Source organism: Massilia agri, from assembly GCF_024753255.1.
Classification (GTDB): Bacteria; Pseudomonadota; Gammaproteobacteria; order Burkholderiales; family Burkholderiaceae_D; genus Telluria; species Telluria agri.
In genome coordinates, this window is the sequence record NZ_JANUHA010000022.1 from 1 (window position 1) to 57,395 (window position 57,395).

A 57,395-nucleotide genomic window follows, 5' to 3' on the forward strand; every position below is an offset into this window, starting at 1 on the left:
TTCTTTTCGAACCTGAAGAACGAAGCGATGCACGAGCGCCTGTTTGCATCGAGGGACGAAGGCAAGGCTGTGGTTCGTGACTATATCGAGACGTACTACAATAAGCAGCGGCTCCATCAAACCTTGGGCTATCAAACGCCTGCCGCCGTCGAGGCCGCATTCCCTGTGCCTAAATAACTTGTCCAGGATATCCGGACCACCTCAGGTCTGACAAACGGACACAGACTCGACTGTAACAGCAGTCAACGGCTGAGCTCGTGTCCGAATGTCAGACCTGACACCGAGGTTGTCCGGGTGTCAGGTTGAGGAGGCGCTGCAGGCGAAGTAAGGGCCATCTAGTTCCCGCGTACCTCGAAGCGGCTGGTGGACACGGCCTTGCCGGCGGCGTCCACCAGCTCGAGTTCGTGCTCGCCGGCCAGCGGGCGCCACGCCAGGGGTTCGGCAGCAGGCCCGAGAACGGCGCCGTCGAGGCGCCAGTGGTGGCCCGGCGCGCCCTCGGCCCGGAACTGTATGCGTTCCACGCTGTCGGGAATGTCCGGGTCCACCGCCAGGATGCTGCCGTCCGGCGGATACACGATCCGGGGCGCGCGCCGCGCCGCCGGCACCGCTTCGACGAGTGCGGTCTCGGTGCCCTTCAGGAACCATTCCTCGCGCGCCGGCTCGTGGGCCGGCGCGTAGCGCACCTTCCGCTTCACGAGACCTGCCGGGGCCGCGCCCTGCTTCCCGGGGCGCTCGCGGTGAAGGTAGTCCATCACGTCGCGCCAGACCGGCGCGGCGCCGGAGACGCCCGACACGTCCCACATCGGCTGGCCGTTGAAGTTGCCGACCCAGACCCCGACCGTGTAGCGGTCGCTGTAGCCGACGCACCAGTTGTCGCGCATGTCCTTGCTGGTGCCGGTCTTGGCCGCGCTCCAGTAGGCGGTGGCGAGGTCGTTGCGCAGGCCGAAGGTCGGGCTGCGGGCGCCGCGGTCGGACAGGATGTCGCTGACGATCCAGCTCGCGGCCGGATCCAGCACGCGCGTAGAAGGCCTGGCTGCCACCGGCCGCAGGGTCACCGGGCCGAAGCGGCCGCCGTTGGCCAGCGTGCGGTAGGCATTGGCGAGCGCCAGCAGGGTCACGTCGGCCGAACCGAGGGCCAGCGATGGGCCGTAGAAATCAGCGTCCTCGGTCAGCGTAGCCAGGCCGAGCGCCTGCAGGCGGCCGTGGAAGCGCTCCTCGCCCACCGTCAGCAGGGTGCGCACGGCGGGAATATTGAGCGAGCTGGCCAGGCTGGTGCGCACGCTGGCATAGCCCCGGTAGGCGCGGTCGTAGTTCTGCGGCACGTAGCTGCCGCTGCCGACCGCGACGTCGAGCGGGCTGTCGTCCAGCAGCGACGCGGCGCTGAGCAGGCGCCGCTCGAGCGCGAGCCCGTAGAGGAAGGGTTTCAGGGTGGAGCCGGCCTGGCGCGGCGCCAGCACGCCATCGACTTCGCTCGTGCCCAGGTTGGCGACCCAGGCCAGCAGCTCGCCGCTCGCATTGTCGATCACGACGACGGCGCCATCGCCGACATTGCGCGCCGCCAGCTCGCGCACGTGGCGGCGCAGCGCGTCCAAGGCCGCGCCCTGCACCGAAGCATCCAGCGTGGTGCGCACGTTCGCGCCGCCGCCGCCCAGCAGCGCGCGCCAGGCCTGCGGCGCCCCGGGCTTGCCGGCGTTTCCGGAGCGCGCCAGGGCGGCTGCCGCGCGCCATTCGATGGCCGGACAGCCGGTTGCGGATTTCAGCTCCGCCGCCAGCTGGCAGGCGCGCAGCGCCACCTGTTTCGGGCGGGCTGACGGGGCGCGCAGCAGGGCCGCCAGGATCGTGGACTCGGCCACGTCCAGCCCGGAGGGCGCCTTGCTGAACAGCGCGTGCGAGGCCGCGCCCACGCCCTGCAACTCCCCGCGGAAGGTGACGAGATTCAGGTAGGCTTCCAGGATCTGCGCCTTGCTCCACCCCGCTTCGAGCTCACGCGCGGCCAGCGCCTGGTCGAACTTCTGCGCCCAGCTGCGGCCGTCCTTCGCCGCGCGCAGCCCGGGGTCAAGCAGGCCGGCCAGCTGCATCGTGATGGTCGAGGCGCCGCGTGGCCGCCGGCGGAACAGATTGTCCCAGGCGGCCTGGCCGGCGGCGCGCAGGTCGATGCCGTCATGCTGCATGAAGCGCTGGTCTTCCGCCTGCAGCACGGCGGCGCCCAGCGCCGGCGAGATGTCGGCCAGGGGCACCCAGCCGCCGCGGCGCGCCTGCAGGTCGACCCGCACCGATTCGAGCGGCACGCCGTGGCGATCCAGCAGGCGCGCCTCCGACGGCCGCCAGAGCGCGCGCACCTCGGCGGGCGTGGGCATGGCGGCCCAGGCCAGCGCCGGGGCGAGCAGCAGGACGGCGAAGGCGCGTCGCATCAGCGCCCCACGGTGACCGGCGCGTTCGGCGCCTCGCCGAACATCTCGGGCTTGTACATGGCTTCCACCCGGGTCGGCGGCAGGTTGAATCGGCCGTCGTTGTTCAGGCGGACCGTGTACTCGATGCTCCACTTGCCTTTCGGGACCCAGGAATAATAAGCGCGGAAGGCCCCGCTGGTGCGTTCCTCGAAGTCGGGCTGGACCCAGCCGGTGCGCCGCTCGCCCCCGGTGGCGAGCTGCGAGTCGCCGCCCAGGCCGGTGTCGAGGATGCTGGCGCTGGCGGGGATCGGGTCGTCGACCACAACCCAGTTCATGTCCGCCTGGGCCTCGAGTTCGAGGCGCACGCGGTAGACGTCGCCGCGCGCCCAGGCGCCTGGCGCCTGCCGGCTGACCGGCGTCACGGTGCGGCGGATCTGGTAGCCGGAACCGAGCGGCGCCTTCAGCGGCACCGCCGCCAGGCTCTGCACGGTCGCCCAGGGCTTGCCCGCGCCTTCGTGGCGCAGCGCGAGCGTGGCGGCGCCTTGCGGCCAGGCCTGCAGGACTGTCGACGGCACGGCGCCGTTCCAGCGATTACCGCCCAGTTCGACGGCAGTCCTGCCGGTGACCGGCGTCGCCTCATGCGTCCGCGAAAACTTCCGCATGGCGAGCACGCCCCAGGCATTGGCCAGGGTCGTGTTCCAGCGTCCGCGCTGCTGGCGGCCCAGGGCGCCGCGCGCCAGCCGGCCGATGTCGGGCTGCCACTGCGGGTTGTCGAGCATGGCCAGCAGCAGGCGGTTGGCATTGACGTCGGGCGAGGCCATCAGCCACCACCAGTCGTCGCTGCGCTCGGTCGAGAAGCCCATCGTCGTGCCCTGCAGGTTCAGGCGGGTACGCAGGATGGCCTGGGCCTGCGCCAGCAGCGTGTCGTGGCGCGCCAGCCCGGGCGAGCGCTTCAGGATGAGGTACCAGTCGATGACGGCGGAGGTCGGCCATAGAACGGGCTCGATGCGGAAGGACTGCAGCCAGTTCTCGCGCACCGGCTGGCGCCGCGACAGGGCCTCCAGGGCGGCGAGCTTGCGCACCGCCAGCTCGCCCGTACGCAGGCCGCTCCCGCGCACGATGCGTCCTTCGACGAAGGCCAGCAGCGCACTTTCCATGCGCTCGCGCTGTTCGTCCGGTATCGGGTAGCCGGCTTCCGCCGTCACCGACAGCACATAGGCCGTCAGGGCATCGTCGCCCTGCCCCATGCCGGCGAAATACTTCAGCATGCCGTCGCCGTCGAGATGGGCCGGCAGGGTCGCCGCCACCTTGTCCCACATCGCCGCATCGGCGAGCGCCACGGCTTTCGAGGTGCGCTGTTCGAAACAGGTATAGGGATACTGCGCCATGTAGTCGCGCACGCCCTGCAGGCTCCCGGCCAGGCGCGGACTCAGGGTGGTGCGCACGCCACCCTTGCCGGGCAAGGCGTCCTGCGGGCGCTGCACCGTGATGTTCTTCGGCGCGTCGAGCTGGACCAGGGTGGCTTGCAAGGTGCGCACCGGCACCGCCTCGGCCACTTGCTGCGTGACCCGCAGGCTGTCCTTCGCCGCGCCTGCGCTTGCGTCGAGCTGCCAGCGCAGGCTGCGTGCGCCCGGCACCGTGACGTCCCAGAATACTTCGCGCGCGGCGCCCGGCGCCAGTTTCACGGTTTGTGCCGGCAAGGCCTGCGCCGGCGCAGCGTCGGCCGCCATGCTGGCGCCCACGCGCACGTCGAGCACGCCCTGCGAGGCATTGCGCACGGTGAAGCCGGCGCGCAGCCTGTCGCCCTCCCGCACCAGGGCCGGCAAGCCGGAAAGCAGCATCAGGTCCTGGGTGCTGCGGATGTCGCTGGAACCGGTGCCGAACAGCCCCGCGCCCGCGCTGGCAATCGCCACGATGCGGAAACCCGTCAGGGAATCGTTCAGCGGCACGGCCACTTCCGCTTCGCCGTTCACGTCCAACACCACCTTGCCCTTCCACAGCAACAGGGTGTCGAACAGTTCCCGGCTTGCGCCGCGCCCGCCCCCGCCCCCATGCGCCACCGACTTGCGGCCGAAGTGGCGCTTTCCGACCACCTGCATCTGCGCGGTCGAGGTTTCCACCTGCTGGCTGCGCGGACGCATCATCGCATCGAGCAGCTTCCAGGAATCGTTGGGCATCAGCTCCAGCAGGCCCGTGTCGACCGCCGCCAGCGCCACTTCCGCGCCCGCGGGCAGGGGCTTGCCATCCGCGCGCGTCACCTTGACCCGCACCGCGGCGCGCTCGCGCACCTTGTAGACCTGGCGCTCGGGCAGGACCGCGACCTTCAGCTCGTGCGGCGCCCAGCCCACCTTGATCGGCGCGATGCCGAGTTTATAGGCAGGCTTGCCCAGGTCCACCAGCGCCGTCGGCTTGACCCCGGCCACCCGCCCGCGCACCACCATGGCCGAGACGAACACGTTCGGCGCGTAATTGGCCTTGACCGGAATCGTCACGGTCGGGTCACCCGCACTCACCTGGCGCACATAGCTGTCGAGGATGCCTTCCCGCTCGACGGTGACGAGCACGGTCGCGTCGCGGAAGGGCGTGCGCAGCTGGAAGCGCGCCTCTTCGCCCGCCTCAAAGCGTGGCTTGGCCGGCAGCAGGTCGATGCGGTCGTTGTCGGAGACGTCGAACCAGTTGTCGCGTTTGCCGGCCACCCAGATGTCCTGCCGCGCCACCGAGACGCGGCCTTGCGCGTCGCTCGCACGGGCGCGCAGGATGATATTGCCCTGGCCGGGCGCGGGCAGATCGCAGGCCAGCAGCCCGCGCGCATCCGTGCGGCCGCCGCAGGCGCCCTCGAGCCGCTTGATCTCCGTGCTCGATTCATAGGCGTAGAAGCCGCCTACCAGGCGCCGGCGGTGCGCGCTGGTCGAACGCTGGAAGAAGTCGACCGCGGCATCCACCCCTGGAGCCGGCTTGCCGTCGACGTTCAGGACCACGACGTCGAAGCGGATGCGCTCGCGGTTCATCCACTCGCCGGTCCTGATCCCCACCACGACACTGGAAGGCCACAGCGGCACGCGCGTCGATGTGCTCAGGGTTTCGCCGTTCGCGTCCTGCCAGCTCAGCTCCGCCAGCAGGCTGCGGGGCCGGTCCAGCACCGGCAGGTCCTTGATGGCGATGCGCGCGGCGCCGTTGGTATCGAGGTTCAACTTCTGGACGTTCGGCGCATCGCCATGGCGCGTCCCTTCCGACACCGCTTCCTCCTCGTCCTCCTCGCCGAAGTCCTCCATGTCGAAGGGGTTCTCCGGGCCTTGTTCGATGCCCTCCTTGAGGTCTTCTCCGCCGAAACTGAAGCCATCGTAGCCGTCGAAGTCGACGCCCCGGTCCTCGACCGCGCTGCGCAGGGTAACCGGCGCAAGCCCGGCCGGCCCGCCGTTCAGGTAATTGACCTGGGCGTCGATCGTGACCGCGCGCGGCGCCACCGCGGGCGTCGCGGGCGGCTTGAGGATGGCCTTCATGGTCGGCACGCGGAACTGCTCGACACGGAATTCGCCCGCCACCTGGCCGCCGACCACCAACTGGTAGCCGCCCAGCCTGGCCTGCGCCGGAATTTTCCACTCCCCGTGCGCCTGTCCGCCCGCATCCCAGTCCAAGGGAAGCGCGATCTTGTCGCCGCTGCCCTGGTGGACGACCCAGGCCTTGCCCGGGACCGGCGTGTGCTCTACCGTCTCCTCGCCCAGCCAGGCATAGCCGGGCGCCGGCGCCTTGTCCCGCATGGAAACCAGGGCGAGCCCGGCCTCGCCCACCCTGCGGCGCAGGAAGTGCTTCATGTGGACGGTCTCGCCGGCACGCAGCAGGGTGCGGTCGAAGACGGTGGCGACGATGCGGGTGTCCTCGTCGAGGCTCCCCTGGGGAAGCTGGAAGCGCCAGGGCTCGATTCCCTTCTGCCAGGTCGACAGCGTGAAAGTGAAGTCCTCGCCGCTGCGGGCGCTGACGAACAGCCTGTCGCCGCACTTGGCCGGCGCCAGCTCCTGCCGGATGTGCGCGACGCCATCCGGGCCGGTCACGCCGCTCCACAGGACCTTGCCCTCGCAGTCGCGCACCGCGACCCTGGCCTTTGCCACCGGCCGTCCCTTGTCCAGCGAGGTAACCCACACCAGCGAGGACTCGGCGCCGCGCTTGAGGTGGGCCGCCAGGTTGGTCACCAGGGCCGCGCTGCGCACATAGGCCGTGCGCGGCTTCTCGTTGAGCGACTTGCCGAGCATGGGACTGCCCAGCTCCACCACGTAGAAGCCCGGCTTCTTCAAGGGGATGCCGATCACCTCGAAGGCGCGGCGCCCGTTCGGTTTCGGCAGCGCGAAACGCTCGACCTTGCCCTCGGTCTTCCCCTTCAGGATGGAGACATCGAGGCTGTCCCCGGATTGCTCCGATTGATACCACGGATCCTTGCCCGGAGCGTTCAGGCGACCGAGCCAGCGCATCACGTCCTGTTCGCCATCGACGCGCAGACTGGCGCCGCTGCTCCTCACCGCGGTGGCGAGCGCTGCTTCCACATTGCGCACGGTGACCGGCAGCAGGCGCGCGCCCTTCGCCTCGATGATGCCGAAGGGTGCGGCGAACTTGATCAGGGGCGGCTGGCGGTCGACCTTCAGGCTGAGCTTCTTCTTCGCCACCGCCAGGCGACGGCCGGCGTCGTCGCGCAAGCCCTCCGGCAGGCGCAGGTTCAGGACTGCCATTTCCGCGAAGGGCCCGGCAAAGCGCAGCGAGCTCGCGAAACCGCCTTTTGCTTCCTCGTCGAACTCCGGCTGGTGGCGCCTGCCGCCGGTCTCCTCCAGCACCAGGCCGCGCAGTTGTGCCAGCGCCACCGGCGCGCTGAACGCGACGCGCACCGGCAGGAAGGGAATGCAGCCGGCACGTGCATTGGTCCGCTCGCAGCGCATGGACAAAGTGAAGTCGGGCCGCACGCGGTAGGCCAGCTCCTGGTCCTCGGCGACTGCAATGCCGTTGGGCGCCGCGATCCCCTTGCCCCAGACCAGCGCGACCTTGGCGCCGGCCGGGAGCGTACGGCGGCACTGCAGGGCGACCACGGCCTTGTGGCGTTTCACGAAGTCGCGCCGCGCTTCCATGAGGGGCCCGGCCTCCTCGCCTTCCAGGATGCGCACGCCGATCTTTTCAACGATGCCGTCGGCGCGGCACCAGGCATCGCGCGTGACCGAGTTCGCCGTGACCGGCGCATCGAGGCCGAGCAGGAAGACCTGCTGCTCGTCGATGCTGTCGCCTTCGCGCGGCTGGGAGCGCAGCACGGCGGGGCCGCCGGTGCCGAAGGCGAACTCCTGCTGGCCGCCGAGGGGCTGGCCGGCGAGGTCGCGCAGCCCCGCGCGCAAGGTGAAGCGGCAACTGCTGGCGCCCGGCAGGTCGCGCTCGAAGTCGTAGCTCCAGGTGCGGGCGTCGACCCAGCGGCCGGCGCCGGGCGCGCTGCAGGCGACCTCGAAGGGCATGGGCCCGCGCAGGTCGCCGAAGGCCGTCATCGGCGTGGCGAAGCGCGCCGTCACCTGCCGCACCGCCTTCGCCTGGCCCTGCGGCGTGAAATCCTCGACACCGGCCTCCTGCGCCAGCGCCGTCCCGACGCACACCAGCAAAGACAGGGCCAGGGCCCACCGTTCCAGAACACGCATCACGCCCCCTAGCGAACAAAACTGCCGACCCGAGGCGGCGCGCACGGCGCGTGCGTGGCCCAGGTCAACAGGCAAGGCGAGTGTGTGGGCCGCTTACTTTCCTGTCAAGATTCCTGCACTACCTCATGCAAGCCGCATCCGCACACGTGTACAAGACCGTCCAGGATCATTCTTGGCAAGCATGCAATACGCATTTCCACGTAGTTGCAAACTTGACTATTTGCTGGTACAACAAGCCCTGCGTATGCACGCTCCTGGCAGCAGGCTGGAATTCGTCGCGGCCGGCATTGCGGACCCTGCGTCGCTCTATAAAAAACCGTCGTACAACACGAGTTAGAGGATGACACCGATGAAAACCACCTTCCTGCGCTCCGTCGCAGCCATCGCCCTGGTCGGCGCCGCCTTCGGCGCCCAGGCGCAGAACTATCCGACGAAAACCATCACGATGGTCGTGCCCTTCGCCGCCGGCGGACCGACCGACACGGTGGCGCGCCTGGTCGCCCAGTCCATGGGCGCCACCCTCAAGCAGCAGATCATCGTCGAAAACGTCGGCGGCGCCGGCGGCACCATCGGCGCGGCGCGCGTGGCCAAGTCCGCGCCCGACGGCTACACCATCTTCCTGCACCACATCGGCCAGTCGACCGCCCCGGCCCTGTACCGCAAGCTGAGCTACAACGCGATCGACAGCTTCGAGCCGATCGGCCTGGTCACCGACGTGCCCATGACCCTGATCGCGCGCGCGAACTTCCCGGCCAAGGACTTCAAGGAGCTGCTGGCCTACGTGAAGGCGAACAAGGAAAAGGTCACCTACGCCAACGCCGGCCTGGGCTCGGCCTCGCACCTGTGCGGCATGCTGTTCCAGACCGCCATCGGCGTCGACCTCACCACCGTGCCCTACAAAGGCACCGGCCCGGCGATGAACGACATGCTGGGCGGCCAGGTCGACATCATGTGCGACCAGACCACCAATACCACCAGCCAGATCAAGGGCGGCAAGGTCAAGGTCTACGGCGTCACCACCAAGACCCGCCTGGCCTCGATGCCGAACGTGCCGACCATGAACGAAGCCGGCCTGCCGGGCTTCGAAGTGGCCGTCTGGCACGGCCTGTACGCGCCGAAGGGCACGCCGAAGCCGGTCGTCGACCAGCTCTCGAACGCCCTGCGCGTGGCCCTCAAGGACCCGACCGTCAAGCAGCGCTTCGCCGACCTCGGCACCGAACCGGTGGCGGATAACCGCGCCCGTCCGGAAGCCCTGCGCGCCCACCTGAAGTCGGAAATCGACCGCTGGGGGCCGATCATCACCAAGGCCGGCCAGTACGCCGACTGATCCATCCGCACGCCTGCGGCACACTGCTGCGCGCCGGTCCCCGACCGACGCGCGGCGTTCATCGTTAACCGAGTACGACAGCAACAAGGGGTTCGTAGTGGCTTCCATCGTCCGCCATCCGAAGAATTTCTGGATCGGCATCATCTTCATCTTCTTCGGGCTCTCCGCCGTGTATCACGCCTGGGAGCTCGACATGGGCACCGCCGGCCGCATGGGTCCGGCCTACTTCCCGACCGCGCTGGGGAGCCTGCTCGCCCTGGTCGGCCTGCTAGGGGTGATCCGTTCCTTCATCGGTCATGGCGAGTCGATCGGCAAGTTCCACATCAAGGACATCGTGGTGATCCTGGGCGCCGTGCTGCTGTTCGGCTTCCTGATGCGCGGGGCCGGCCTGGCCGTGGCGGCCTTCGTGCTGATCATGGTGGCCAGCTGGGCCAGCAAGAAGTTCAAGCTCGCGCCCACCCTGCTGCTGGCGGTCGGCCTGACCGTGTTCGCCGTCGTCCTCTTCGTCAAGCTGCTCGGCTTGCCGATGCCGGTCGTCGGCCCCTGGCTGTCGGGAGGCTGATCAAGCATGGAAATCTTCGCCAACCTGGGACTGGGCCTGGAAACGGCCTTCACCCTCCAGAACCTGTTCTATTGCCTGATCGGCGTGTTCGTCGGCACCGCCGTCGGCGTGCTGCCGGGCCTGGGCCCGATCGCGACCATCGCGATGCTGCTGCCGGCCACCTTCGGCCTGCCGCCGATCTCGGCCCTCATCATGCTGGCCGGCATCTACTACGGCGCGCAGTACGGCGGCTCCACCACCGCCATCCTCGTCAACCTGCCCGGCGAATCATCCTCGGTGGTGACGGCGCTGGACGGCTACAAGATGGCGCGCAACGGCCAGGCCGGCAAGGCCCTGGCGACCGCCGCCCTCGGTTCCTTCTTCGCCGGTACGGTCGCCACCGTGCTGCTGGCCCTGTTCGCGCCGCCGCTGGCCGACCTCGCCCTGAAGTTCGGCCCGGCCGAATACTTCTCGCTGATGGTGCTGGGCCTGGTGGCTTCCGTCGTGCTGGCCAGCGGCTCGCTGCTCAATGCGATCGGCATGGTGCTGCTGGGCCTCCTGCTCGGCCTGATCGGCACCGACGTCAACTCGGGCGCCCAGCGCTACACCTTCGACCTGCCTGAGCTGGCCGACGGCATCAACTTCGTGATCGTCGCGATGGGCATGTTCGGCATCGGCGAGATCATCCGCAACCTCGAGCACGACGAAGACCGCAGCCTGATGATGAAGAAGGTCAAGGGCCTGCTCTTGAGCAAGGACGACCTCAAGCGCATCGTCGCGCCGGTCCTGCGCGGCACCGCGCTCGGCTCGGCCCTCGGCATCCTGCCGGGCGGCGGCGCCATGCTGGCTTCGTTCTCGGCCTACTCGATCGAGAAGAAGATCTCGCCCAACTCCGCAAACTTCGGCAAGGGTGCGATCGAAGGCGTGGCGGCCCCGGAAGCGGCGAACAACGCCGGCGCCCAGACCTCCTTCATCCCGATGCTCACCCTCGGCATCCCGTCGAACCCGGTGATGGCGCTGATGATCGGCGCGATGATCATCCAGGGCATCCAGCCGGGTCCGGCCGTGATGACCGAGCAGCCGGCCCTGTTCTGGGGCCTGATCGTCTCGATGTGGTTCGGCAACCTCTTCCTCGTCGTGCTGAACCTGCCGATGATCGGCCTGTGGATCAAGATGATCCTGGTGCCCTACCACCGCCTGTTCCCGGCGATCCTGATGTTCTGCGCGATCGGCGTGTTCAGCCTGAACAACAACGAGTTCGACGTCTACCTGATGGCGCTCTTCGGCCTGTTCGGCTACATCTGCGCCAAGCTGGGCGCGGAACCGGCGCCGATGCTGCTCGGCTACATCATCGGCCCGATGATGGAGGAATACCTGCGCCGCGCCCTGCTGCTCTCGCACAGCGACCCGATGGTCTTCGTCACCCGCCCGATCAGCGCGACCATGCTGGCGCTGGCCGCCATCGCCCTGATCGTCGTGCTGCTGCCTTCGCTGCGCAAGAAGCGCGAGGAAGCCTTCCACGAAGATCAGTGATCGTGCTCCTGCCCGCAGCGCTCAGAACAGGGCGCGCTGCGGGCTGGTGAGCCGCGCGAAGCTGTCGCCGAGGAAGGGCAGGATGGCGTCGGCGATCGGCTCGAGCTGTTTGGTGAGGTAGTGTTCGTAGTCGATCGGCGCGCGGCGCAGTTCCAGCGGTTCGGGACCGGCCGTGGTCATCACATAGCGGATCCAGCCGCCGTTGCGGTACTGCGGCTGGCGTCCCTGGCCCACGTGGTAGGCGTCGGCCATGCGCGCCGCGCGCACGTGCGGCGGCACATTGCGTTCGTAGTCGTCGAGCGGCCGGCGCAGGCGCTTGCGGTAGACCAGCAGTTCGTCCAGTTCGCCCCGCAAGGTGGCCGCGACGTAGTCCGCCACCCAGCGTTCATACGCCTCCCCCTTGAAGATGCGCCGGTAGAGCTCCTGCTGGAAGCGCTGCGCCAGTGGCGACCAGTCGGTGCGCACCGTCTCCAGGCCCTTGTAGACCACGTCCTCGCTGCCGTCCGGCAGCAGCACCAGCCCGGCGTAGCGCTTCTTGCTGCCTTCGTCCGAGCCGCGCACGGTCGGCATCAGGAAGCGCCGGTAGTGGGTGTCGAATTCCAGCTCCAGCGCGCTCTCGATCCCGTATTCCTCGGCCAGGTGGGTGCGCCACCACGCATTGACCCCCTCGACCAGGCCGCGCCCGATCGCTTCGGCCTCGTCTTCCGAATGCAGGCGCCCCAGCCACACGAAGGTCGAATCGGTGTCGCCATAGATCACCTGGTAGCCCTGCTCCTCGATCAGCGCACGGGTGCGGTGCATGATCTCGTGGCCGCGCATGGTGATCGACGAGGCCAGGCGCGGGTCGAAGAAGCGGCAGGCGGTGGTGCCCAGCACGCCGTAGAAGGCGTTCATGATGATCTTCAGGGCCTGGGAGAGCGGCGCGTTCTTCTCGCGCTTGGCCGCCTCGCGCCCCTCCCACACCGCGCGCACGATCCCGGGCAGGCAGTGGCGGGTGCGCGAGAAGCGCCCGCCGCGAAAGCCCGGCACCGTGTCTTCTTCCGGCTCTTCGAGCCCCACGACCAGGCCCACGGGATCGATCAGGAAGGTGCGGATGATCGACGGGTACAGGCTCTTGTAGTCGAGCACCACCACCGAGTCATACAGGCCGGAGCGCGAATCCATCACGAAGCCGCCCGGGCTGTCGGCCGCCGGCACGTCGCCTATGTTGGGCGCGACAAAACCCTGGCGGTGCATCAGCGGCAGGTAGCGGTGCTCGAAGGCCGCCACCGAACCGCCGCTGCGGTCGACCGCGAGCCCGGTGACGCTGGCGCGTTCGAGCAGGAAGCGGATGAGTCCTGTCTTCTCGAAGATGCGGGTGACGAGTTCGCAGTCCTTCAGGTTGTACCAGGCCAGGGCCGGCTTGTCCTGGGCGAACATGCGGTTGATCTCGTCCATCCGGCTGTAGGGATTGTCGATCGCCTTGCCCTCGCCGAGCAGGGTTTGCGCCACCGACTCCAGGCTGAAGGAAGGAAAACTCCAGGTCGCCGAACGCAGCGACTCGATCCCGTCGATCACCAGGCGGCCGGCGATGTTCACAAAAAAGTGCTCGGAACGGCCGTGGGTGCGCGTTTCGATGGCGCTGCCGTCGCGGCCCAGGCGTAGCGGCCGGCCGTGGCGCTCGGCCGCCTGCACCAGCATGCGCAGGTCGAACTGCACCACGTTCCAGCCGATGATGGCGTCCGGGTCGTGGCGCGCGATCCACTCTTCCAGGCGGTCGAGCAGGTCGCCCCGGCTGGCGCAGTAGTCGAGCGCGAAGTCGTCGGCCCCTGCCGGCGGCTTGTCCCCGTTGGGCGCGCCCAGCATATAGACCTGGCGCTGGCCGCAGCCCTCCAGGCCGATGCAATACAGCTCGCCGTGCTGGTTGGTCTCGATGTCGAGCGAGACCAGGCGCAATGCCGGTCGGTAGTCGCCGTCCGGTCGCAGCTGGGCCGCGTGCAGGAGGGCCGGACTGCCTGCGTCCGGCCGGCCCTGGAACAGCACCGGCGCCGTCACGAAGCGCTCCATCAGGTAGCGCTCGGTGGGCTTCACGTCGGCCTCGTAGACGTCGATGCCGGCCTCGCGCAGGCGCTTCTCGAAGCGCAGCAGCTGGCGGTAGTGGCGGCAGTAGAGGCCGACGACGGGGCGATGGCGGAAGTCGCACAGGTTCAGTTCGCGCAGCTCCCAGCCCCCGCGCGCCTTGGCGTCCTGGCGCAGCAGCTGCTCGGCCGGCTCGCGCTGTTCGAGCGGGATGAAGGCGAGCGCCGGCTGCGGCGGCAGGCGCAGGCAGCGCGGGCCATCGTCGGTGGCGAGCCAGTACTCGACCTCGCAGCCCGCGTCCGTATCGCGCCAGTGGCGCGTGAGCAGGAAGCCGCGCGCTTCCCTCGTGTCTTCCGCCGTGTCGCTCATGCTTGGCTCAGGCGAAGCGCGCCAGCTCGGCCTCGCTGAAGCCCGCCTCGCGCCGCGCGTCGAGGTTAAAGGGGCCTTTCAGCACCGGGGCCTTGTACTCGACCGTCAGCGCGGCGTAGGTGGAAATCGGCTCCAGGCCGCGTTCCTCGCACAGCTGCACATACCAGCGGTTGCCGATCTCCACATGGCCCACCTCGTCGCGCAGCAACACGTCGAGGATGGCGGCGGCGGCCTGGTCGCCCGCCTGGGCCAGCTTGGCGCGCAGCGGCGGAATCGCGTCCAGCCCGCGCGCCTCCAGCGTGCGCGGCACCAGGGCCATGCGCGCCAGCACGTCGCCGCGGGTTTTCTCGACCATCTCCCACAGGCTGTCGTGGCCGGGGAAATCGCCGTAGCGGCAGCCGAGCGTCTCCAGGTGGGCGCACAGCATATTGAAATGCAGCGCTTCCTCGCTCGCCACGCGCAGCCAGTCCACATAGTAGCGGGGCGGCATGCCGGGAAAGCGCCACAGCGCGTCGAGCGCCAGGTTGACGGCATTGAACTCGATGTGGGCCAGGGCGTGCACCAGCATGGCGCGCCCCTCCACGGTGGCCATGGAGCGGCGGCCGACCAGGCGCGGCGGCACCAGCTCGGGTCTGGCCGGCCGGCCCGGGATGCCCCCGGGCGCCTGCAGGACTGCCAGGGTGTCGACCGTCCAGTTTCCCTTGTGGCCTGCGTCGGCCAGCGCGGCGACCGCGGCCGTCTTGCGGGCGGGATCGGTTTCCAGCAGGGCCTGCAATGCGCATGCGCGAAGTTCAAGCGGGTGCGCCATGATGAAGGTAAGAAGCAAAGTCCCTAGTGTACCAAAGCGCGGGCTAGCCGGGCAGGCCGCGCCCGGCTAGCCGGCACAGTTCGACAGAAACCCGGCCACGTGGGCCAACACGGCGAGCACCACTATCTGGCGATAGCGCTTCGGATGCAGTGGACGCGGAAGGAACATCCGGACGCCCTCGTATCCTGGTGCCGCGCGGGTCAGCCGGCGCCGCACGAATACCGCATACGCGAGCCATGGAAGCAAGCCCAGCACCAGGCAAACGATCCAGCTGCCGGGCGTTTGAGGCCAGGTCCGGCCTGACAGGAGCATCAGGGTTCCGAGCACGGCCAGCACAAGACCGACGACCAGTGCGAACATGCAAGCGACGCGGCCCTTCGTGGGCCAGGGGTAGCGGATGGCGCGGACGGGGATCGGGCGCCCTTTCGCCTCTTCGGCCAGGTAGTGAAGCAGGGTCGAATGGGCCAGGAAGACGAAGAACAGGCCGGCGTAGAGCAAGATCATGGAAGTGCGGGAAACGGTTGGCGACGGCGCATGGTATTCCAGCCAGCGCGCATTGCCAATCGTCATGTCCGTGATCTACCATGAACTTCCGTTCCGCCATGGACACGCCGTGATGCCCGACTTCCCTGCCCTGATCCTCATCGACCTTCAGCAATGCATGGCCAGCCCTGACGCGGGCGACCGCAACAATCCTGCCGCCGAAGCCAACATCGCGATGCTGCTCGATGCCTGGCGCAGGCGCGGCGCTCCCATCGTCCATGTGCGCCACATCTCGCGCTCGCCAACGTCCGGCTTCGCGCCGGGCCAGCCGGGCGCGCTGTTCCAGCCCGCATTCGCGCCGCGCGCCGGCGAGCACGTGGTCGAGAAGAACGTGCCGGACGCCTTCGTGAACTCGACGCTGGAGCGCTGGCTGCGCGTGCGCGGCATCGATCGCGTCGTCGTCGTCGGGGTCAGCACCAATATCTCGGTCGAATGCAGCGTGCGCAGCGCGGGCAACCTCGGCTTCGCGGTCACGGTGGTCGACGATGCGACCTTCACCTTCGCGCGCAGCGACCACGCCGGTGTGGCGCGCAGCGCCGACGAGGTGCACGCGATGTCGCTGTCGAACATGGCCGGCGAATACGCGACGATCGCAAGCACGGCGCAGGTGCTGGCGGCGATCCCGCAAACGGACTAGCGCATTTACCCGCCGCGCATTGTGGCCGGGTGGGCAGGTGCGCTACGATCGACTTCCCCTTCTTCGCCTGGCCAACCGCAAAGGATAGACGCCATGCACCACCCCGCTCGCCATGCTCCGCTGCGGTCGCGCCTGACCCTCACCTTCTGCGCCCTCGTCGCGGAGGCGCTTCACCTCGGCTGGGAATACAGCCACGGCGGCGTGGCCGCCCATCACCTGCTGAACGATCCCGGCCTGCCGGCCATCTCCAACTGGTGGGGCCTGCTGGTGGTGCCGCTGCTGGTCTGGATCGGGACCAAGCGCATCGACCGGCGCGCCGCCACCCTGGTGCAGGCCGGCAGCCGCGAGCGTTTCGCTACCCTCGTCCGGCTGCGCTTCATGCTGGCGCTGGCCTGGGGCGGCGCGCTGGCCCTCGCCTTCACCTACGGGCATCCGGCGGCCAATGTCTTCTTTATCGGCGCCTTCGTGATCGCGCCCCTGGTGCACGGCTACCGCGCCGAGTACCTGCTCGGCTTCGCGCTCGGCATGACCTTCACCTTCGGCGCCATGCTGCCGGTGCTGGCGGGCGGCGTGATCGCCCTGTTCGCCTGGCTGGCCCGTCTGCTTGCCGGCACGGTCGCGCGCCTGGCGCGCCGGGGCCGGGTGCGCGGCGCCGGCCTGCCCTGACCTCCTTACATCTGCCGGAACAGGTGCGCGTAGACGGGACTGACGCGCGGCTTTTCCGGGCGGTTGCGCAGGTTGAGCTGCAGCTTGCCCAGATGGTCGCGCGCCGCGCTGCCAACGCAAGCCAGATTGACCACCGTGCTGCGGTTGATCTGCCGGAAGCGCGCCGGGTCGAGCTGGGGCAGCAGTTCGCGCAGCGGCACGCGGATCAGGACCTCGCTGTCGGCGGTCGCCACGCTGACGTACTTGTCGGCGGCCTGGAAATAGACGACGTCCTGCACCGGGATCATGCGCACCACATTGCCCACGGCGGCGCGCACGAAGTCCAGGCGCTGGCCCGCGGGCGCCGCGTCCCCCGGCAGCAGGGCCTGCAGGCGGTCGACCAGGCGCGCCAGCGGATCGGCGTCCTGCTGCCGCCCGCCCAGCAATCCCTGGAGGCGCTCCACGGTACGCGCGAGGCGCGTCTCGTTCACCGGCTTGAGCACGTAGTCGGCCGCGGCCCGCTCGAAAGCCTGCACGGCGTAGTCGTCGTAGGCGGTGACGAAGACCACGTGCGGGAACGGTGACGGACCTTCCCAGCGCTCGGCCAGCTCCTCGGCCGCCTCGATCCCGGTCTGGCCCGGCATGCGGATGTCCAGGAACAGGACGTCGGGGCGCAGGCTGAGGGCCTGCTCCACCGCGGCGACGCCGTTGACGGCCGTCCCGACGATCTCGAGTCCGGGCCACAGCCGGCCCAGTATCCGCGCGAGGGTCGCCGCGAGGATCGGTTCGTCTTCTGCAATCAGGGCGCGGATATTCATGCGGTCTCCATGGGAAGGGTGAGTTGGACCAGCGTGCCGTTCGGCGCACCTGGCGTGAGGATGAGCGAGGCGCGCTCGCCGTAGAGGACGCGCAGGCGCTCGCGGGTCGTGTCCATGCCGACCCCGCCGCCCTTGCGGTTCCTGGCGGCGGCTGCCGGGCCGATGCCGGTGTCGCACACCCGGATGTCGAGCAGGCCGTCGCGCGCTTCTGCGCTGAGGACCACTTCGCCGCCGTCGATGGCCGGTTCCAGCCCGTGCACGATGGCATTCTCCACCAGCGGCTGCAGCAACATGGGCGGCAGGCGGGCGCCGCGCAGTTCCGGCGGCAGCGCGAGGCGGTAGGCAAGGCGCTCGCCCATGCGCACCTGCATCAGGCCGAGATAGGCTTCCATGGCGGCGAATTCCTCGCCCAGCGTCGTGGTGTCGGCGCGGGTGGCGCCCAGGGTGGCGCGCAGGTACTGGATCAGCTGGTCCAGCATGGTGTCGGCGCGGGCCGGGTCGAGCGCGATCAGGCCCTGCAGGTTGGCCAGGGTATTGAACAGCATGTGCGGCTCGATCTGGGCCTGCAGCAGCCGCAGCCTGGCCTGCAGCGCCTGGCGCTCGATGGTCTCGGCGCGCAGCCGCGCCTCGTTGTGCGCGCGGGCGATGCGCGCCAGGCGCTCGCGGTGCTCCACCAGCAGGGTCATGACCACCAGGCCCATGAAGGTGAACACGATCATGCTGACCCGCCCGGTCGTCAGGTAGTCGGCCAGGGGCGGCGGGCGGTGGCCCAGCACGACGGCGCCGGCGTGGATGCCGCAGAAGTGCGCAATCGGCGCCACCGCCAGCATCACGCCGACCAGGGCCGGCCAGCGCAGGCGCTGCTCAAACCTGGCGGAGGACGCATGCCAGCGCAGCCGCACCGCATCGACGACGGCAAAGCCGCTCACGCCGATGCACAGCGAATACACCAACTGTTCATAGAGGGTTTCCGGCAGGCCGACCGTCAGCACGATGACGAGGGCGGCGAGCGCGCTGACCGTTGCCGCCGGACCGAGGTCGCGCAGGACCCGCCTGGCGATCGGAGCGGCGGGGGTCGAGGGTGGATGGTCGGCAGGCAGCATGTGGGGCGTGGCGTTTGTGTCAACAGCCGGCATTCTGCCGCGCCCCTTCGCTGCGGGCAAGGCGGCTGCGACGAAGTCCCCCGGCGGCGCCGTCAAGCGCGTTTCTTGCGCCGCCAACTGTCGCAAAGTTGGAAGCAGATGCATATTCAATGTGTCCAATTGATGACCTTTCCTGTAGGATAATGGCTTTGCTCAAGACGGACCGGGCTAGCGCCGGGTCCCGCCAAGGATGCTTATGCAGCGTACCCTGCCCGCGCACGGCCCAGCCAGCCGCCGCACCGTCTTCGCCTGCGCGGCCATCGTGCTGGCGCTTGCCCTTGTCGAAGGCGGGCGCTGGACCCGCACCGCGCGCGCCGCCGCCGCCCCGTCCTCGGTCGAGGCCCTCGTGCCGGGCGAACTGACCCTGTCGGAACTGTCGCGTTCGCTGGTCCCGATGCCCAAGAACACCCCGTCCGCCCATGCCAGCGCCCTGGCCGCCCTGCCGGGCGACCGCATGGTCGCCTTCTGGTGGGCCGGCAGCCGCGAAAGCGGCCCCGACGTCAAGGTCTACGCTTCGCGCTGGAGCAATGGCAAGTGGAGCGAGCCCTGGATGGTTGCCAGCCGCGAGTCCCTCGGCAAGGCCCTCGGCTTCGGCGTGCGCCGCATCGGCAATCCGGTCGCCTGGACCGCGCGCGACGGCCGCATCCACCTCTTCGTCGTGGCTACCGGCCTGGGCGGCTGGGCCGCCTCGCGCGTGGTGCACATGGTCTCGAGCGACGATCACGTACCCGAAAAGCCGGGCCGCGGCGCCATGCCGGCGCCCCCCGCCAACGGGGGCATCGATTTCGCGGTGCGCCGCGTGCTGCCGGCTTCCCCCCTGTTCAATACCAGCACCCTGGTGCGTACGTCGGCGGTCGGCCTGACCGACGGCGGCTGGTGGCTGCCGCTCTACTTCGAACTGGGCATCAAGTACCCGATGCTGATGTCCTTCGACGCCGAAGGCGATCCGACCTGGGTCGGCCGCATCGGCGGGCGCACCACCACCCTGCAGCCGGCCATCGTGCCGGTCTCGCCCACCGAGGTGCGGGCCTGGATGCGCGACGCCAGCGACGAGCGCCGCGTGCAGCATGCACTGAGCCGCGACGGCGGCGCCAGCTGGGAAGACCTGCCGCCCCTGAGCCTGCACAACGAAAGCACTTCGGTGGCCGCGCTGCGCCTGGCCAACGGCGACTTCCTGATGCTGCACAACGACGCCGTCGAAGGCGGTTCCTCGCGCAGCACCCTGCGCCTGTCGGTCTCGAAGGACGGCCACACCTGGCGCACCGTCGCCGACGTGGCCAGCGGCCCGGCGGGCGACGAGTTCTCCTATCCGACCATGCAACTGGTCGGCAGCGAGCTGCACCTCACCTATACCTTCCAGCGCCAGGCGATCGCACATCACCGGTACCGAATCACGATTGGAGAGCGCATCTGATGATCCTGCCCGAACTGTCCTGGCAATTCCTGTACGGCCGCCTGGCCTGGGCGCTGGTGCTGGCGGCCATCGTCGCGGGCAGCTGGCCGCTCGCCTGGCGCCTGCCGCGCCGCCTGTTGCTCGCCATCGTGGCGGCGAGCAGCGTGCTGGTGGCGCTGCCGGGCGAGGCATCCGGCGCCTGGCACCTGGGGCTGGCCTTCCAGTACCCGAGCGGCGTGCTGCTCGGCCTGGCCGTCGTCGCGCTGCTGCGCCGCTGGCAGGGCGGCTCGGCGGACCGCGCTCCGCTGCTGCCGGTGCGCGCCGCCGCGCTCATCGCCCTGGTGGGCGCCGTGCTCTATCTCGACGCCTTCGGCCTGCTCTCGCGCGGCTATTACTATGCCGGCTTCGGACCGAACGCCGCGCCGCTGGTGGCGGTGCTGCTGGCCGCCGCCTGCGCCTTCGCCATCATCCGCGGCCGTGCGCGCGAGCAGAGCGCGGCCCTGCTCGGCGCCTGCGCCCTGTTTTCGCTGGCGCGCCTGCCTTCCGGTAACCTGTGGGATGCAGTGCTTGACCCGTTGTTGTGGGCCTGGGCGCTCGGCACCCTGCTGCTCGCCGCGCTGCGCCGCCTGCGCCGCGCCCGTCGCAGCCTTCCGCAAGCGGAAGCACCCGTCGTGGCGCCCGAGCCGGCCCTGCAGGCGCTTGGTGCGGAACCGTTTTCACCCATTAAGGAGTAGTTTTGAGTAACAAGAAGTCCTTCATGCATCCCGCCATCGCCACCGGGATCGCCATCAATGTGTTCGTGCTGGCCCTGGCCGTGTTCTGGTCGGGCGACCCCAGGGAGCTCTCGCGCCTGCTGGTCGAGGACGGCATCGTCGAGTGGTCCCAGTTCCTCTGCTTCAGCGCGATCGCCGGCCTGCTCGGCTATACCTTCGTCCAGCGCATCAAGGCGGGCGGCGCCTCGATCCTCGAACTGCTGGCCCTCGGCGGCCTGAGCGCCCTTTGCGCACTGGCCGCCCTGGAAGAGATCAGCTGGTTCCAGCGCATCCTGCAGGTGCAGTCTTCCGAATTCTTCCTGCAGAATAACCGCCAGGGCGAGACCAACCTGCACAACCTGGCGGTCGGTTCGGGCAGCCTGCACAAGAACGTGCTGCTCAAGCTCATCTTCATCGCCGGCATCACCCACAACCTGATCCTGCCGCTGGTGGCGCGCGCCAAGCCGGGCGTCCGGCGCTGGGTCGAGTCGCTCGGCCTCTACCTGCCGCCGCTGTGGGCCTCGGTCCCCTACCTGGTGCTGGTCGCCCTGTCGCACGCCCTGATCGACCATCCGCGCAAGGGCGAGCTGGGCGAGATGTTCGGCGCCATGCACTACCTGGCCACCGTCTACGCCGCCTACTTCGTCGGCGTGGCCTATGGCCGCAAGCCGATCTTCGACCGTGAGCCGGAGGCGGGCCGTATGACCACCCTGTTCTGCATGTTCCTGGTCTTCATGCTGTTCATGGGCTGGCTGCTCAGCGCCGGCGCCGGCGCCGACCTCTCGGGCGTCGTGTCGGGCGACTGAACCAGTTGACCATGCCCGACTCGCTCTTCCCCGGTTTCAGATCGTTCACCACCGCCGTGGGCGGCGGGGTCGGGATCCACGGCGTCGTCGGCGGCGAGGGGCCGCCCTTGCTGCTCCTGCACGGCCACCCGCAGACGCACGCGATCTGGCACAAGGTCGCGCCAACCCTCGCCAGGCATTTCACCGTGGTCGCCTGCGACCTGCGCGGCTATGGCGATTCGTCCAAACCCGCGGCCGAGCCGGATCACGCCAACTACAGCAAGCGGACCATGGCGGCCGACATGCTGGCGGTGATGCGCGCGCAGGGCTTCGAACGGTTCGCCGTGATGGCGCACGACCGCGGCGCCCGGGTGGCGCACCGCCTGCTGGCCGACCATCCGCAGGCAGTTGAACGGGCCGTGCTGCTCGACATCGCGCCGACCCTGGCCATGTACGAGCAGACCAGCGATGTGTTTGCACGCGCCTACTGGCACTGGTTCTTCCTGATCCAGCCGGCGCCGCTGCCGGAACGCCTGATCGAGGCCGACCCGCAAGCCTATGTGCGCGACGTGATGGGACGCAGGAGCGCGGGCCTCACGCCTTTCGATGCGCGCGCTCTCGCCGAATACACGCGCTGCCTGGCGCTGCCGGGGACGGCGCGCGGCATCTGCGAGGATTACCGGGCCGCGGCGGGCATCGACCTGGAACACGACCGCATCGACCGCGATGCGGGACGCCTGCTCGACACGCCCCTGCTGGTGCTGTGGGGCGCGGACGGCGTGGTGGGTCGCCGCTTCGATCCACTGCGCGAGTGGCGCAGGCTGGCCGCGCAGGTCGAGGGCGAAGCCCTGGGCTGCGGTCACTACATCGCCGAGGAAGCGCCGGAGGCCCTGCTGGCGCGCGCCCTGCCATTCCTGCTGGGCTAGGCTGCGTTCGATACGGCGCAAAGCCGTATTGACGAGCGTGACAATGGGTGGATTTTTTCTCTTCTAAAAATGCTATCGTGCAACACGCACGCCGCCTGCCCGGGCGTGCCTTGCCCTGAACGAGCCCCTAGAAGAGAAAACAATGAAAAAAATCGCCCTCGCCATTGCCGCCGCCATCGCCCTCGGCGCCCTTGCCTCCGGCTGCACCATCGTCGACACCGGCGAAGTCGGCCTGCGCGTGAATTTCGACAAGACCATTGAAGCCGAGGAGCGCGTCGCCGGCAGCTTCAACCAGACCATCATCGGCAAGATCCTCACCTTCCCGGTCAAGGACGTCACCGTGGACGTGCAGAACCTGACCCCGCTGGCGGCCGACAACTCGACCATGAAGGACTTCGACATCAGCGTGATCTACAACATCACGCCCTCCTCGGTGTCGGACCTGTACATCAACAAGAGCCGTTCCTTCCACACGGTCGACGACAGCGGCGACATCTACCTGATGCACGCCTACATCTACCAGACCGCGCGCAATGCCGTCTACAAGACCGCGCGCAAGTACGAGGCGCTGAACATGAACGACAACCGCGCCCAGATCGAGCAGGAAATCCAGGAAATCATGGCCGCTACCCTGAATGCCGAAAAGCTCAACGGCATCGTGATCTCGCAGGTGCGCGTGGGCAGCATGATGCCGAGCGACGCCGTCAAGGCCAGCGCCGACAACCTGGTGCGCGCCAAGAACGAAGAGAAGACCAAGGAAGTCGAGGTCCAGATCGCGAAGAAGGAAGCCGAGCGCATCGCGGCCCTGAACGCGAATGCCGGCGCGATCAGCTATATGCAGGCCCAGGCGCAGATGAAGATCGCCGAGGGCATTGCCGAAGGCAAGGTGCAGACGGTGGTCATCCCTTACGACTTCAAGGGCATGGTCAATGTGACCGCGAAGTAAGCCTGCCTGACGAAACCCGCTTCTTGCTACGAGCGCTACAAGGTTGTGCACTGAGCCGTCCTGACGGTCTGCTGTCGGCCCAGAAGCAGACGCACATTTTAGGAGAAGACTTGAAGATTGAATCGAGCGACCTCCCGGACCTTGGGGATGAAAAGGGCATCTTCGCGTTCGCTATGACGTTCAACGGCTACGAAGCGTTTGGCTCGTTTGATGCAGCTGCGAAGTCTGCTGTCCAGCAAAGACGAGAATCGCTAGACGACGTACGGAACGAACTCTTTATGGCAGCACGCGCATCGCGTCATGGTGACTCTGACGCTTACCTGGCGAAGTATGAAGAATTGTTGCCACACCTTACGCGCTTTTTGTCGAAGTAGTCGGCCAGAGGCGGACATTCAGTGTGTCTACAACGATCGCTTAGCTCCACAATAGTTCGACCATGAGAATCCCAATACTTCATCCAGCGGCACAAGTGGTCGTAAGGCTCTGCTTGGCACTCACGCTCGCGGGCGCCCTACCGCTGTCTCATGCATGGTGGGGCGAAAAATACCCTGGCGACGGTCAGCAAGCCTTCGGACCTTTAGTCCTTATGGGAATGATCAGTTCTGGCGTTGCTTTGGTGTTCGTTCTATTTGGTAGTACCGTGCAGTGTGCTACTCGAAAGTGCAAGAACAATCGCGCAACATTGGTAGACATACTGCTTTGGGCGCTGGCCATTGGAGTGATGGTTTACGGCGGAGTCAACGCTCAGTACGATTGATTGGTGAGAACGAATCACGCATGCCATTTGCGTTCGGCCCAGTACGAATCTGCTTCGCCTCCTTTGGGTCGGTTGCTGTCCTTCGTGACAGTTTGCGATCTTCTGGCCGAGGCGAGATACCATGTTGAGCCGAACAAGCGCCTTCGACCAGAACCGCTCGTTCAGTTGCTGAGCAATACGAGCAAACAAGCAATTTCTTCACGCCTGCCGCGCCCGTCGAGCAGCCGCGTTTTTCGCCTGCTATCGAGCCCTGCGGAACCGTCCCACACACGGTTTCAGCCGCGCGCCACCCCGGAAGGCGCTTGCCTATAATCGGTCGCCGCAGGGCTGCCATCACCGGAAATCCGGCCCCGCACGCGATGCTCACGGGCCGGCACGCCCCATGCCGGCAAGGTTCCCACCTTCTGTTTGATCGGCACCATGCGTCCCCCTAATGCGCGTACCGATGTGGACCGTCTTGCGTCTTCGAGCGAGGGCAGCGCGCCGCGCCGCCTGCTCGGCCTGCGCCAGGCCATCGCCCTCATCGTCGGCGTCGTCATCGGCGCCGGGATCTTCAAATCGCCCTCCATCGTGGCCGGCCTGTCCGGCAGTGCGGACTGGATGTTCGCCATGTGGGTATTGGGCGGCGTCATTTCCCTGGTCGGCGCCCTGTGTTATGCCGAACTCACCACCGCCTATCCCCACCCGGGCGGCGACTACCACTTCCTGCACCGCGCCTACGGACGCGGCACCGCCTTTCTCTTCGGCTGGGCGCGCTTCGCCGTGATCACCACCGGCTCGATCGCCCTGCTGGCCTTCGTGTTCGGCGACTACATGCAGCAGGCCGCGCCGCTCACCATGCTGCCTCACGCCTGGGGCGCGACCGCCTACGCGGCGGCCATCATCGTGATCCTGTCCCTGCTCAACCTGCGGGGCCTGCGCACCGGGGCCGGGGCACAGATGTGGCTGACCCTGGCCGAGATCGGCGGACTGGTGCTGCTGGCGGTGGCCGCCGCCTTCTTCACCGAGCCGGCGGCCGCGCCGCCACCAGGGGCGGCGGTCGCACCGGTCTCCTTCGGCATGGCCATGGTCTTCGTGCTCCTGACCTATGGCGGCTGGAACGAAGCGGCCTACATCAGCGCCGAGCTGCGCGGCGGCGCGTCCAGCATGGTGCGGGCGCTGACCCTGTCGATCCTGATCATCACCGTGCTCTACCTGATGGTCACCTGGGCCTGCCTCCAGACCCTCGGCATGCAGGGCATGGCCAGTTCCGAGGCGCTGGCGGCGGACGTGATGGGGGTAGCCTTCGGGGCCTCGGGCGAGCGCGTGATCTCGGTGCTGGTCGCGATTTCGGCCCTGACTTCGATCAACGCGACCATGATCGTGGGCGCCCGCACCGGCTATGCGATGGGGTGCGACTGGGGACGGCTGGGACGGCTCGGCCAGTGGGACGGCGAGCGCGGCACGCCGGCGGTGGCGATGGGCGTCCAGTGCGGAGCGGCGCTGCTTCTGGTCGGCGTCGGCACGGCCCTCGGGAGCGGCTTCAAGGCCATGGTCGAGTTCACGGCGCCGGTGTTCTGGCTGTTCTTCCTGCTCAGCGGCGTCTCGCTGTTTGTCCTGCGCCGGCGCGAGCCCCAGCTGCCGCGGCCTTTCCGCGTCCCCCTGTATCCCCTGCTACCGCTGCTGTTTTGCTGCAGCTGCGCCTGGATGCTGTGGTCCAGCCTGTCCTACGTCACCAGCCAGTCGCTCGGAGGGCTGAACGCCGCCTGGATCGGCGTCGCCGTGCTCGCGAGCGGCTCGCTGCTGCTGCTGTTCCTGCGCCGCGAGGCCGAGGCCTGAAGTCCACCCGATCCCCCCATCGAACCATTCACAAGGAGAACGAGCATGCAAGCCGATCCACGCCGCCGTACCCTCTTGCTGTCCGCCGCCGCCACTGCCGGGCTGTCCGTGCTGCCGGCCCGCCTGCTGTCGGCCCAGGAACTGGTCGAGCCCTCGCGCCTGGACGTGCCCTACGTCCCGACGCCCCAGGAAGTGGTCGACCGCATGCTGGCGATGGGCAAGGTCGGCAAGAACGACGTGCTCTACGATCTCGGCTGCGGCGACGGACGCATCGTCGTCACCGCAGCCAAGGTGCACGCCGCGCGCGGCACCGGCATCGACCTGAATCCGGTGCGCATCGCCGAGGCGAAGGAGAACGCGAAAAAGGCCGGCGTCACGGACCGCACCACCTTCAAGGTCGGCGACCTGTTCGAGGCCGACATTTCGCCGGCCACCGTGGTGACCCTCTACCTGCTGCCGACCATCAACGTCAAACTGCGCCCACGGCTGTGGCAGCAGCTCAAGGTGGGCACCCGGGTGGTCTCCCACGCCTTCGACATGGGGCCGGAGTGGCCGCCCGAGAAGAAGGACGAGGTCGAGGGCCGCACGATCTACCAGTGGACCATCACGCAGGCCAACAAGCGCGCGGTCAAGGCCTGACGCCGGCCCGCGTCAGGGGGCGGCGCCTGTCCGGGTGGCGGCGCGCCATGTCTCGCCGATCTTCAGCACGAAGAAGGCGTCGTCCGCCACGCCCTGGGCCCGGCGGGCAAGCGCCAGGTCGCGCGGCGCCTGGTCGATGCGTTCCTGGCCCATCGGGAAAGTGCCCCAGTGCATGCCGACGCTATGCCGCACCCGCAGCTCGCGGTGGATGCGCACGGCTTCATCCGGGCTGACGTGGGAGTTGCGGTACCAGATGGGCTGGTAGGCGCCGATGCCGATCGCGGCCAGGTCGAAGCCTCCTTCGAAGCGGGCGGCGATGTCCTGGATGTCTTTCGAGTAGCCGAGGTCGCCGGAGAAGAAGAAGTTGAAGCCGGGCCGGGTCACGGCCCAGGCGCCCCACAGGGTCGCATTGCGGTCCCAAGGCGTGCGCGCCGACCAGTGGTGGACCGGCAGCAGGTGCAGGTCGAGGCCGCGCAAGCTTGCCTTTTCCCACCAGTCGAGCCGCACGATGTGCTCGCGCTTGCCGTCCGTGACGTTTTCCATCAGCCACAGGTCGATACCGAGCGGCACGTAGAAGGTCGGCGGACCGCCGGCCTGCCTGTAGAGCGCGCGCAGGGAGTCGCGCGACAGGTGGTCGTAATGCGAGTGGCTGATCAGGACCGCGTCGATGCGCGGCAGTTCCGAAAGCAGCACGCCCGGCGGCTGCTGCCGCTTGGGTCCCGCGAAAGGCAGCGGCGAGGCGCGCTCCTCGAAGACGGGATCGAACAGGATGTTCACGCCGTTGCCCGCCTGGTAGAGGAAGCTCGCATGGCCGATCCAGGTCAGCGCGGGCTCGCTCGTGTTGGCGTGGATGAAGGCGAGGTCCGGCTTCACGGTCGGAACCGGCGCCAGCGGCAGGCGTGCGCTGCCGTCGTCGCTCCAGTTGCGGATGCGCCCGGCCCAGCCCGCGAAGAAGCCCTGGGGCGGGCGGGCATAGGCCGGGTTCGAAGGGTAGTTGTTCGCAAATCCTTGCTGCCGGTGGTGGGACCTGGACGCATCGTAGCACGGATTCACGTGGGAGCAGCCGCCGGCGAGCAAGGCGAAGGTCAGGACGGCGGCACGGATCGGGAGGCGCATAGCAAGCTGGGCAATTGAGGTGCGGGAAGTATAAGGGATGCGGCGCCAGCGTCCCCGCCAGCTTCGTGCAAAGGATATTTGCATCCCGGGCGCTATATGCAAAAGTAATTTGCCCGCGAGCCCGCACGCCCGTAGGGTGTGCGGCTCCTCCTGGAGCCTGATGAGCACGTGGCCTGCGCGCCGGCCACCCTGCGAATCGGCATAAGCTCATCAATAAATTGTCATTTCCTAATTGTTGCCCAGCATGTAAGCTATGCGGCCCAGCACTGAGATCGCCCGCGCCACACCCATCCGGGCCCACCGGCCACAAGCCGGGACGCTCCGTGCGCATCCGCTGCCGTTCTGCTACCGTATGGAACGGCGCGCCCCTCCCGCGCAGGCGAAGCCGCCGCCCGGGAAGCGGGACCACGGCGCAGCGCACGGTCCGTGCCGGCAGAAAAGCACTTGATTAACTAATTTGGCCAACAGACATGACTTCTTCGACAGACACTGACACCGGTCTTCCCCTCGACATGATCATCTTCGGCGGGATGGGCGACCTGGCGATGCGCAAGCTGCTTCCCGCGCTCTACATGGCTTACCTGCACGGCAACCTGCCGGCCGCCACCCGCATCATCTCGACCGGCCGCCAGGAATTCGACCGCAAGGCCTACCTCGCCCACGTCGAAGAACATTCGCGCACCTATATCACCAGCGCCAACTTCAACGACAAGACCTGGGACGGTTTCCTCGCCCTGCTCGAATACGTGCGCCTGGACGTGCAGGCCGCACCCGACTTCAGCGCCCTGGCCCAGGCCGCCAACCCGGGCGCCCAGCGCGTCTTCTACCTCTCGACCTCGCCGAGCCTGTTCACCACCATCTGCGCGAAGCTGGCCGCCGCCGGCCTGGTCGACGACAAGGCGCGCGTGGTGCTGGAAAAGCCGCTGGGACACGACCTCGGGTCCGCCATCGAGATCAACGAAGCGGTCGGCAAGCACTTCGCCGAATCGCAGATCTACCGCATCGACCACTACCTGGGCAAGGAGACCGTGCAGAACCTGATGGTGCTGCGCTTCGGGAACTCGATCCTGGAGCCGCTGTGGCGCGCCCCGAACATCTCGAGCGTGCAGATCACGGTGGCCGAGGAAGTGGGCGTGGGCAGCCGCGCCGGCTTCTACGACAGCACCGGCGCCATGCGCGACATGGTGCAGAACCACCTGCTGCAGCTCCTGTGCATCGTCGCCATGGAACCGCCGACCTCGCTGTCGCCGGACGCCGTGCGCGACGAGAAGCTGAAGGTGATCCGCTCGCTGCGCCGCCTCAAGCTGGCCGACATCGCGCGCGACACCGTGCGCGGCCAGTACGTGCATGGGGTCAGCGGCAACCAGGAAGTGCCCGGCTACCTCGAGGAAAAGAACGTCCCCCAGGACAGCAAGACCGAGACCTTCGTCGCCCTGCGCGCCCACATCGACACCTGGCGCTGGTCCAAGGTGCCCTTCTACCTGCGCACCGGCAAGCGCATGGCGCGCCGCTCCTCGAAGATCGTGATCGAGTTCGCCAACCCGCCCTTCCCGCTGTTCCCGGATCAGCCGGGCGGCGTCGCCAACCGCCTCGTCATCGAGCTGCAGCCGGAAGAAGCGATCAAGCTGCAGATCATGGCCAAGCAGCCGGGCAGCGGCATGCAGATGCAGCAGGTCGCGCTCAACCTCGACCTGCAGTCGGCCTTCCAGCAGCGCCGCGCGGAAGCCTACGAGCGCCTGCTCATCGACGTGGTGCGTGGCCGCCTGACCCACTTCATGCGCCGCGACGAGCTGGAAGCGGCATGGGCCTGGGCCGACCCGATCATCGACGGCTGGAGCACCCTGGGCGAGAAGCCGCATGCCTATGCGGCAGGCTCCTGGGGCCCGGCCGAGTCCTTCGCGCTGCTGGCGCGCGACGGCTTCGCCTGGGTCGAGTAAGGCCCAGGTCTTTCAGGCTTACGTAGGGTGGTCGGCTATGCCGACCGCGCGTCCAGCTCCGGCATGCGTAGCCGCTGCGCATCCGTGAGCTGGACGCGCGTTCGGCGGAGCCGAACACCCTACCAGAAACGGCGCCGCAACATCCAGCCATACAACATTGCATTAATCAAGAGCACGGCGGCCGCCAGACCGAGCTGCAGCCCGCGCGTCAATGCGCCCGGATAAATCAGCGCCACCACATAGTGCTCGACGAAGCCGCCGCTGTAGCCCGCATCGCCCGCCAGCAGGCGCAGCCGGTTCTCCGCGGTGGTCAGCGGGCACACCGCGCCCAGCACTTCGATCCCGATGCCCCAGGCCACCGCCAGCAGGTGGACCGGCATGAGCCAACGGCGGCGCAGCACCAGCAAGGCGCCGAACACCACGAAGAGAATGAAGGCCAGGTGCGCGAGCAGCACGACATCGGCCAGCAGGCGGTAGAGCATTGCGTAAAAGGTCCCTTAAGCAATTGATCTTGGCTGCATCCTGAATGCAGCGCAAATGTGGGTTCGAATCCATCCTCGCACGTTTGGCAGCCGCGCGCAGCTGGCGTACAGTCTCGTTTCCCGATCCAGACGAGACTGCCATGAACGCGCCCGATTCCGCCATCGCTCCCGCCGCCAATCCCTTCGCCGCCAGTCCTTTGGCCGCGTTCGGAGCTACCCTCCTGAAAAACATGGACCGCTCGCGCCAGGCGCGCGGCAAGCTGCTCGACCGCGCCGGCTACGGCCCGCAGGAAACACCCTCGACGATCCTGCACGCCGAAGCGGGCGTGAACCTGCGCAGTTACGCGCCGGAGGTCGCCGAAGGCCCGCCCGTACTGCTGGTGCCCGCCCCCATCAAGCGCTCCTATATCTGGGACCTGGTGCCCGAGGTCAGCGTGGTGCGGCACTGGCTGGCGCGCGGCTACCGCGTCTACCTGGCCGAATGGACGCCGGTCCCGGACAGCGAGGACTTCGGCCTGGACGACTATGGCGACCGCCTGCTCGCCGCCTGCCAGCGCGCGATCACCGACGATACCGGCCGCGAGCGGCTACTCATCGTCGGCCATTCGCTGGGCGGCATCCTGGCCGCCATCTACAGCTGCCTGCACCCCGACAGGGTGGCAGCGACCATCCTGCTCGAATCGCCCCTGCATTTCGAGGAAAGAAGCTGCTGCTTCCGCCCGCTGGTGCAGGCGGTGCCGCACGCGGGCCAGCTGGCGGCCACCTTCCGCCAGGTGCCCGGCGTGTTCCTGAACATGATGAGCGCCCTCGCCGAACCCCAGGCCTTCCAGTGGGAACGCATGACCGACCGCTACCTTTCGCTCGGCAACCCGCAGGCGATCGCCACCCACATGCGGGTCGAGCGCTGGACGCATGACGAGTTCGCCCTGCCCGGCCGGCTCTTCACCGACATCGTCGAATCGCTGTACCGCCGGGACGATTTCATGGCCGGACGGCTCGACATCCACGGCCGCCTCATCGGGCCGGCCAGCCTGCGCGCACCCCTGGTGAGCGTGGTCGACCCGCGCAGCCGGGTGATTCCCTGGGATGCGGTCGTCCCCTTCCACGAAGCGGCCGCCAGCCGCCACAAGCTGCTGCTGCGCTATGGCGGTGACATCGGCGTCAACCTGCAGCACGTGGGCGTGCTGGTCGGCAGCAGCGCGCATGCCCGGATCTGGCCGGAAATCTTCGACTGGCTGGACAAAACCGAAGCGAGCGCTGCTGGCGACAACTGAGGCAAAGGCCTATACTGACGGGTTTGGTTCGGCCGCGCACCTCCCGCGCGGCCCACGTTCATTCCCGGAGTAATCTTGTTCGCTGTTCTTTCGCTCGACATGGGCGCCGCCATGAAGACGCTCGTGCTGACGCTCGACCTGATCGGCACCTTCGTGTTCGCCCTGAGCGGCGCGGCGGCCGGCGTGCGCCGCCGGCTCGACCTGTTCGGCGTGCTGGTGCTGTCTTTCGTGGCCGCCAACTCGGGCGGCATCGTGCGTGACCTGCTGATCGGCGCCACCCCGCCGGCGGCGATCAGCGACTGGCGCTACCTGGTGGTGTCGCTCGCCGCCGGCCTCACCATCTTCTTCTGGCACCCGACCGTGCAGCGCCTGCGCACGCCGGTGCTGGTGTTCGACGCGGCCGGCCTGGCCCTGTTCTGCGTGGCCGGGGCCCAGAAGGCCCTGGTCTTCGGCCTGGAGCCGGAGATGGCGGCCCTGCTCGGCATGCTGACCGGCATCGGCGGCGGCGTCGCGCGCGACGTCTTGCTGTCGGAGGTGCCGGCCGTGATGCGCTCGGACGTGTACGCGGTCGCGGCCCTGGCGGGCGCGATCGTGGTGGTGCTGGGCGACGCCCTTGCCTTGCCGACCGCGCCCACGGCCTGCGCCGGTGCGGCGCTGTGCTTCATGCTGCGCATGGCGGCGATCCGCTATGACTGGCATTTGCCGGTGGCGCGTGGTCACGGCCCGCGAGAGGAAGAAGAGAGCGACCGCGATCGGGGACGTTGAGCAGCCGCGGTTCAGGTAGGGTGCACGGCTTCGCCGTACGCGCGTCCAATCAGTGCATGTACAACCACAGCGCATCCGCGAGTTGAACGCGCGGTCGGCGAAGCCGACCACCCTACTTCACTCGGTCATTGCGGCATCCGCTCGCCTTCGCGCAAGGTCAACACCCTGAAGCCGCTGCGCGTCACGGCCACGGTATGCTCGAACTGCGCCGATAACTGGCCATCGACCGTCACGACCGTCCAGCCATCGTCTTCCGTGCGCACCGCATGGCGCCCCTGGTTGAGCATCGGCTCGATCGTGAACACCATGCCTTCGCGCAGCACCAGCCCCGTGTTCGGCCGGCCGAAATGCAGCACCTGGGGCGGCTCGTGCATCTCGCGGCCGATCCCGTGCCCGCAGAAATCGCGCACGACGGAGTAACCGTGGCGCCGCGCATGGCGCTCGATCGCGTGGCCGACGTCACCCAGGCGCGCACCCGGCCGCACCGCCCGGATGCCTTTCCACATGGCCTCGTAGGTCACCTGCACCAGGCGCTTCGCCGGCGCCGCCACCTCGCCCACCAGGTAGGTCTTGCTGGAATCGGCGATATAGCCGTTCTTTTCCAGTGTGATGTCGAAGTTGACGATGTCGCCGCGCTGCAGGATCTCCACTTCGGACGGCACGCCATGGCAAACCACGCTGTTGCGCGAGGAATTGAGCGCATAGGCATAGCCGTACTGGCCCTTGCTGGCCGGCCGCGCCGCCAGCTCATCGACGATGTAGCGCTCGACCAGGTCGTTGACCGCCATGGTCGACATGCCGGCCAGTTCCAGCCGGTCTAGCCGGGCGAAGACGCTTGCGAGCAGCCGCCCCGATTCCGCCATCAGCGCGATTTCCTCCGGCCGCTTGGTCATGAGGGCGCCCTGACCGCCTGCGGCACGATGCCCGCCGCCCGCAGCTCGCGTGAGACGATTTCGTTGAAGCTCTGGGTCGGGTTCATCTCGCACAGCATGCCGATCTTGATCCAGAACGCCGCCTGCGCATTGATCGAGCGGCACGACACGATGCTCGCCTTGCGCAGCTGGTCGTGCACCTCGTCGTCGATGTTCACGATGCCCATTACATTCTCCGTATATGATCCATATACGGATAATATACGCGGCATAAGGTATCCGCAAGCGATGGCGTTCAGGGCGTCAGTTCGATCGCCTGGCGCAGGCGGATGTCGCTTGATGCGCTGCCCACCATCAGCTCGAACTTGCCCGGCTCGGCCGTCCAGGCCAGTTTGCGGTCGAAGAAGGACAGGGTCTCGCGGTCGATCGTGAAGCTGACCCGCCGCTCCTCGCCCGGCTGCAGCCGGAGAAGCTGGAAGCCCTTCAGCTCCTTCACCGGGCGCACAACCGACGCCACCGGGTCGCGCAGGTAGAGTTGCACGACTTCCGTGCCCGCCCGCTTGCCGGTATTGGCAAGCAGGAAGGACAGCGTGATCTTGTCGCCCGGCCCCATGCTTGGCTGGGACAGCTTCAGGTCGCGGTAAGCGAAGGTCGTATAGCTCAAGCCATGGCCGAAGGCATAGCGCGGCGTGTTCGGCGAATCGATATAGGCCGATTTGTAGACGATGTTCTTTTCGTCGCGCACCGGCCGCCCCGTCTCGTACTGCTGGTAGCTGATGGGGATCTGCCCCATATTGCGCGGGAAGGTCATCGGCAGCCGGGCCGAGGGATTCACGTCGCCGAACAGCACGTCCGCCGTCGCGCGCCCGCCTTCGCTGCCGGGGAACCAGGCGTACAGGATGGCGCCGGCCTGCTGGGCCACGTTCTCGAAGATCAGAGGGCGCCCCGCATTGATCACCACCACCGGCGTCTTGCCGATCGCGCGCAGGGCCTCGAACAGTTCGCCCTGGCGGCCCGGCAGCTGAACGTCGGCGCGCGACTTCGCTTCGCCCGACATGTCCCAGCTCTCGCCCACCGCCAGCACCACCACGTCGGCCTCGCGCGCGGCCCGCAGCGCGGCCGCGAACCCGTCCTTGCCGCGGCAGGCCACGTCGCAGCCCGGGGCGTAGCTGACCTTCGTCGCCGGCCCGGCCGCCTCGCGCACCGCGTCGACCAGGCTCGCCATGTGCCCGGCGTTCGACTTCACGATCCAGCCGCCCTCGAGGTCGCGCCGGGCATCGGCCAGCGGCCCCACGACGGCGATCGCGCGCAGTCCGCGCTTCAAGGGCAGGATGCCGCCCTCGTTCTTGAGGAGCACGATGGATTTGCCGGCGATCCTGCGCGCCGCCTCGCGGTGGCGCGGATCATTCAGGGCCGCCTGCTCGCGCGCCGGATCCGAGAAACGATAGGGATCGTCGAACAGGCCGAGCTCGAATTTCTTCGTCAGCACCCGGCGCACCGCATCGTCCACCTGCGCCATCGGGACCTTGCCGGCCCGCACCTGGGCCGCGAGCGAGGAGGAATAGGCATTGCTCTCCATGTCCATGTCGCTGCCCGCGGTCAAGGCTTGTGCCGCCGCATCCGCCAGGTCGCTGGCATAGCCATGCACGACCATCTCGCGCACCGAGCCCCAGTCGCTGACGACGAAGCCCTTGAAGCCCCATGCGCCCTTGAGGATGTCGCGCTGGAGGCCGGCGTGGCCGGTGGCGGGAATGCCGTTCAGGGTATTGAAGGCGTTCATGAAGGTGGCGGCGCCGGCGTCGAGCGCCGCCTTGAAGGGCGGCAGGTAGGTCTCGTGCAGCAGCTGCTCGCTCATGTCGACCGCATTGTAGTCGCGTCCCGCGGTGGCCGCGCCGTAGGCGGCGAAATGCTTGGCGGTGGCCATCACCGACTCCACGCCGCCCAGCCGGGCGCCCTGGAAGCCGCGCACCCGGGCCTCGGCGATGCGCGCGCCCAGGTAGCTGTCCTCGCCCGCGCCCTCCATCACCCGGCCCCAGCGCGGGTCGCGCCCGATGTCGACCATGGGTGCGAAGGTCCAGTGGATGCCGGAGGCCGAGGCTTCGCGCGCCGCGATGCGCGCCGCCTCCTCGATCGCCTCCAGGTCCCAGGACGCCGACTCGCCCAGCGGCACTGGGAACACGGTCTGGTAGCCATGGATGACGTCGAGGCCGAACAGCAGCGGGATCTTCAGGCGCGATTGCAGGGCCAGCGCCTGCAGGCGGCGGGTATCAGGCACGCCCTTGATGTTGAGCATGGAGCCGACCCCGCCGCTGCGGATCTCGGCCTCCATGCTGCGCACCTTCGCGGTGGCCGGCCCCGTGAATTCCTTGCCGGACAGCTGGTTCAGCTGGCCAACCTTCTCCTCCAGCGTCATCTGCCCAAGCAGGTGCTCGACCCGCTGGGCCACGCTGCCCTCGGCAGCCTGCGCCGGTCCCGCCACCAAAAAGAGCGCAAGCAAGCCCGCGCCAATACGGCCCATTCGATACTGCTTCATCCGATCTCCTCCGAGGTCCGTGCGGCTGTACGCCGCCAGTAAAACGTTTACGTAATCATTCTTCTTCCCAGCGAATATACAGCTGAGTTAAACGTTTTACAATAAGCCCTCCGGGCGACGTAGTTGAAGCGTATCCGTGAATCTTCAGCAGCCGCTCGGTTTCACCCGTTCGACTTCGAGGCCGAACAACGGCCGCAGACGCGTGCCGAAGACGTTGCCGGTGAAGGCCGCCACCAGCCACAGCCAGCCGTGCAGGCTGCCCGACAGGATGCCGCTGAAATAGGCGCCGATATTGCAGCCGTAGGCCAGGCGCGCGCCATAGCCGAGCAACAGGCCGCCGACCACCGCCGCCGCCAGCGAGCGCAGCGGCAGGCGCCAGACCGGCGCATAGCGGCCGGCCAGCGCCGCGGCCAGCATGGCGCCCAGCACGATGCCGATGTCCATCACCGAGGTGACGTCCTGCCACACCGGCGCCTGCAGGGCCGCGGCGCTCGCGCCCTTCGACCAGTAGGTCCAGCTGGCGACGTCGATGCCCATGAAGGACGCGGTCTTGGCGCCCCACAGGGCGAACGCCGAGGTCACGCCCCAGGGACGGCCGGCCAGGGCCAGGGTCGCGAAGTTCAGCAGCACCAGCGCGACGGCGCCGGCCAGCAGCGGCCAGGGGCCGTGCAGCCAGCGCGAGCCCTGCACCGGTTCGGGCGCCTTGTTGACCAGGCGGCCGTGGCGGCGCTTCTCGACCATCACGGTAATGGCCGCGATCAGCGCGAATACGGCGAGATTGAGCACGAGCGCGGGCGCCAGGCCCATGACCTTCACCAGCGAGGTCGGCGCGAGCTGCGGCTGGGCCGTCCAGAACGGCATGTGGGCAGTGCCGATCAGGGAGCCGGCGATGAAGAAGATCAGCGTGACGAGCATGCGCGTGCTGCCGCCGCCGACCGTGTACAGGGTGCCGGAGGCGCAGCCGCCGCCCAGCTGCATGCCGATGCCGAAGATGAAGGCGCCGACGATCACCGAGGTGCCGGCGGGCGACACCAGTCCGCTGACCGGGTTGCCGAACAGGGTGCCATTGGCGAGCACCGGGAAGAACAGCAGCACGCCGAAGGCCAGCATCAGCATCTGCGCGCGCAGCCCGGCGCCGCGGCCATCGGCGATGAAGACGCGCCAGGCCGAGGTGAAGCCGAAGGCGGCGTGGTAGAGGGCGATGCCCAGCAGCGAACCGACGCCGAACAGCGCCGCGTGCTTCGGGCCCACGGTCTGTGCGAGGAAGACGGCCCCCAGCAGGATGAGGAGCAGGGAAACGCCGAGCGGATTCAGGTTGATGTCGACGCGGCGCGGGAGAGGCAAGGTAGCTGGATCGGCCATGTGGAAAAAGGAAAAGTGGAAGGAAAGCCCGCTATTTTCGCGCGTTTACGCGTTCCATGCAGGCGCTCCCGCCACTTTACTCCAGTGCCCGGTTGCGTGACTCCACGTCCACGAAGCGGATCGCGAGGGCGCCCAGGGCCAGGAAGGTGGCCAGCATCGCCAGCGCCAGCGTGAAGTGGGTCGCCATCACGGGCGCCACGATGCTGGGCGCGAACAGGCCGCCGAAGCGCGCCACCGCCCCGGCCGTGCCCATGCCGCTGGCGCGCAGCTGCGTCGGATAGACCTCGGGCGTGAAGGCATACAGCGCGCCCCAAGTGCCCAGCAGCGCGAAACTCATCAACAGGGTCGAGCCGACGACGAGAACCGTCGAGCTGCCCAGGCTATAGCACATGCAGCCCGCGGCGCTCAGCAGGAGGAAGCCGACCAGGGTGGGCTTCCTGCCCCAGCGCTCCACCCCATAGGCCGAAAGCGCGAAGCCCGGCAGCTGCACCAGCGCCAGCACGATCAGGAATTCCTGGCCGCGCATGAAGCCGAAGCCCTGCGCGCCCAGCCGCACCGGCAGGTAGACGAAGACGCCGTAATAGGCGATCGAGATCAGCATCCAGGCCAGGAACAGGCAGACGCTCCTGCGCCGCAGCGTCCCCGCGAACAGCGCGGACAGCCGTGGCTTGCCCGCGCTTTCCGGCGCCAGCTCGGGGATCGGCCCGCTGCGCCCATTCGTTCTTGCCACCCGTTCCAGCACCTCGCGCGCCTGCTGCCCCTTGCCGCTGCGGTTGAGGAACATGGGCGACTCGGGCACGTAGAGGCGCAGGACCACCCCGACCAGGGCCGGCAGGCTGGTCGCGAAGAAGATCACGCGCCAGGCATCGCTTCCCCAGCGCACGGCCACCAGGGCCAGCACCGCCAGCACGATGGTGCCCACCGCCCAGAAGGATTCGAGCAGCACCAGCCAGCGTCCGCGCCGGTCGCTCGGCAGGAACTCCGCCATCATGGTGTAGTCGACCGGCAGCGTGCCGCCCACGCCGACGCCGGTGAGGAAACGCAGCACCAGCAGCCAGCCGAAATCGGGCGCGAAGCTTGACGCCACGCCGAAGCAGGCGTCGAGCACCACCGCCATCATGAGCACCGGCCGCCGCCCGATGCGGTCCGCCAGGCGCCCGAAGGCGAAGGCCCCGACCAGCATGCCCACGAAGAACCAGGTGCCGGTCTGCAGCGCCTGGGGCACGCCGATGCCGAAGGTGGCCGCGATCGAGGGCGCCGTGAAGCCGATCGACAGCACCTGCATGGCGTCGGCCATCCAGACCAGGCCGAAGATGGCGAACAGGCGGTACTGGAAGCGGCCGACACCGGCCGTCCGGATGCCCTGCTCCACTGTCGCGGTGTTCGATGACATCGCGTCTCCTTGCAAGGTGAATTGCCCCAGTTTCCCGGTTTTCCGGATGGCGGACGGTGCAGTGGGAAACAGAGGCGCAAAAAAATGCCCGCCGAGGCGGGCACGCGGCTGGTTCAGGCCGGCATTACACGCCGACCATCGACACGGCCTTGGTGTTCAGGTAGGCCTCCAGCGCCTCCGGGCCGCCTTCCGAACCGTAGCCCGAATCCTTGATGCCGCCGAAGGGCAGCTCGGCGCTCGGGGTGGCCGGCTGGTTGATCCACAGCATGCCGACCTCGACACGGTTCATCAGCAACTGGGCGTTCTTGATCGAGCGGGTGAAGGCGTAACCGGCCAGGCCGTAAGGCAGGCGGTTTGCCTCCGCAATCGCTTCTTCCAGGCTGTCGAAGCCACGGATCGCCGCGATCGGGCCGAAGGGCTCGTCGTTGAAGACGCTGGCCTCCAGCGGCACGTCCGACAGGATGGTCGGCGCGAAGAAGTTGCCGGCATCGCCCACGCGCGCGCCGCCGGTCGCGACCACCGCGCCCTTGGCCTGGGCGTCCTCGACCACCTGCTTCATGGCCGTCAGGCGGCGTGCATTGGCCAGCGGGCCCAGGGTGGTGCCTTCCTGCAGGCCGTCGCCCAGCTTCAGGCCCTCGGCATGCGCGACCAGGGCGCGGGTGAACTCTTCCTTGATGTCCTTGTGGACCAGGAAGCGGGTCGGCGAGATGCACACCTGGCCGGCGTTGCGGAACTTGGCGGCGCCGGCGGCCTTCACCGCCAGGTTGACGTCCGCATCCTCGGCGATGATGACCGGCGCGTGGCCGCCCAGCTCCATGGTGGCGCGCTTCATGTGGGCGCCGGCCAGTGCGGCCAGCTGCTTGCCGACCGGGGTCGAGCCGGTGAAGGTGACCTTGCGGATAACCGGGTGCGGGATCAGGTAGCCGGAGATCTCGGCCGGGTCGCCGAACACCAGGCCGACCACCCCGGCCGGCACGCCGGCATCGACGAAGCACTGCAGCAGCGCGGCCGGCGAAGCCGGGGTCTCTTCCGGCGCCTTGCACAGGAAGGAGCAGCCGGTCGCCAGTGCGGCCGACAGCTTGCGCACGATCTGGTTGATCGGGAAGTTCCACGGCGTAAATGCCGCGACCGGGCCGACCGGCTCCTTCAGGACCAGCTGCTGGGCAGCAGGGTTGCGCGCCGGCACGATACGGCCGTAGACGCGCATGCCTTCGGCGGCGAACCAGTCGATGATCTCGGCGCCGGCCATGGCTTCCATCTTCGCCTCAGGCAGCGGCTTGCCCTGCTCCTGGGTCAGCAGGCGGGCGATGTCGCCGGCGCGTTCGCGCAGCAGGCTGGCGGCGCGGCGCATGGTGGCGGCGCGCTCGGCGGCCGGCACGGCGCGCCAGGTCTCGAAGCCTTTCTGGGCGGCGGCCAGGGCACGGTCGAGGTCGGCGATGCTGGCGTGCGCCACGTTACCGATCGCCTGGCCGGTGGCCGGGTTCAGCACGGGAATGGTCTTGCCGCCGGTCGCGTCGACCCATTCGTTGGCGATGAGGAGGCGGGTGTCGGGATAGCTGGAAGTCGTCATGGAGCGTCGTTTCCTGTGTTGAAAGAATCGAAAGCTCGATGATAACCGGTGTGCGCCCGCCTTGCAGGCGCCAGTGCAGCGTCCGGCGCGCCGCCCCGGGCGACGTCTCGGCCCTAAGTACTCGCCTCGAAATAAATGTGTTTTTGGCTGCCATAACCGGCGCGTTGCTGCGTTGGCTCCTGCTTGCAGTGCTCGCACTGCGGCGCACTCGCCGCCTTGCACCGCATCCGGTTCTGTTTGCCAAAATTCACATTTATTTCTTATCGAGTACTTAGGACCCGAAGAAGTTCGCGACGGCGCGGGTGCCGTAGGTGACGGCGGCGGCGATCAGCCTGGCGCCGGCCGCCGCGACGACGACGAGTACCGCCAGCTGGACAAGGCGCAGCCCCAGTTCGTGTCCCCGCCAGCGGCGGCCGAAGCGCAGGGGACCGTGGAAGCGTTCGGGCAGATGGATTGAAGCCAGCCGTGGTTTCATGATCGTCTCCAGTGCAGATGTATATGTATGTCTGCTTGTGAGTCCAGCATACTCCTCGGGCGCGGGCTGTGCAAACGCGGGCTCATCGGATCGTGCGCTACCCCAGATGCAGCCCATGTGTTGCGCGGACGACGAAGAAACGTAACAGTTTCTGTTTGTCCTTGCGCAGGCCGAATATCGGCAGGATGATGAATCAGCCGGACGCGATTCACGCTGCCGGCAAAGGAGTCCTACCATGCAAAGCTTCCTCTTCGCGACCGGCATCGAAGGCAGTTATCCGGTCGTTGCGGGGCCCACGGGCGCCGGCCTGCGGGTCGACGAGATGGAAAAAACGGGCCACTACCGGCACTGGAAGCAGGACCTCTCCCTGGTGAGCGAGCTCGGCATCGACGCCCTGCGCTACGGACCGCCCTACTACCGCGTGCACGCGGGTCCCGGCCGCTACGACTGGGACTTCACCGACGAGGTCTTCGAGGAGATCCACCGGCGCGGCATCAAGCCCATCGTCGACCTGTGCCACTTCGGCCTGCCCGACTGGCTCGGGAACTTCCAGAACCCGGAATTCCCGCGCTTCTTCGCCGAGTATGCCGAAGCCTTCGCGCGCCGCTACCCCTGGGTCGACCTGTACACGCCGATCAACGAGATCTACATCACGGCCAAGTTCTCGGCCCATGAAGGCATCTGGAACGAGCGCCTGCGCTCGGAGCGGGCTTTCGTGACCGCGATCCGCAACCTGGCGCGCGCGAACATCCTGGCCACCGAGGCGATCATGAGGGTGCGGCCGGACGCGAAATTCATCCAGAGCGAATCGTCGGAGTACTTCCACCCCTGCGGCCCGGAAGCGATGGACATCGCCCGCCACATGAACGAACTGCGCTTCCTGGCCCTGGACCTGGCCTACAGCCACGACGTCAGCGGCCGCATGTACGAATACCTGTTCGACCACGGCATGACGCGCGAGGACTACCACTTCTTCCTCAACCATGACGTCAAGCCCGTCTGCATCATGGGCAACGACTACTACGCGACCAACGAGCACATCATCCATCCGGACGGCCACACCCATCCCTGCGAGCTGTTCGGCTACTACGTCATCACGCGCCAGTACTACGAGCGCTACCGCATCCCCGTGATGCATACGGAGACCAACAACCGCGACACCGGCGCCGGCGAGAAGGACGGTCGCGCCTGGCTGGAAAAGCAGTGGACCAACCTGCTGCGCCTGAAGGCGGACGGGGTGCCGATCCTCGGCTTCACCTGGTACAGCCTGGTCGACCAGGTCGACTGGGACAGCGCCCTGGTCGAGGATGCCGGCAACGTCAACCAGTACGGGCTCTGCGACCTGGACCGGCGGGTGCGGCCGGTCGGCGAGGCCTACCGCGACCTGATCGGGCTCTGGCGTCACCGCTTCGGCAACGAGTTCGTCTGGCTGCGCTAGGGCGCCAGCAGCTCCGGGCCGATCTCGCGTACCGAGCGCACGCCGGTCAGGACCATGGTCGTGCGCAGGTCCTTCTCCATGATCGCCAGCAGGCGTTCGACCCCGGGCTGGCCGTGCACCGCCAGCGCATAGATGAAGGCGCGTCCGAGCAGCACCCCGTCCGCGCCCAGGGCCAGCATGCGGAACACGTCGAGTCCCGTGCGCACGCCGCCGTCGGCGAAAATCGTCATCTTCCCCTTCACTTCGGCGGCGATCGCCGGCAGGGCCCGCGCCGTGGACGGTGCGCCATCCAGCTGGCGGCCGCCGTGGTTCGAGACGACGATGCCGTCGGCGCCGAAGGCCAGCGCGTCGCGCGCATCCTCCGGGTCCAGGATGCCCTTGATGACGAGCCTGCCCTTCCACTCGTCGCGGATCCATTGCAGGTCGGCCCAGGCGATGCCGGGGTCGAAGTTCGCGCCCAGCCAGCCGATGTAGTCGGCCAGGCCGGTCGCGCTGCCGCGGAAGGCCGAGATGTTGCCGAGGTCGTGGGGTCGACCCAGCAGGCCGACATCCCAGGCCCAGCGCGGATGCCGCACCGCCTGCAGCACGCGTCTCAAGGGGCCGTTCGGGCCGCTCATGCCGCTATGCAGGTCGCGGTAGCGCGCGCCGGGCACCGGCATGTCGACCGTGAACACGAGCGTCGTCGCGCCGAGCTCCCAGGCGCGCCGCATCACGTCGCGCATGAAGCCGCGGTCCTTCAGCACGTAGAGCTGGAACCAGATCGGCTTGTCGGCCTGCGCCGCCACCTCGGCCAGCGGGCACACCGAGACGGTGGACTGGATGAAGGGGATGTTGCGGCGGCAGGCCGCGCGCACCGCCTGCACCTCGCCGCGCCGCGCATACATGCCGGCCAGGCCGACCGGGGCCAGCGCGAGCGGCAGGTCATAGTCCTGGCCGAACCAGCGCACCGACAGGTCCTGCTGTTCCGAGCCGCGCAGGACGCGCTGGCGCAGGCGCACGGTCTGCAGGTCGTCGACATTGCCGCGCAGGGTCTGCTCGGCGCCCGCGCCGCCGTCGAGATAGTGGAAGAGGAAGGGCGGCAGGCGCCGGCGCGCGGCTCCGCGATAGTCTGTGGCCGATGAAATGATCATGGTCGTGCGAAAATACTGCCGGGTTGGGAAGGCTTTAACATGGATTGATCACCGATGAATGAAAGCAGGAGACGCACGATGACACAGCTTGCCGCCGGCCTGGTTCTGGGCGCCGCCGGTGCCTTGCCCGCCGGCGCGGCAAGCGCAGGCCCGCTCGTGTTGCCATTGTGGCCGGAAGGTGTGCCCGGTGCCAAGCCCGAACTGGGGCCGAACCGCGTCGACGAGGATGGCCGCACCACCAATATCACCGAACCCGGGCTCACCGTCTACCCGGCGGCGGTCGACCGGGCCACCGGCACCGGCGTCATCATCTGTCCCGGCGGCGGCTACGTGCGCCAATCGACGCGGCGCGAAGGCGAGCAGTACGCGCACTGGCTCTCCACGCTGGGCATCACCAGCTTCGTCCTTACCTACCGCCAGCTCGAATTCGGCCACCCCGCTCCCTTGCGCGACGTGCTGCGCGCGGTGCGTCTGGTGCGCTCCCAGGCGCCGCGCTTCGGCTTGCTGCCGGACCGGATCGGGGTGATGGGCAGTTCGGCGGGGGGGCACCTGGCGGCCAGCGCCGGCACCCTGTTCGACCATCCCCTGGGACGCACCGGGGCGCAGCTGGACGCGGTCAGCGCCCGGCCCGACTTCCTGATGCTGATGTACCCGGTAGTCACGATGGATGGCGCGGCCGCCCATGCGGGTTCGCGCAAGGCCCTGCTGGGCGCTGCGCCTTCGGCGGCGGAGGTGGAACTGATGTCGGTGGAGCGCCAGGTGACGGCGCGGACGCCGCCGACGCTGCTGGTCCATACCCAGGCCGACCAGTCGGTGCCGGTCGAGAACAGCATCCTGTTCTACCAGGCGCTCACGCGGGCGAAGGTGCCGGCCGAGATGTATTTATATGAGCATGGGGCGCATGGCATGGGCATGCGCGACGGGCTGGGAACCGCCTCGGCCTGGCCGCGCCGCGCCGAGGCGTGGTTGCGCGAGCGCGGCCTGCTCACGCCGGCCCGAAAATGAAAAAGCCCCTGGACAGGGGCTTTTTCGATTGGGTCGGCTGCGGCTTACAGGTAGCGCGCGCCCTGTACCAGGAAGGAGTCGCCGGACAGTTCCATGGCGCGGCGCAGGTGGGCGCCCAGGGTCGACAGCAGGTTGGCGAAGACGTTCGGAGCAGCCGGACGGGCAAATGCGATGGTAGCGGTGTTCATGCTGTTTCCTTAAAAATGTTGAAGTGCTTGGGCAATGAACACAGAATAGACCTGCGCGAGAAATTAGTCCAATTGCGATTTCCCATTTCAACGATAAAAAATTCAAATATCTGAACAGCCCATGACCGCTGGTCCGATATCACCAGTGCGAATATCAGGGCGTCGCGAAAATGTGGTGCGGCAAGCCGGGGGTATCGACGCGGAAGGCAAACAGGCCGCCCGCCAGCGGCTGCTCGCGTCGTTGTGCTTCCGACAAGCCCTTCCAGGCGGTCGTCACGTAGGCCGTGCGCAGGTCGTCCCCGCCGAAGGCCAGCTTGGTGATGTTCGTGCACGGGAAGTGGACCTCCGCCACGCGCCGTCCCTCCGGCGTGTAGCGTTCGACGCGCCCGGCGCCGAACAGGGCGATCCACAGGCAGCCCTCGCTGTCGACCGCCATGCCGTCCGGGCGGCTGCCCTCCGGGAGTTGCAGGAAGACGCGCTTGGCGGCAAGGACGCCGTCTTCGCGGAGCTGGAAGGCGTAGACGCGGCGCAGCGGGGTGTCGGTGTGGTACAGGGTCCTGCCGTCCGGGCTGATGGCCGGGCCGTTGGTAATGATATAACCGTCGTCGGCCCGCGCCAGCACACCGTCGCCTCCCAGCCGGTACAGCGCGCCGGTCGGGGCGGCCTGGGCGTCGTCCATGGAACCGAACCAGAGGTTGCCGCCGGCATCCACGTGGCCGTCGTTGAAGCGGTTGCCCGGCAGTTCATCCTCGACCTTCAACAGAGCCGCGAATCCGCCGCTGGCCTCATCGAAGCGATACAGGCCATCCTCCAGCGCGCATACCAGGCCGCCATCCGCGTGTGGCACGACGAAGCCGGGCTGGCCGGGCGCCTCCCAGCTGGCCTGACGGCTGCCGTCCGCGGCGCAGCGGTGGATGCGCCGGCCCTTGATATCGACAAAATAGACCGAGCGCGTGGGCGCATGCCAGAGGGCGCCCTCGCCCAGCTGGGCGCCGACATTCCAGATGCAGACGGGTTGGTGCAAGCCTGTGCCGCCAGGCCGGGGTGTGCCGCTCATTGCGTCCTTGCTGCCTTGGTGGACGGGCGCATGCCCGCAAGCCGCAGATTGTAGCGCCGGCTTCACCCCTTTTGCTCGAACAGGCGAATCATGGCCTGCGCCACGCCGCTTGAAGATTCCCAGTTCATGCCGGTCACCAGGCGCCCGTCGACCTCGACATGGCCCTTGCCGTTCTCGCCGTGGGTGAACTTCCCTCCCCGGCGCGCGATGCTCTGCTGCATCGAGAAAGGATAGGCCTTGAAGATCGGCGACTGCTGGTTGAGGAAGGCGTCGGGGAAGGAGGTCATCGTCTTCCCCTCGATCAGGTAGCTGCCGTCCTTCAGCTTCAGGTTGACCAGGCCCTCGGTGCCCTGGCAGATGGCGGCGACCACCCCGCCCTGGTCCTCGTAGATGCGCCGCGCGATGTCCTGCAGGGCCGTGTTCTCCGGGATGCCGAGGATGGCCGCGCCCCCGCCCGAGAAGACGATGCCGGCGTAGTCCCCGGCCCTGACCGAGGCCACCGGCCGGGTGTGCGCGAGCGCCCACATGAAGTCGCTGTCGTAGAGGTGGCGCTTGAGGAGCGGGTCCGAGGTATTGATCATCTCCAGGGGCACGGCGCCGCCCTCGGGACTGACGAAGTCCACCGTGTAGCCCGCGCGGCGGAAAGCGTCATAGGTGTAGGCCAGTTCCGGGAAGTTATTGCCGGTGTTGATCTTGCTGCCGGGGTAGTGGTCGGCGTTGGACACCACCAGCAACACCTTGCGCGCCTGGCCCGGCGCGTCGATACGGTGGGCGGATTTGCTGACGATCTTCCACTCGCCCGCGATCTTCTTGAGGAGGAAGACGTCGAGATAGCGCGCCCCCCGGTCCGGCATCTGGATTTCCGCCTTGGCCGTGGCGACGGTCCCGGTAACATCCACGCTTACCAGGCGCCCCACGCGGCCATTGAAGCGGGCTTTTCTTTCTTCGGGAAACAGGACGGCATATTCCGGTCCGCTCATTTCCCTGAGCCGGCCGCCTTCGCCATCGAGGTACAGCCGCGAATTCTGATAAAAGGCCTGCCGGATTTCTTCCCGCATATTGAAGCTGGTGCCGTGCAACTATGCCTGCGCCGTTTGCGCGACGGCGTCCTCATCGCTTTTATCCGAAGCGGAATGCGCGCTACCCGCGAGGAACAGGAATATGCAGAGCGCGCGCAGGAAAATCTGAATCATGGTTTCACCTTCCAATCAGAGTGGATGTTCGATACCGGCAGCGGATGCCGGTGCCCGATCATCCATTGGAAGGCAGGGGTATGGAAGCCTCAGGCGCTGCTTCGCACTCCGGAATCGCGATTCCGGAGTGCCTCAGGGGGGAGCGCCCCGGCGCGGAAGCTGGCCGGGGTGCATCCCGAGATCTTCTTGAATGCTGCGAAGAATGTGGAACTGGAATTGAATCCGCTGCGCTCGGCGATCGATTCGAGATTCAGTTCCGGCGATTCGATCAGGAGCCTTTTCGCCTCGGCAATGCGGTATTCGTTGACGTAGAGATGAAACGATTTTTTCAGCCTGTCGTTCAAGGCCTGGGAAACGAGGGCTTGCGGATATGCGGCGCGCCTGGCCAGCAGGTTGATATTCAGGTTGGGATTCAAATACAGCTTATCGTCCCGCATGAGCTTCTCGAGGGAAGCGACCAGCGCCAGCGTATCGTCCTCATTCAGTTTCCGTTCACCGTATTTTTCGGCCGTACCCGTTTCATGCGGCCTCAGGACCAGAACGATGGCCGCGATGTGCAGGGTGAACGTAAAGGAAAGCGCACCGACGATATACGAAGTAAAGGCCACGGTCGCATAGGCGGCCAGGATCAGGCAACTGCCCAGGAACACACTTGCCAGCAGCAGCGACTCCGGCGAGATGCGGCGGCCCGGCTCGCACAGCCGTGCGCGTTCCAGCCAGATCGCCCGGCCGGCGGCGACGAGGTAGCACAGCCAGAACAGGTGGATGCCCGCGCTCGAGCGATCCCAGGCGTAGCGGTAGTCGGTGTAGGGGAAGGCCAGGCCGAGGCCGATGAGCAGCAGGCAAGCCGCGAGATGCCACTCCCAGCGCGCCCGGGCTGGCTGCCCGCTGCGTTCCGCCAGGTGGTAGCGCACGTAGAGATAGGTCAAGGGGCCGATCAGGAGGCAGGCGGACAGGCCGAGCTGGCGGAATTCGAGCGCGATGGTCGGATTGAAGTAGAGGAAGGCCGATTTCCCCGTCCGCACCCCGACCGCCAGCAGCAGGGCGCCGAGCATGCAGCCGGCCAGGCGGCGCGGCCGGCGGCTGAAGAACCAGGCGGCCATCAGGATGCCATTGGCGGCGCCGAGCGCGCTGAAAAGGAACAGTAACTGGCGAGCGATCATCTGGTTTGCCCTGCTGTCTCGTGCGTGTGCCACAAGTATAGTGAGGGAGCGGACCGAGGCGCCAGATGCCGGTCAGGGAGGCGGGACAGCGGCAAGGCGCCAGTGCAGCTGCAGCACGCCGCCCTCTTCGTCATCGGGCACGAAGCCCAGGGCCGCATACAGCCGGCGCGCGCCCTCGTTGTCCCGGCGCACCGCCAGCCTCAGGACGCGTCTCTCCTGCTGCGCCTGGCGCTGCAGGCGCAGCAGGGTCTCGGTGGCCACGCCGCGCCCACGCGCCCACGGCATGACGGCAAGATCGACGACGCGCAGTGCCTCGTCCACGCATGCCGTGACGAGCCGGCCTGCGGCGGCGCCGTCCAGTTCCAGCACCTGGTAGATGGCGCCGGGGTAGCGTTCGCGGTAGCTGGCGACCTGCGCCTGCCGCTGCGTGGCGATCAATCCGTCGATGTAGCGCTTGTCGGCGAGCAGCGCGAGCAGGTCGGCGCGGGTCGACCGGTACAGCGCGGCGAAGAAGTCTTCGTCGGCCGCCAGGGCCGGGCGGATGTGCAGGGCCGGCAGTCGCTCAGGCATGGAGACGCTGCCGGCGCGAGACGTCGCGCAGCACCTCGCGCGCGGCATTGTGCCCCGGTGCGCCGGTGACGCCGCCGCCGGGATGGGTGCCGGCGCCGCAGGTGTACAGCCCGGCGACGGGGCCGCGGTAGTCGGCATGGCCCAGCATCGGACGCGCCGCGAACAGCTGGTCCAGGCCCAGCGCGCCGTGGAAGATGTCGCCGCCCACCAGGCCGAAGGTGCGTTCGAGGTCGAGGGGGCTCATGATCTGGCGGCCGAGCACGGAGCGCTTGAAGTTCGGGGCGTAGCGGTCGACGGTGGCGATCATCAGGTCGGCCACCTGTTCGCGGTGATCATCCCAGCTTGCCCCATCGGGCAGCTGCGGCGCCACGTGCTGGCAGAACAGGCTGGCCACGTGCTGGCCCGGCGGCGCGAGCGTGGAGTCCAGGGTGGACGGAATCAGCATCTCGACGATCGGCTCGCGCGACCAGCCGTGCTGGCGCGCGTCCATCCAGGCGCGCTCCATGTACTGCAGGCTGGGCGCGATGATGATGCCGCTGCCATGGTGTTCGGCGGCTTCCCTCCCCGGCAGGCAGCTGAAACTGGGGAGCTCCGACAGCGCCACGTTCATGCGGAAGGTGCCGGAGCCGCAGCGCCAGCCCTGCATGCGGCGCAGGAAGTCCGCGGGCAGCGCGCCAGGGTCGACCAGGCGCGTATAGAGCAGGCGCGGGTTCAGGTTCGACACGACCACGCGCGCGTCCAGGCGTTCTCCCCGCTCCGTGACGACGCCGCAGGCCCGGCCCTTCTCGAGCACGACCTCCTCGACCGCGCAGCCGGTGCGGATCTCCACGCCCCGGGCCCGCGCCGCCTTTGCCATCGCCTGCGTGATGGCGCCCATGCCGCCGATGGCGTGCCCCCAGGCGCCCTTCTTGCCATTGACCTCGCCGAAGACGTGGTGCAGCAGCACGTAGGCCGAACCCGGCGCATAGGGGCTGGCGTAGTTGCCGACCACGCTGTCGAAGCCGTAGGCGGCCTTGATGGGGGCGCTCTCGAACCAGCCGTCGAGGTAGTCGCCCGCCGATTTGGTGAACAGGTCCAGCAGCTCGCGCTGCATCGGCAGCGACAGCGACTGCAGGCGCTTGCCCAGCTTGCCGGCCTTGATCAGTTCCGGCAGCGCGGCAAGCCAGCCGCCCTGGACCCGGTTCGGCGGCGTTTGCAGCACCAGCTCGCGCAGCAGCTCGGCCGCGCTGTCCAGGTGGCGGGCGTAGTCCTCGAGGCGGTCCGCATCGCGCCGGGAGAACTTGGCGACCTCCTGCGCCGTCCTGCCGGCGCCCAGCTTCAGGTAGCGGCTGTCGTCCAGCGGGAGGAAGTTGGACAGCGGCCGCTCGACCACGCGCAAGCCATGGGCGGACAAGCCCATATCCTCGATGACACGGGGATTGAGGAGGGATACCGTATAGGCGGCGACCGAGTTGCGGAAGCCCGGATGGAATTCCTCGGTGACGGCGGCGCCGCCGACGACCTCGCGCCGCTCCAGCACCGTCACTTTCAGGCCGGCCCGGGCCAGGTAAAAGGCGCATACCAGGCCGTTATGGCCGCCTCCGATGATGATCGCGTCGCGCATCGACTGCCTCCGTGGTGGAACCGCATCATTATGAACCGACGGCACGCCAGGCGCACCTGCCTGGATCGACAGCATTTGCGCGAAGTCGCGCAGCCCGGCGTGCTATGCTCTGCTTCCCTTCCTATTGTAGAGCGTGCGATGCTGGCGAAAGCGATGATGATGGTGGCCGGTCTGTCGATGGCGTCCCTGGCCCTGGCACAGGCGACCCCGAAGGACACGGAAGTGTGGACGCCCGAACCCGGGCGCGTGAGGCCCGGGGCGGCGCATGGCGCGCCCTCGGACGCGCTCGTGCTGTTCGGCGGGAAGGACCTGGGCGAATGGGTCTCTGCCGGCGCCCCCGACAGGCCCGCCCCCTGGACGGTCGCGCACGGCGCATTCACCGTGCTCGGCGGCAGCGGCGACATCCAGACGCGCCGCAGCTTCACCGACTACCAGCTGCACATCGAATGGCGCGTGCCCTCCACACTGACGGGCAGCGGCCAGGCACGGGGCAACAGCGGCGTCTTCCTCGCCTCGACCGGCAACGGCAGCGGCTACGAGATCCAGATCCTCGACTGCCACGACAACAAGACCTATGTGAACGGACAGGCGGCCAGCATCTACAAGCAGCACATCCCTTTGGTGAACGCCTGCGCCGCCCCGGGCGAGTGGCAGAGCTACGACATCGTCTGGACCGCGCCGCGCTTTGCCGCCGACGGGACGCTGGCCTCGCCCGCCTATGTGACGGCCCTGCACAACGGGGTGCTGGTGCAGAACCATGTGGCGCTGCCGGGAGAATCGGTCCACGTGGGCAAGCCGGCCTATCGCAAGCATGGCGCGCTGCCGATCCGGCTGCAGGACCATGGGGATGCGGTCAGTTTCAGGAACATCTGGGTGCGGCCGCTCGCGGCGGCGCCTGCGCGCTAACCCCACACCGGCATCCACGATGAAGACCACGATGCGTTCCGGCGCCGGCGGCAAAGGCGCCCTCCTCCTGTCCGTCCTGCTGGCAGGCGCCGCCCATGCCGCGCCGAACGATGCGCCCTGGGTCGCCGACCTGGGCAACGGCAGGTACCAGAACCCGATCCTCAACGCCGACTACTCCGACCCGGACGCGGTGCGCGTGGGCGACACTTACTACATGACCGCGTCCAGCTTCAACAGCGTGCCCGGCCTGCCACTGCTGCAGTCAAAGGACCTGGTCAACTGGACGCTGGTCGGCCACGCCCTGCCGAAGCTTGTGCCGGAGCAGCACTTTGCCGTGCCGCGTACCGGCGCAGGCGTGTGGGCGCCTTCGCTGCGTCACCACGACGGCAAATTCTGGATCTTCTATCCCGACCCGGACCACGGCGTCTACGTGGTCACCGCCGCCGACTTCGCCGGTCCCTGGAGCGAGCCGCACCTGCTCCTGCCGGGCAAGGGCATCATCGACCCGGCCCCGCTGTGGGACGAGGACGGCAAGGCCTGGCTGATCCACGCCTGGGCCAAGAGCCGCGCCGGATTCAACAACGTCCTTACCCTGCGCAGCATGTCGCCGGACGGACGGCGCCTGCTCGACAGCGAGGGCAAGGTCGTCATCGACGGCAACAAGCTGCCCGGCTACCGTACCCTGGAAGGGCCGAAGCTGTACAAGCACGAGGGCTGGTACTACGTGTTCGCCCCGGCGGGAGGGGTGGAGGAAGGCTGGCAATCGGTGTTCCGCTCGCGCCGCATCGAAGGCCCCTACGAGGACCGCATCGTGATGGAGCAAGGCGAGACCGCCATCAACGGCCCCCACCAGGGCGCCTGGCTGCGCGCCCAGGACGGCAAGGACTGGTTCGTCCACTTTCAGGACCGCAAGGCCTATGGCCGCGTGACGCACCTGCAACCCATGCGCTGGCTGGATGGCTGGCCCCTCATCGGCCAGCCCGGTCGCAAGCCTGGCGTCGGCAACCCGGTGACCGGGTGGGTCAAGCCGGTGGCCGGCCAGGCCGTCGCAGTACCACCCGCAACCGACGAATTCAACGGCAAGACCCTCGGCCTGCAGTGGCAGTGGAACGCCAATCCGCAAACGGGCTGGTACGCGCTCGACGCGCGTCCCGGACACCTGCGCCTGCCGGTGCTCGCCAGCCGGGCTACGAAGGGCTATGTGCGCGCCTCCCCCAACATCCTCACCCAGAAGCTGCCCGCCACCGCCTTCAAGGCCGACACGCGCATCGAGCTGCACGAGGCGCAGGACGGCGACCGCGCCGGCTTGATCCTGAACGGGTTGACCTATGCCGCCATCGGCCTGCGCTGGCAGGGGGGCGAACAGCAGCTGGTGTACGCCGTATGCGAACCGGTCAAGCCACGCTGCCAGGAGAACGAGACGGTGCTCCTGCCCAAGGCTCCGAACGCGGTCTTCTTGCGCATGACCATGTCCGAGGGTGCGCAGGCGCGCTTCTTCTACAGCGTGGACGGCAAGCACTTCACACCGGCCGGCGCGCCCTTCGCCGCCACCAAGGGGCATTGGGTGGGGGCGCAGATGGGGCTGTACAGCGCCAGCGATGCCGCCAGACCATCGGGCGGATGGCTCGACGCGGATTATTTCCGCGTCAGCCGGTAAAAGCGTCAGGGGTTCGCCAGGCTCCGCTTTATCGCTGCTCCGCCGCCTTTGCGCGCGCCGCGTGCAGCTTGCGGTAGCTGTCGATCAGGCGGTGGTGACGGTCCAGGCCTTCGAGCGCCATGCTGGTCGGCGTCAAACCATGGAAACGCACGCTGCCGTCGACCGAACCCAGCACCGCATCCATGCGTGCATTGCCGTACATGCGACGGAAGTTGACGACGTAGTCTTCCAGCTCCAGGTCATCGTCGAGCACCACGTGCAGCACCGCGTCCATCGCCTGGTAGAACAGCTTGCGCTCGACGGTGTTGTCGTTGTACTGCAGGAAGGCGCCGACCAGCTCCTGGGCGCCTTCGAGCTCGCCCAGCGCCAGGTTGATCAGGAGGCGCAGCTCGAGCACGTTCAGCTGGCCCCAGTCCGTGTTCTCGTCGAACTCGATGCCGATCAGGCTGGCGATGTCGCCGTACTCGTCCAGCTCATTGTTTTCCAGGCGGTCGAGCAGATCGTTCAGGGCGTCGTCGTCCAGGCGGTGCAGGTTCAGGATGTCTTCGCGGAACAGCAGTGACTTGTTCGTGTTGTCCCAGACCAGGTCTTCCACCGGATAGACTTCCGAGTAGCCCGGCACCAGGATGCGGCAGGCGGTGGCGCCCAGCTCGTCGTAGACGGCCATGTAGACTTCCTTGCCCATGTCCTCGAGGATGGCGAGCAGGGTCGCCGATTCCTGCGCATTCGAGTCTTCGCCGGCGCCCGAAAAGTCCCATTCGACGAAGTCGAGATCGGTCTTCGCGCTGAAGAAGCGCCACGAGACCACGCCGCTCGAATCGATGAAGTGCTCGACGAAGTTGTAGGGCTCGGTCACGGCTTCGCTCGCGAAGGTCGGCGGCGGCAGGTCGTTCAGGCCCTCGAAGCTGCGGCCCTGCAGCAGCTCCGTCAGGCTGCGCTCCAGCGCCACCTCGAAGCTCGGGTGGGCGCCGAAGGAGGCGAACACGCCGCCCGTGCGCGGGTTCATCAGGGTCACGCACATGACCGGATACCGGCCTCCGAGCGAGGCGTCCTTGACCAGCACCGGGAAGCCCTGCTCTTCAAGGCCCTGGATCCCGGCCAGGATGCGCGGGTACTTCGCCAGCACCTCGGCGGGTACGTCCGGCAAGGCCATCTCGCCTTCCAGGATCTCGCGCTTGACGGCGCGTTCGAAGATCTCGGACAGGCACTGCACCTGGGCCTCGGCCAGCGTGTTACCGGCGCTCATGCCATTGCTGGCATACAGGTTCTCGACCAGGTTGGACGGGAAGTACACCGTCTCCCCATCGGACAGGCGCTTGAAGGGCAGCGAGACGATGCCGCGCGCCGCGTTCCCGGAATTGGTGTCGACCAGGTGGGAGCCGCGCAGCTCGCCGTCGGGGTCGTAGACCTCGCGGGTGTAGGCGTCGAGGATCTCTTCGGGCAGCGCATCGTCGGGGCCCGCCTGGAACCAGCGCTCGTTCGGGTAGTGGACGAAGGGCGCGTTGGCGATGTCCTCGCCCCAGTAGGCGCCGGCGTAGAAGTGGTTGTTGTTCAGGCGCTCGATGTATTCGCCCAGGGCCGAGGCCAGCGCGCTTTCCTTGGTCGCGCCCTTGCCGTTGGTGAAGCACATCGGCGAGTGCGCGTCGCGGATGTGCAGCGACCACACGTTGGGGACGATGTTGCGCCACGAGGCGATCTCGATCTTGATGCCCCAGCTGGCGAGCATGCCCGACATGTTCGCGATGGTCTGCTCCAGCGGCAGGTCCTTGCCGGGGATGTAGGTGGCCGCTCCGCCATCGGGCTGCAGGGTCAGGAGGGCCTGGGCGTCCGCATCCAGGTTCGCCACCTCCTCGATCACGAACTCGGGGCCGGCCTGCACCACCTTCTTGACCGTGCAGCGCTCGATCGAGCGCAGGATGCCCTGGCGGTCCTTTTCCGAGATGTCCGGCGGCAGTTCGACCTGGATCTTGAAGATCTGCTGGTAGCGGTTCTCCGGGTCGACGATATTGTTCTGCGAGAGGCGGATGTTCTCGGTCGGGATGTTCCGGGTGTTGCAGTACAGCTTGACGAAATAGGCCGCGCACAGGGCCGAGGAGGCCAGGAAGTAGTCGAAGGGGCCGGGCGCCGAGCCGTCGCCCTTGTAACGGATCGGCTGGTCGGCGATCACGGTGAAGTCGTCGAACTTGGCTTCCAGACGTAGCTTGTCGAGGAAGTTGACCTTGATTTCCATATGAATTCCGGTGAATGCTTAAAAATGGCTGGCTACGATCGAACCTTTGTCCGACGACGCAAAATAGAAAGCCCTGTGAGAACAGGGCTCTGCGAGAGTGAAGCGCATGATTTTACTCGATTTCGCAGCTTCGCCGCATTCGGGACTGCGCCGCCGCGGCGCCAGGAGAATGTAACTTTTCAGTAATAATATCGAATAGTTCCGATACATTGTGTGCAAGGGAAGCCGCTGAAAACCAAGGATCATTGCGCTACCGCAATGATTGCTGTAATGTATCTTTGATCCGTATCAAGCGCCGGACGATGAGCGCTTCTACCACGATTCTCGACACTTCCACGCTGGCCGAGTCCATGCCTTCCGCTCCGCAGCTGCCGGGCCACTACGAAGTGCGCGGCCGTCTCGGCGAAGGCGGCTTCGGCCAGGTCTACGAGGCCTGGGACAACAAGCTGCGCCGCCCCGTCGCCATCAAATGCATCAAGCATGCGGGCGCCGGCCGCGCCGAAGCCGACCTGATGCGCGAAGCCCGCCTCGGCGCCTCGCTGCGCCACGCCGCCTTCGTCACGGTCCACGCGATCGAGGACGACGGCGACACCCAGTCGATCGTGATGGAACTGGTGCCCGGCAGGACGCTCAAGCAGGTGCTGCTCGAGGGTCCCGTGGCGCAGCTGGAAGCGCTCGAATGGACGCGCCAGATCGCCGAAGCCATGCGCGACGCCCACGAGTCCGGCCTCGTGCACGGCGACGTGAAACCGTCGAACCTGATGCTGGAACCGGGAGGCAAGATCCGTGTCCTCGATTTCGGCCTGGCCCACAGCGTGGACGTCCTCGCCACCACCAGCCTGCCCTCCAACGCCCTGCAGGGCACCATTGCCTACATGGCGCCCGAGCGCATGCTCGGTGCGCCGCTGTCGCCGCAAGCCGATGTCTATGCCCTGGGCCTGATCCTGTACGAGATGATCAACGGCGCCAGGCCCTTCGCGCTGCTGGACGGCCTGGCGCTGGCGGCGGCCCAGGTGCAGGCGTCGTCCGACGGCTGGAACTATCCGGTCGACGCCAGTCCGCAGCTGGTCGCCCTGATCCGCGCGATGACGGCGCGCCAGCCCGCGCAGCGCCTGGCCGGCATGGCCGAGGTGCTCGAGCGGCTGGCGCAGCTGGATGCGCCGGCGCCGCCGGCAGCCCGCCCCGCCAGGAAGACCATGGCCCCGCGCACGCGCAAGGCGCTGGCCGGCGTGGCGCTGCTGGCGCTGCTGGGTGCGGGCGGCTGGTATGCGGCGCCCCACCTGGCGGTGCTGGGCAGCTCGCTGGCGCCCTTCTCCGAATCGCTCGAGATGGAGCAGGGACTGGCGGCGCTGAAGCAGTTCGACCGCCCGGACAGCCTGGACAAGGCGGAGCAGCACTTCCGCCGCATCCTGGAGCGCCAGCCCGACAGCGCGGCGGCGGCCGCCGGCCTGTCGATCACGTACGCCTTGCGCTACCAGACCGACAAGGGCGACGAGACCTGGCTGCAGCGGGCCGACGCCAGCGCCCAGCGCGCCGCCCAGCTCAACGAGCAGCTCGCCCTCAGCCACGTCGCCCGCGCCTGGGTGCTGTTCAACCAGGGCAAGCGCGAGGAGGCGCTGGGCGCCCACGCCGAGGCGCTGCGCCTCGATCCCAACAATTTCTTCGCCTGGTATGGCCAGGTCGCGACGCTGCGCCGCATGCACCGCTACGACGATGCGCGCGCCAGGCTGGCCGAGGCCTTCGTCCGCTTCCCGCGCGAGCGCGCCTTCACCGACGAACTGGGTGCGATCGAGTACGAGCAGGCCGATTACCCGGCGGCCGAGCGCGCGTTCCGGCGCAGCATTGCGCTGCAGCCTGATGCGGTACTCGCCTACTCCAACCTGAACGCGGCGCTGCTGCGCCAGAACCGTGATGACGAAGCCTTGCGGGTGCTGCAGCAGGGCCTGCAGATCCGGCCCAGCGCCAAGCTGTACACGAACCTTGGCAACGCCCTGTTCCTGCGCCAGGACTACGTCGGCGCCGCGGCGGCCTTCGAGAACGCGGTGTCGCCGACGCGCGGCTCGCCCGGCGAATACCAGCTGTGGGCCAACCTGGCAGATACCTTGAACTGGATTCCCGGACGCGAAGCGCAGGCGCGGGCCGCCTACGAGAAGGCGCGCGAACTGCTGGCGCCGCGCCTGGCGCGCGCGCCGAACGACGTGTTGCTGGTCTCGCGCATGGGCTTGTACGCCGCGCGCACCAGGGCGCTTGACGACGCCGCCACCCTCCTGCCGCGCGCGCTCGCGCTGGCACCGAACAGCGCCGACGTGCAGTTCCGCGCCGCTCTCGCCTATGAACTCCTGGGCCAGCGCGACGCGGCGCTCGTCGCCATCCAACACGCCCGGCGCCTGGGCTACCCGGTCAAGTTCATCGACGCCGAACCCGACCTGGTGGCCCTGCGGCGCGACGAGCGTTACGTCCGGGCCGATGTGTCCGGCAGTCCCCGTGCTCCAGCAGCACGTTCAACGAAGTGAACTGAAAGAGACCATGGCAACCGATTACAACATCACCATCCAATTCAATCCGGGCAATCCAATGGCCACCTGGAGCATCGACGGCAAGATCGAAGCGCTGATCAAGGCGAACGTCGGCGATACCCTGACCTTCGACTTCCGCCTGCCGGACACGCCTTCCGTCGAGCTGGCAAGCGCCATGCTGTTCGCGGGCCCGCGCAAGCCGGCCAGCGCGCACTCGCCCTTCAACCAGTCGCAGATCCCGCTGGTGCAGGGTTCGAAAGTGAAAGTGGCGAACGACGGCTTCTGGGGTTTCTCGATCGCCTTCACCACGACCAACAAGGAAGGCGTGAGCAGCTTCTTCTTCCTGCCCGATCCGGAACTGGAAGTCGGTTCGATCTGATCGGACTTCAGTTCGGCCGCAGCAGCCGCCAGCGGCGCCGCAAGGCTTCCGCCGGCGTCTTCAGGAGCGCCGCGCAGCGCTCGATATCGCCCGCCGA

At 67.9% G+C, this 57,395-nt stretch carries 48 protein-coding genes (1 of these 48 running past the window's edge); 23 read left to right on the forward strand and 25 right to left on the reverse strand.

Going from position 1 to position 57,395, the window contains the following annotated elements; genetic code table 11:
- Positions 1-12 precede the first annotated feature (12 nt).
- Positions 13-177: an IS3 family transposase gene (locus tag NX780_RS25340; RefSeq protein ID WP_370663639.1), complete on the forward strand. Its 165-nt coding sequence runs from the start codon at positions 13-15 to the stop codon at positions 175-177.
- Between the two features lie 158 nt (positions 178-335).
- Here NX780_RS25340 and pbpC read toward each other — a convergent pair whose 3' ends face one another.
- The gene (pbpC, locus tag NX780_RS22060; protein WP_258830039.1) at positions 336-2,411 is read right to left on the reverse strand and encodes a penicillin-binding protein 1C; all 2,076 of its coding nucleotides are present in this window, start codon (positions 2,409-2,411) and stop codon (positions 336-338) included.
- On the reverse strand, positions 2,411-8,047 hold the full coding sequence (locus NX780_RS22065; protein ID WP_258830040.1) for an alpha-2-macroglobulin family protein: 5,637 nt from the start codon (positions 8,045-8,047) through the stop codon (positions 2,411-2,413). The genes pbpC and NX780_RS22065 overlap by 1 nt, the downstream gene beginning before the upstream one ends.
- 349 nt (positions 8,048-8,396) lie before the next feature.
- Here NX780_RS22065 and NX780_RS22070 point away from each other — a divergent pair, with 349 nt between their 5' ends.
- The 3 genes from NX780_RS22070 to NX780_RS22080 all read left to right on the forward strand — a co-directional run bounded on the left by NX780_RS22070 (position 8,397) and on the right by NX780_RS22080 (position 11,448).
- The gene (locus NX780_RS22070; protein WP_258830041.1) at positions 8,397-9,374 is read left to right on the forward strand and encodes a tripartite tricarboxylate transporter substrate binding protein BugD; all 978 of its coding nucleotides are present in this window, start codon (positions 8,397-8,399) and stop codon (positions 9,372-9,374) included.
- A gap of 97 nt (positions 9,375-9,471) precedes the next feature.
- Positions 9,472-9,936: a tripartite tricarboxylate transporter TctB family protein gene (locus NX780_RS22075; protein ID WP_258830042.1), complete on the forward strand. Its 465-nt coding sequence runs from the start codon at positions 9,472-9,474 to the stop codon at positions 9,934-9,936.
- Between the two features lie 6 nt (positions 9,937-9,942).
- Positions 9,943-11,448 carry a tripartite tricarboxylate transporter permease gene (locus NX780_RS22080; RefSeq protein ID WP_258830043.1) on the forward strand — a complete coding sequence of 502 codons (1,506 nt, stop codon included), beginning with the start codon at positions 9,943-9,945 and terminating at the stop codon, positions 11,446-11,448.
- Between the two features lie 21 nt (positions 11,449-11,469).
- Here NX780_RS22080 and NX780_RS22085 read toward each other — a convergent pair whose 3' ends face one another.
- The 3 genes from NX780_RS22085 to NX780_RS22095 form a co-directional block, all read right to left on the reverse strand.
- Positions 11,470-13,875, reverse strand: a complete 2,406-nt coding sequence (locus NX780_RS22085) for a DNA polymerase II (protein WP_258830044.1) — start codon at positions 13,873-13,875, stop codon at positions 11,470-11,472.
- Between the two features lie 7 nt (positions 13,876-13,882).
- A complete protein-coding gene (locus NX780_RS22090; RefSeq protein WP_258830045.1) occupies positions 13,883-14,683 on the reverse strand; it encodes a ferritin-like domain-containing protein in 801 nt (266 codons plus the stop codon).
- A gap of 66 nt (positions 14,684-14,749) precedes the next feature.
- Positions 14,750-15,253: a DUF4381 domain-containing protein gene (locus NX780_RS22095; protein WP_258830046.1), complete on the reverse strand. Its 504-nt coding sequence runs from the start codon at positions 15,251-15,253 to the stop codon at positions 14,750-14,752.
- Between the two features lie 46 nt (positions 15,254-15,299).
- Between NX780_RS22095 and NX780_RS22100 the strand changes: the two genes are divergently transcribed.
- Both NX780_RS22100 and NX780_RS22105 read left to right on the forward strand, forming a co-directional pair.
- Entirely contained in the window at positions 15,300-15,863 is a 564-nt protein-coding gene (locus tag NX780_RS22100) for a cysteine hydrolase family protein (RefSeq protein ID WP_258830047.1), read from the forward strand.
- A 93-nt stretch (positions 15,864-15,956) separates the two neighbouring features.
- The gene (locus NX780_RS22105) at positions 15,957-16,529 is read left to right on the forward strand and encodes a hypothetical protein (RefSeq protein WP_258830048.1); all 573 of its coding nucleotides are present in this window, start codon (positions 15,957-15,959) and stop codon (positions 16,527-16,529) included.
- A 5-nt stretch (positions 16,530-16,534) separates the two neighbouring features.
- On the opposite strand, the gene NX780_RS22110 is transcribed toward NX780_RS22105, so the two are convergent.
- Positions 16,535-17,326, reverse strand: a complete 792-nt coding sequence (locus tag NX780_RS22110; protein WP_258830049.1) for a LytR/AlgR family response regulator transcription factor — start codon at positions 17,324-17,326, stop codon at positions 16,535-16,537.
- Positions 17,323-18,429 carry a sensor histidine kinase gene (locus tag NX780_RS22115; RefSeq protein WP_258830050.1) on the reverse strand — a complete coding sequence of 369 codons (1,107 nt, stop codon included), beginning with the start codon at positions 18,427-18,429 and terminating at the stop codon, positions 17,323-17,325. Before NX780_RS22115 ends, NX780_RS22110 begins: the two co-directional genes overlap by 4 nt.
- 235 nt (positions 18,430-18,664) lie before the next feature.
- Between NX780_RS22115 and NX780_RS22120 the strand changes: the two genes are divergently transcribed.
- From NX780_RS22120 to NX780_RS22155, 8 genes are all read left to right on the forward strand, one after another.
- Positions 18,665-19,882, forward strand: a complete 1,218-nt coding sequence (locus NX780_RS22120; protein ID WP_258830051.1) for an exo-alpha-sialidase — start codon at positions 18,665-18,667, stop codon at positions 19,880-19,882.
- A complete protein-coding gene (locus NX780_RS22125; protein ID WP_258830052.1) occupies positions 19,882-20,595 on the forward strand; it encodes a hypothetical protein in 714 nt (237 codons plus the stop codon). Before NX780_RS22120 ends, NX780_RS22125 begins: the two co-directional genes overlap by 1 nt.
- 2 nt (positions 20,596-20,597) lie before the next feature.
- On the forward strand, positions 20,598-21,419 hold the full coding sequence (locus tag NX780_RS22130) for a hypothetical protein (RefSeq protein WP_258830053.1): 822 nt from the start codon (positions 20,598-20,600) through the stop codon (positions 21,417-21,419).
- Positions 21,420-21,430: 11 nt separating this feature from the next.
- The gene (locus NX780_RS22135) at positions 21,431-22,324 is read left to right on the forward strand and encodes an alpha/beta fold hydrolase (RefSeq protein WP_258830054.1); all 894 of its coding nucleotides are present in this window, start codon (positions 21,431-21,433) and stop codon (positions 22,322-22,324) included.
- A 142-nt stretch (positions 22,325-22,466) separates the two neighbouring features.
- Complete coding sequence (locus tag NX780_RS22140; protein WP_258830055.1) at positions 22,467-23,270, forward strand: SPFH domain-containing protein; 804 nt, start codon at positions 22,467-22,469, stop codon at positions 23,268-23,270.
- A gap of 110 nt (positions 23,271-23,380) precedes the next feature.
- A complete protein-coding gene (locus tag NX780_RS22145; protein ID WP_258830056.1) occupies positions 23,381-23,644 on the forward strand; it encodes a hypothetical protein in 264 nt (87 codons plus the stop codon).
- Positions 23,645-24,447: 803 nt separating this feature from the next.
- A complete protein-coding gene (locus tag NX780_RS22150) occupies positions 24,448-25,845 on the forward strand; it encodes an APC family permease (protein ID WP_258830057.1) in 1,398 nt (465 codons plus the stop codon).
- 45 nt (positions 25,846-25,890) lie between these two features.
- The gene (locus NX780_RS22155) at positions 25,891-26,484 is read left to right on the forward strand and encodes an SAM-dependent methyltransferase (protein WP_258830058.1); all 594 of its coding nucleotides are present in this window, start codon (positions 25,891-25,893) and stop codon (positions 26,482-26,484) included.
- Positions 26,485-26,496: 12 nt separating this feature from the next.
- Here the strand turns inward: NX780_RS22155 and NX780_RS22160 are convergent, their stop codons facing one another.
- Positions 26,497-27,600, reverse strand: coding sequence for an MBL fold metallo-hydrolase (locus NX780_RS22160; RefSeq protein ID WP_258830059.1), 1,104 nt, complete (start codon positions 27,598-27,600; stop codon positions 26,497-26,499).
- A 470-nt stretch (positions 27,601-28,070) separates the two neighbouring features.
- On the opposite strand from NX780_RS22160, the gene zwf reads away from it, so the two are divergent.
- Positions 28,071-29,537 carry a glucose-6-phosphate dehydrogenase gene (zwf, locus tag NX780_RS22165; protein ID WP_258830060.1) on the forward strand — a complete coding sequence of 489 codons (1,467 nt, stop codon included), beginning with the start codon at positions 28,071-28,073 and terminating at the stop codon, positions 29,535-29,537.
- A gap of 119 nt (positions 29,538-29,656) precedes the next feature.
- Here the strand turns inward: zwf and NX780_RS22170 are convergent, their stop codons facing one another.
- Positions 29,657-30,019, reverse strand: coding sequence for a DUF2784 domain-containing protein (locus tag NX780_RS22170; protein WP_258830061.1), 363 nt, complete (start codon positions 30,017-30,019; stop codon positions 29,657-29,659).
- 140 nt (positions 30,020-30,159) lie between these two features.
- Here NX780_RS22170 and NX780_RS22175 point away from each other — a divergent pair, with 140 nt between their 5' ends.
- Positions 30,160-31,293, forward strand: coding sequence for an alpha/beta fold hydrolase (locus NX780_RS22175; protein WP_258830062.1), 1,134 nt, complete (start codon positions 30,160-30,162; stop codon positions 31,291-31,293).
- A gap of 75 nt (positions 31,294-31,368) precedes the next feature.
- Positions 31,369-32,058, forward strand: a complete 690-nt coding sequence (locus NX780_RS22180; protein ID WP_258830063.1) for a trimeric intracellular cation channel family protein — start codon at positions 31,369-31,371, stop codon at positions 32,056-32,058.
- 125 nt (positions 32,059-32,183) lie between these two features.
- Here NX780_RS22180 and map read toward each other — a convergent pair whose 3' ends face one another.
- The 7 genes from map to NX780_RS22215 all read right to left on the reverse strand — a co-directional run bounded on the left by map (position 32,184) and on the right by NX780_RS22215 (position 40,263).
- Positions 32,184-32,951: a type I methionyl aminopeptidase gene (map, locus tag NX780_RS22185; RefSeq protein ID WP_258830064.1), complete on the reverse strand. Its 768-nt coding sequence runs from the start codon at positions 32,949-32,951 to the stop codon at positions 32,184-32,186.
- Positions 32,948-33,157, reverse strand: coding sequence for a ParD-like family protein (locus tag NX780_RS22190; protein WP_231060314.1), 210 nt, complete (start codon positions 33,155-33,157; stop codon positions 32,948-32,950). Before NX780_RS22190 ends, map begins: the two co-directional genes overlap by 4 nt.
- Before the next feature lie 68 nt (positions 33,158-33,225).
- On the reverse strand, positions 33,226-35,463 hold the full coding sequence (locus NX780_RS22195; RefSeq protein ID WP_258830065.1) for a glycoside hydrolase family 3 N-terminal domain-containing protein: 2,238 nt from the start codon (positions 35,461-35,463) through the stop codon (positions 33,226-33,228).
- Between the two features lie 144 nt (positions 35,464-35,607).
- The gene (locus tag NX780_RS22200; protein WP_258830066.1) at positions 35,608-36,825 is read right to left on the reverse strand and encodes a YeeE/YedE family protein; all 1,218 of its coding nucleotides are present in this window, start codon (positions 36,823-36,825) and stop codon (positions 35,608-35,610) included.
- Between the two features lie 76 nt (positions 36,826-36,901).
- Positions 36,902-38,218 carry an MFS transporter gene (locus NX780_RS22205; protein ID WP_258830067.1) on the reverse strand — a complete coding sequence of 439 codons (1,317 nt, stop codon included), beginning with the start codon at positions 38,216-38,218 and terminating at the stop codon, positions 36,902-36,904.
- 124 nt (positions 38,219-38,342) lie between these two features.
- On the reverse strand, positions 38,343-39,788 hold the full coding sequence (locus NX780_RS22210) for an NAD-dependent succinate-semialdehyde dehydrogenase (protein ID WP_258830068.1): 1,446 nt from the start codon (positions 39,786-39,788) through the stop codon (positions 38,343-38,345).
- Between the two features lie 271 nt (positions 39,789-40,059).
- Positions 40,060-40,263: a hypothetical protein gene (locus tag NX780_RS22215; protein ID WP_258830069.1), complete on the reverse strand. Its 204-nt coding sequence runs from the start codon at positions 40,261-40,263 to the stop codon at positions 40,060-40,062.
- A 235-nt stretch (positions 40,264-40,498) separates the two neighbouring features.
- On the opposite strand from NX780_RS22215, the gene NX780_RS22220 reads away from it, so the two are divergent.
- On the forward strand, positions 40,499-41,701 hold the full coding sequence (locus tag NX780_RS22220; RefSeq protein ID WP_258830070.1) for a family 1 glycosylhydrolase: 1,203 nt from the start codon (positions 40,499-40,501) through the stop codon (positions 41,699-41,701).
- Here NX780_RS22220 and lldD read toward each other — a convergent pair.
- A complete protein-coding gene (gene lldD, locus NX780_RS22225) occupies positions 41,698-42,831 on the reverse strand; it encodes an FMN-dependent L-lactate dehydrogenase LldD (protein WP_258830071.1) in 1,134 nt (377 codons plus the stop codon). The genes NX780_RS22220 and lldD overlap by 4 nt on opposite strands.
- A 78-nt stretch (positions 42,832-42,909) precedes the next feature.
- On the opposite strand from lldD, the gene NX780_RS22230 reads away from it, so the two are divergent.
- Complete coding sequence (locus NX780_RS22230) at positions 42,910-43,836, forward strand: alpha/beta hydrolase (protein ID WP_258830072.1); 927 nt, start codon at positions 42,910-42,912, stop codon at positions 43,834-43,836.
- A 44-nt stretch (positions 43,837-43,880) separates the two neighbouring features.
- Here the strand turns inward: NX780_RS22230 and NX780_RS22235 are convergent, their stop codons facing one another.
- The 6 genes from NX780_RS22235 to NX780_RS22260 form a co-directional block, all read right to left on the reverse strand.
- On the reverse strand, positions 43,881-44,024 hold the full coding sequence (locus NX780_RS22235) for a hypothetical protein (protein WP_258830073.1): 144 nt from the start codon (positions 44,022-44,024) through the stop codon (positions 43,881-43,883).
- A gap of 154 nt (positions 44,025-44,178) precedes the next feature.
- Positions 44,179-45,048, reverse strand: a complete 870-nt coding sequence (locus NX780_RS22240) for an SMP-30/gluconolactonase/LRE family protein (protein WP_258830074.1) — start codon at positions 45,046-45,048, stop codon at positions 44,179-44,181.
- A gap of 95 nt (positions 45,049-45,143) precedes the next feature.
- Positions 45,144-46,139 carry a DJ-1/PfpI family protein gene (locus NX780_RS22245; RefSeq protein WP_258830075.1) on the reverse strand — a complete coding sequence of 332 codons (996 nt, stop codon included), beginning with the start codon at positions 46,137-46,139 and terminating at the stop codon, positions 45,144-45,146.
- A gap of 224 nt (positions 46,140-46,363) precedes the next feature.
- Positions 46,364-47,437 (reverse strand): AraC family transcriptional regulator, encoded by a 1,074-nt coding sequence (locus tag NX780_RS22250; RefSeq protein ID WP_258830076.1) that lies wholly within the window; start codon positions 47,435-47,437, stop codon positions 46,364-46,366.
- Between the two features lie 72 nt (positions 47,438-47,509).
- Positions 47,510-48,007, reverse strand: a complete 498-nt coding sequence (locus NX780_RS22255) for a GNAT family N-acetyltransferase (protein WP_258830077.1) — start codon at positions 48,005-48,007, stop codon at positions 47,510-47,512.
- Positions 48,000-49,610 (reverse strand): phytoene desaturase family protein, encoded by a 1,611-nt coding sequence (locus NX780_RS22260; RefSeq protein WP_258830078.1) that lies wholly within the window; start codon positions 49,608-49,610, stop codon positions 48,000-48,002. Before NX780_RS22260 ends, NX780_RS22255 begins: the two co-directional genes overlap by 8 nt.
- A gap of 138 nt (positions 49,611-49,748) precedes the next feature.
- Between NX780_RS22260 and NX780_RS22265 the strand changes: the two genes are divergently transcribed.
- The gene (locus NX780_RS22265; protein WP_258830079.1) at positions 49,749-50,516 is read left to right on the forward strand and encodes a 3-keto-disaccharide hydrolase; all 768 of its coding nucleotides are present in this window, start codon (positions 49,749-49,751) and stop codon (positions 50,514-50,516) included.
- A gap of 19 nt (positions 50,517-50,535) precedes the next feature.
- Entirely contained in the window at positions 50,536-52,173 is a 1,638-nt protein-coding gene (locus tag NX780_RS22270) for a glycoside hydrolase family 43 protein (protein ID WP_258830080.1), read from the forward strand.
- A gap of 28 nt (positions 52,174-52,201) precedes the next feature.
- On the opposite strand, the gene NX780_RS22275 is transcribed toward NX780_RS22270, so the two are convergent.
- Positions 52,202-54,403 (reverse strand): OsmC domain/YcaO domain-containing protein, encoded by a 2,202-nt coding sequence (locus NX780_RS22275; protein ID WP_258830081.1) that lies wholly within the window; start codon positions 54,401-54,403, stop codon positions 52,202-52,204.
- A gap of 302 nt (positions 54,404-54,705) precedes the next feature.
- Here NX780_RS22275 and NX780_RS22280 point away from each other — a divergent pair, with 302 nt between their 5' ends.
- Together NX780_RS22280 and NX780_RS22285 are read left to right on the forward strand one after the other, a co-directional pair.
- The gene (locus NX780_RS22280; protein WP_258830082.1) at positions 54,706-56,916 is read left to right on the forward strand and encodes a serine/threonine-protein kinase; all 2,211 of its coding nucleotides are present in this window, start codon (positions 54,706-54,708) and stop codon (positions 56,914-56,916) included.
- A gap of 13 nt (positions 56,917-56,929) precedes the next feature.
- Positions 56,930-57,298 (forward strand): hypothetical protein, encoded by a 369-nt coding sequence (locus NX780_RS22285; protein WP_258830083.1) that lies wholly within the window; start codon positions 56,930-56,932, stop codon positions 57,296-57,298.
- 7 nt (positions 57,299-57,305) lie between these two features.
- Here NX780_RS22285 and NX780_RS22290 read toward each other — a convergent pair whose 3' ends face one another.
- Positions 57,306-57,395, reverse strand: the end of a protein-coding gene (locus tag NX780_RS22290) for a sigma-54-dependent transcriptional regulator (protein ID WP_258830084.1). 1,410 nt of this gene lie beyond the right edge of the window; only the last 90 of its 1,500 coding nucleotides appear in the window; its start codon lies beyond the right edge, outside the window; it ends in the stop codon at positions 57,306-57,308.

Bases quoted from the DNA above. Each gene is read 5' to 3' on its own strand.
- NX780_RS22085 (WP_258830044.1), bottom strand. From the start codon at position 13,875: ATGAGCGACACGGCGGAAGACACGAGGGAAGCGCGCGGCTTCCTGCTC.
- NX780_RS22155 (WP_258830058.1), top strand. From the start codon at position 25,891: ATGCAAGCCGATCCACGCCGCCGTACCCTCTTGCTGTCCGCCGCCGCC.
- NX780_RS22150 (WP_258830057.1), top strand. From the start codon at position 24,448: ATGCGTCCCCCTAATGCGCGTACCGATGTGGACCGTCTTGCGTCTTCG.
- NX780_RS22170 (WP_258830061.1), bottom strand. From the start codon at position 30,019: ATGCTCTACCGCCTGCTGGCCGATGTCGTGCTGCTCGCGCACCTGGCC.
- lldD (WP_258830071.1), bottom strand. From the start codon at position 42,831: ATGATCATTTCATCGGCCACAGACTATCGCGGAGCCGCGCGCCGGCGC.
- NX780_RS22100 (WP_258830047.1), top strand. From the start codon at position 15,300: ATGCCCGACTTCCCTGCCCTGATCCTCATCGACCTTCAGCAATGCATG.
- NX780_RS22105 (WP_258830048.1), top strand. From the start codon at position 15,957: ATGCACCACCCCGCTCGCCATGCTCCGCTGCGGTCGCGCCTGACCCTC.
- NX780_RS22195 (WP_258830065.1), bottom strand. From the start codon at position 35,463: ATGAAGCAGTATCGAATGGGCCGTATTGGCGCGGGCTTGCTTGCGCTC.
- NX780_RS22255 (WP_258830077.1), bottom strand. From the start codon at position 48,007: ATGCCTGAGCGACTGCCGGCCCTGCACATCCGCCCGGCCCTGGCGGCC.
- NX780_RS22220 (WP_258830070.1), top strand. From the start codon at position 40,499: ATGCAAAGCTTCCTCTTCGCGACCGGCATCGAAGGCAGTTATCCGGTC.
- pbpC (WP_258830039.1), bottom strand. From the start codon at position 2,411: ATGCGACGCGCCTTCGCCGTCCTGCTGCTCGCCCCGGCGCTGGCCTGG.
- NX780_RS22070 (WP_258830041.1), top strand. From the start codon at position 8,397: ATGAAAACCACCTTCCTGCGCTCCGTCGCAGCCATCGCCCTGGTCGGC.
- NX780_RS22135 (WP_258830054.1), top strand. From the start codon at position 21,431: ATGCCCGACTCGCTCTTCCCCGGTTTCAGATCGTTCACCACCGCCGTG.
- NX780_RS22125 (WP_258830052.1), top strand. From the start codon at position 19,882: ATGATCCTGCCCGAACTGTCCTGGCAATTCCTGTACGGCCGCCTGGCC.
- NX780_RS22270 (WP_258830080.1), top strand. From the start codon at position 50,536: ATGAAGACCACGATGCGTTCCGGCGCCGGCGGCAAAGGCGCCCTCCTC.
- NX780_RS22215 (WP_258830069.1), bottom strand. From the start codon at position 40,263: ATGAAACCACGGCTGGCTTCAATCCATCTGCCCGAACGCTTCCACGGT.
- NX780_RS22190 (WP_231060314.1), bottom strand. From the start codon at position 33,157: ATGGGCATCGTGAACATCGACGACGAGGTGCACGACCAGCTGCGCAAG.
- NX780_RS22065 (WP_258830040.1), bottom strand. From the start codon at position 8,047: ATGCGTGTTCTGGAACGGTGGGCCCTGGCCCTGTCTTTGCTGGTGTGC.
- map (WP_258830064.1), bottom strand. From the start codon at position 32,951: ATGACCAAGCGGCCGGAGGAAATCGCGCTGATGGCGGAATCGGGGCGG.
- NX780_RS22285 (WP_258830083.1), top strand. From the start codon at position 56,930: ATGGCAACCGATTACAACATCACCATCCAATTCAATCCGGGCAATCCA.
- NX780_RS22080 (WP_258830043.1), top strand. From the start codon at position 9,943: ATGGAAATCTTCGCCAACCTGGGACTGGGCCTGGAAACGGCCTTCACC.
- NX780_RS22115 (WP_258830050.1), bottom strand. From the start codon at position 18,429: ATGCTGCCTGCCGACCATCCACCCTCGACCCCCGCCGCTCCGATCGCC.
- NX780_RS22265 (WP_258830079.1), top strand. From the start codon at position 49,749: ATGCTGGCGAAAGCGATGATGATGGTGGCCGGTCTGTCGATGGCGTCC.
- NX780_RS22175 (WP_258830062.1), top strand. From the start codon at position 30,160: ATGAACGCGCCCGATTCCGCCATCGCTCCCGCCGCCAATCCCTTCGCC.
- NX780_RS22110 (WP_258830049.1), bottom strand. From the start codon at position 17,326: ATGAATATCCGCGCCCTGATTGCAGAAGACGAACCGATCCTCGCGGCG.
- NX780_RS22260 (WP_258830078.1), bottom strand. From the start codon at position 49,610: ATGCGCGACGCGATCATCATCGGAGGCGGCCATAACGGCCTGGTATGC.
- NX780_RS22120 (WP_258830051.1), top strand. From the start codon at position 18,665: ATGCAGCGTACCCTGCCCGCGCACGGCCCAGCCAGCCGCCGCACCGTC.
- NX780_RS22095 (WP_258830046.1), bottom strand. From the start codon at position 15,253: ATGACGATTGGCAATGCGCGCTGGCTGGAATACCATGCGCCGTCGCCA.
- NX780_RS22250 (WP_258830076.1), bottom strand. From the start codon at position 47,437: ATGATCGCTCGCCAGTTACTGTTCCTTTTCAGCGCGCTCGGCGCCGCC.
- NX780_RS22245 (WP_258830075.1), bottom strand. From the start codon at position 46,139: ATGCGGGAAGAAATCCGGCAGGCCTTTTATCAGAATTCGCGGCTGTAC.
- NX780_RS22235 (WP_258830073.1), bottom strand. From the start codon at position 44,024: ATGAACACCGCTACCATCGCATTTGCCCGTCCGGCTGCTCCGAACGTC.
- NX780_RS22140 (WP_258830055.1), top strand. From the start codon at position 22,467: ATGAAAAAAATCGCCCTCGCCATTGCCGCCGCCATCGCCCTCGGCGCC.
- NX780_RS22205 (WP_258830067.1), bottom strand. From the start codon at position 38,218: ATGTCATCGAACACCGCGACAGTGGAGCAGGGCATCCGGACGGCCGGT.
- NX780_RS22230 (WP_258830072.1), top strand. From the start codon at position 42,910: ATGACACAGCTTGCCGCCGGCCTGGTTCTGGGCGCCGCCGGTGCCTTG.
- zwf (WP_258830060.1), top strand. From the start codon at position 28,071: ATGACTTCTTCGACAGACACTGACACCGGTCTTCCCCTCGACATGATC.
- NX780_RS22160 (WP_258830059.1), bottom strand. From the start codon at position 27,600: ATGCGCCTCCCGATCCGTGCCGCCGTCCTGACCTTCGCCTTGCTCGCC.
- NX780_RS22280 (WP_258830082.1), top strand. From the start codon at position 54,706: ATGAGCGCTTCTACCACGATTCTCGACACTTCCACGCTGGCCGAGTCC.
- NX780_RS22090 (WP_258830045.1), bottom strand. From the start codon at position 14,683: ATGGCGCACCCGCTTGAACTTCGCGCATGCGCATTGCAGGCCCTGCTG.
- NX780_RS22275 (WP_258830081.1), bottom strand. From the start codon at position 54,403: ATGGAAATCAAGGTCAACTTCCTCGACAAGCTACGTCTGGAAGCCAAG.
- NX780_RS22200 (WP_258830066.1), bottom strand. From the start codon at position 36,825: ATGGCCGATCCAGCTACCTTGCCTCTCCCGCGCCGCGTCGACATCAAC.
- NX780_RS22210 (WP_258830068.1), bottom strand. From the start codon at position 39,788: ATGACGACTTCCAGCTATCCCGACACCCGCCTCCTCATCGCCAACGAA.